Source organism: Agrobacterium tumefaciens, assembly GCA_025560025.1.
Lineage (GTDB): Bacteria > Pseudomonadota > Alphaproteobacteria > Rhizobiales > Rhizobiaceae > Agrobacterium.
In genome coordinates, this window is sequence record CP048485.1 from 1,601,145 (window position 1) to 1,654,442 (window position 53,298).

General features: G+C 57.9%; 65 protein-coding genes, 3 tRNA genes and 1 pseudogene (2 of these 69 running past the window's edge). 19 read left to right on the plus strand and 50 right to left on the minus strand.

The features are described 5' to 3' along the window. The 30 genes from FY152_07845 to FY152_07990 form a co-directional block, all read right to left on the minus strand. On the minus strand, nt 1-36 hold the beginning of the coding sequence (locus FY152_07845; GenBank protein UXS32003.1) for a DNA-directed RNA polymerase subunit alpha. It extends 975 nt beyond the left edge of the window; only the first 36 of its 1,011 coding nucleotides appear in the window; the start codon lies at nt 34-36; its stop codon lies beyond the left edge, outside the window. A 196-nt stretch (nt 37-232) separates the two neighbouring features. Next, complete coding sequence (gene rpsK / locus FY152_07850; GenBank protein UXS32004.1) at nt 233-622, minus strand: 30S ribosomal protein S11; 390 nt, start codon at nt 620-622, stop codon at nt 233-235. 137 nt (nt 623-759) lie between these two features. After that, nucleotides 760-1,128, minus strand: a complete 369-nt coding sequence (gene rpsM / locus FY152_07855; protein UXS32005.1) for a 30S ribosomal protein S13 — start codon at nt 1,126-1,128, stop codon at nt 760-762. 303 nt (nt 1,129-1,431) lie between these two features. Then, on the minus strand, nt 1,432-2,022 hold the full coding sequence (locus tag FY152_07860; protein ID UXS32006.1) for an adenylate kinase: 591 nt from the start codon (nt 2,020-2,022) through the stop codon (nt 1,432-1,434). Beyond that, entirely contained in the window at nt 2,019-3,359 is a 1,341-nt protein-coding gene (gene secY, locus FY152_07865) for a preprotein translocase subunit SecY (GenBank protein UXS32007.1), read from the minus strand. The genes FY152_07860 and secY overlap by 4 nt, the downstream gene beginning before the upstream one ends. 334 nt (nt 3,360-3,693) lie before the next feature. Further along, on the minus strand, nt 3,694-4,173 hold the full coding sequence (locus tag FY152_07870) for a 50S ribosomal protein L15 (protein ID UXS32008.1): 480 nt from the start codon (nt 4,171-4,173) through the stop codon (nt 3,694-3,696). Nucleotides 4,174-4,189: 16 nt separating this feature from the next. Further along, nucleotides 4,190-4,396 (minus strand): 50S ribosomal protein L30, encoded by a 207-nt coding sequence (gene rpmD / locus FY152_07875; GenBank protein ID UXS32009.1) that lies wholly within the window; start codon nt 4,394-4,396, stop codon nt 4,190-4,192. Nucleotides 4,397-4,407: 11 nt separating this feature from the next. After that, nucleotides 4,408-4,977, minus strand: a complete 570-nt coding sequence (gene rpsE / locus FY152_07880) for a 30S ribosomal protein S5 (protein ID UXS32010.1) — start codon at nt 4,975-4,977, stop codon at nt 4,408-4,410. A gap of 119 nt (nt 4,978-5,096) precedes the next feature. Continuing rightward, complete coding sequence (gene rplR, locus FY152_07885) at nt 5,097-5,459, minus strand: 50S ribosomal protein L18 (GenBank protein UXS32011.1); 363 nt, start codon at nt 5,457-5,459, stop codon at nt 5,097-5,099. Nucleotides 5,460-5,471: 12 nt separating this feature from the next. Next, complete coding sequence (gene rplF / locus FY152_07890; GenBank protein UXS32012.1) at nt 5,472-6,005, minus strand: 50S ribosomal protein L6; 534 nt, start codon at nt 6,003-6,005, stop codon at nt 5,472-5,474. A 42-nt stretch (nt 6,006-6,047) separates the two neighbouring features. After that, a complete protein-coding gene (gene rpsH, locus FY152_07895; protein ID UXS32013.1) occupies nt 6,048-6,446 on the minus strand; it encodes a 30S ribosomal protein S8 in 399 nt (132 codons plus the stop codon). 12 nt (nt 6,447-6,458) lie between these two features. Next, complete coding sequence (rpsN, locus tag FY152_07900) at nt 6,459-6,764, minus strand: 30S ribosomal protein S14 (protein UXS32014.1); 306 nt, start codon at nt 6,762-6,764, stop codon at nt 6,459-6,461. Between the two features lie 33 nt (nt 6,765-6,797). Beyond that, on the minus strand, nt 6,798-7,352 hold the full coding sequence (gene rplE / locus FY152_07905; protein ID UXS32015.1) for a 50S ribosomal protein L5: 555 nt from the start codon (nt 7,350-7,352) through the stop codon (nt 6,798-6,800). Next, nucleotides 7,345-7,653, minus strand: a complete 309-nt coding sequence (gene rplX / locus FY152_07910; GenBank protein UXS32016.1) for a 50S ribosomal protein L24 — start codon at nt 7,651-7,653, stop codon at nt 7,345-7,347. Before rplX ends, rplE begins: the two co-directional genes overlap by 8 nt. A gap of 12 nt (nt 7,654-7,665) precedes the next feature. Beyond that, nucleotides 7,666-8,034: a 50S ribosomal protein L14 gene (rplN, locus tag FY152_07915; GenBank protein UXS32017.1), complete on the minus strand. Its 369-nt coding sequence runs from the start codon at nt 8,032-8,034 to the stop codon at nt 7,666-7,668. 234 nt (nt 8,035-8,268) lie between these two features. Continuing rightward, nucleotides 8,269-8,505, minus strand: coding sequence for a 30S ribosomal protein S17 (rpsQ, locus tag FY152_07920; GenBank protein UXS32018.1), 237 nt, complete (start codon nt 8,503-8,505; stop codon nt 8,269-8,271). 11 nt (nt 8,506-8,516) lie between these two features. Continuing rightward, nucleotides 8,517-8,717: a 50S ribosomal protein L29 gene (gene rpmC, locus FY152_07925; protein UXS32019.1), complete on the minus strand. Its 201-nt coding sequence runs from the start codon at nt 8,715-8,717 to the stop codon at nt 8,517-8,519. 12 nt (nt 8,718-8,729) lie between these two features. Beyond that, nucleotides 8,730-9,143: a 50S ribosomal protein L16 gene (gene rplP, locus FY152_07930; GenBank protein ID UXS32020.1), complete on the minus strand. Its 414-nt coding sequence runs from the start codon at nt 9,141-9,143 to the stop codon at nt 8,730-8,732. A 38-nt stretch (nt 9,144-9,181) separates the two neighbouring features. Then, nucleotides 9,182-9,913: a 30S ribosomal protein S3 gene (gene rpsC / locus FY152_07935; GenBank protein ID UXS32021.1), complete on the minus strand. Its 732-nt coding sequence runs from the start codon at nt 9,911-9,913 to the stop codon at nt 9,182-9,184. Continuing rightward, nucleotides 9,913-10,302: a 50S ribosomal protein L22 gene (rplV, locus tag FY152_07940; protein UXS32022.1), complete on the minus strand. Its 390-nt coding sequence runs from the start codon at nt 10,300-10,302 to the stop codon at nt 9,913-9,915. Before rplV ends, rpsC begins: the two co-directional genes overlap by 1 nt. Before the next feature lie 2 nt (nt 10,303-10,304). Further along, nucleotides 10,305-10,583: a 30S ribosomal protein S19 gene (gene rpsS / locus FY152_07945; protein ID UXS32023.1), complete on the minus strand. Its 279-nt coding sequence runs from the start codon at nt 10,581-10,583 to the stop codon at nt 10,305-10,307. 15 nt (nt 10,584-10,598) lie between these two features. Continuing rightward, nucleotides 10,599-11,435 carry a 50S ribosomal protein L2 gene (gene rplB, locus FY152_07950; GenBank protein ID UXS32024.1) on the minus strand — a complete coding sequence of 279 codons (837 nt, stop codon included), beginning with the start codon at nt 11,433-11,435 and terminating at the stop codon, nt 10,599-10,601. A 43-nt stretch (nt 11,436-11,478) separates the two neighbouring features. Next, on the minus strand, nt 11,479-11,772 hold the full coding sequence (locus FY152_07955) for a 50S ribosomal protein L23 (GenBank protein UXS32025.1): 294 nt from the start codon (nt 11,770-11,772) through the stop codon (nt 11,479-11,481). Further along, entirely contained in the window at nt 11,769-12,389 is a 621-nt protein-coding gene (gene rplD, locus FY152_07960; GenBank protein ID UXS32026.1) for a 50S ribosomal protein L4, read from the minus strand. The genes FY152_07955 and rplD overlap by 4 nt, the downstream gene beginning before the upstream one ends. A gap of 12 nt (nt 12,390-12,401) precedes the next feature. Then, a complete protein-coding gene (gene rplC / locus FY152_07965) occupies nt 12,402-13,043 on the minus strand; it encodes a 50S ribosomal protein L3 (GenBank protein ID UXS32027.1) in 642 nt (213 codons plus the stop codon). Nucleotides 13,044-13,211: 168 nt separating this feature from the next. Next, nucleotides 13,212-13,520, minus strand: coding sequence for a 30S ribosomal protein S10 (rpsJ, locus tag FY152_07970; GenBank protein UXS32028.1), 309 nt, complete (start codon nt 13,518-13,520; stop codon nt 13,212-13,214). Nucleotides 13,521-13,831: 311 nt separating this feature from the next. Further along, complete coding sequence (gene tuf, locus FY152_07975; GenBank protein ID UXS32029.1) at nt 13,832-15,007, minus strand: elongation factor Tu; 1,176 nt, start codon at nt 15,005-15,007, stop codon at nt 13,832-13,834. 65 nt (nt 15,008-15,072) lie between these two features. Next, complete coding sequence (gene fusA, locus FY152_07980; protein ID UXS32030.1) at nt 15,073-17,172, minus strand: elongation factor G; 2,100 nt, start codon at nt 17,170-17,172, stop codon at nt 15,073-15,075. A gap of 34 nt (nt 17,173-17,206) precedes the next feature. Further along, a complete protein-coding gene (rpsG, locus tag FY152_07985; protein ID UXS32031.1) occupies nt 17,207-17,677 on the minus strand; it encodes a 30S ribosomal protein S7 in 471 nt (156 codons plus the stop codon). A gap of 78 nt (nt 17,678-17,755) precedes the next feature. Continuing rightward, a complete protein-coding gene (locus tag FY152_07990) occupies nt 17,756-18,127 on the minus strand; it encodes a 30S ribosomal protein S12 (protein ID UXS32032.1) in 372 nt (123 codons plus the stop codon). A gap of 529 nt (nt 18,128-18,656) precedes the next feature. On the opposite strand from FY152_07990, the gene FY152_07995 reads away from it, so the two are divergent. The 3 genes from FY152_07995 (at nt 18,657) to FY152_08005 (ending at nt 20,494) form a co-directional block, all read left to right on the plus strand. Continuing rightward, entirely contained in the window at nt 18,657-18,950 is a 294-nt protein-coding gene (locus tag FY152_07995) for a transcriptional regulator (protein ID UXS32033.1), read from the plus strand. An 11-nt stretch (nt 18,951-18,961) separates the two neighbouring features. Further along, complete coding sequence (locus FY152_08000) at nt 18,962-19,312, plus strand: glyoxalase (protein ID UXS32034.1); 351 nt, start codon at nt 18,962-18,964, stop codon at nt 19,310-19,312. Nucleotides 19,313-19,411: 99 nt separating this feature from the next. Next, a complete protein-coding gene (locus FY152_08005) occupies nt 19,412-20,494 on the plus strand; it encodes a helix-turn-helix transcriptional regulator (GenBank protein ID UXS32035.1) in 1,083 nt (360 codons plus the stop codon). 132 nt (nt 20,495-20,626) lie between these two features. Here the strand turns inward: FY152_08005 and rpoC are convergent, their stop codons facing one another. The 9 genes from rpoC to FY152_08050 form a co-directional block, all read right to left on the minus strand. Continuing rightward, nucleotides 20,627-24,835 (minus strand): DNA-directed RNA polymerase subunit beta', encoded by a 4,209-nt coding sequence (gene rpoC / locus FY152_08010; GenBank protein UXS32036.1) that lies wholly within the window; start codon nt 24,833-24,835, stop codon nt 20,627-20,629. 180 nt (nt 24,836-25,015) lie between these two features. After that, nucleotides 25,016-29,152 carry a DNA-directed RNA polymerase subunit beta gene (gene rpoB, locus FY152_08015; protein UXS32037.1) on the minus strand — a complete coding sequence of 1,379 codons (4,137 nt, stop codon included), beginning with the start codon at nt 29,150-29,152 and terminating at the stop codon, nt 25,016-25,018. A 262-nt stretch (nt 29,153-29,414) separates the two neighbouring features. Continuing rightward, nucleotides 29,415-29,792, minus strand: coding sequence for a 50S ribosomal protein L7/L12 (rplL, locus tag FY152_08020; GenBank protein UXS32038.1), 378 nt, complete (start codon nt 29,790-29,792; stop codon nt 29,415-29,417). A gap of 59 nt (nt 29,793-29,851) precedes the next feature. After that, nucleotides 29,852-30,370: a 50S ribosomal protein L10 gene (gene rplJ / locus FY152_08025; protein ID UXS32039.1), complete on the minus strand. Its 519-nt coding sequence runs from the start codon at nt 30,368-30,370 to the stop codon at nt 29,852-29,854. 355 nt (nt 30,371-30,725) lie between these two features. Then, nucleotides 30,726-31,421, minus strand: a complete 696-nt coding sequence (rplA, locus tag FY152_08030) for a 50S ribosomal protein L1 (GenBank protein UXS32040.1) — start codon at nt 31,419-31,421, stop codon at nt 30,726-30,728. Nucleotides 31,422-31,423: 2 nt separating this feature from the next. Continuing rightward, nucleotides 31,424-31,855, minus strand: a complete 432-nt coding sequence (gene rplK / locus FY152_08035; protein ID UXS32041.1) for a 50S ribosomal protein L11 — start codon at nt 31,853-31,855, stop codon at nt 31,424-31,426. Nucleotides 31,856-31,999: 144 nt separating this feature from the next. Continuing rightward, nucleotides 32,000-32,530, minus strand: a complete 531-nt coding sequence (nusG, locus tag FY152_08040) for a transcription termination/antitermination protein NusG (GenBank protein UXS32042.1) — start codon at nt 32,528-32,530, stop codon at nt 32,000-32,002. Nucleotides 32,531-32,551: 21 nt separating this feature from the next. Beyond that, nucleotides 32,552-32,752, minus strand: coding sequence for a preprotein translocase subunit SecE (gene secE / locus FY152_08045; GenBank protein UXS32043.1), 201 nt, complete (start codon nt 32,750-32,752; stop codon nt 32,552-32,554). A gap of 186 nt (nt 32,753-32,938) precedes the next feature. Continuing rightward, nucleotides 32,939-33,014: transfer RNA gene (locus FY152_08050), tRNA-Trp, on the minus strand. Between the two features lie 193 nt (nt 33,015-33,207). Between FY152_08050 and FY152_08055 the strand changes: the two genes are divergently transcribed. Then, the gene (locus FY152_08055; protein ID UXS32044.1) at nt 33,208-33,795 is read left to right on the plus strand and encodes a histidine phosphatase family protein; all 588 of its coding nucleotides are present in this window, start codon (nt 33,208-33,210) and stop codon (nt 33,793-33,795) included. A 69-nt stretch (nt 33,796-33,864) separates the two neighbouring features. On the opposite strand, the gene tuf (FY152_08060) is transcribed toward FY152_08055, so the two are convergent. Then, nucleotides 33,865-35,040: an elongation factor Tu gene (gene tuf, locus FY152_08060; protein ID UXS32045.1), complete on the minus strand. Its 1,176-nt coding sequence runs from the start codon at nt 35,038-35,040 to the stop codon at nt 33,865-33,867. Nucleotides 35,041-35,446: 406 nt separating this feature from the next. On the opposite strand from tuf (FY152_08060), the gene FY152_08065 reads away from it, so the two are divergent. After that, nucleotides 35,447-36,079, plus strand: a complete 633-nt coding sequence (locus FY152_08065; protein UXS32046.1) for a TerC family protein — start codon at nt 35,447-35,449, stop codon at nt 36,077-36,079. Between the two features lie 449 nt (nt 36,080-36,528). On the opposite strand, the gene FY152_08070 is transcribed toward FY152_08065, so the two are convergent. Then, nucleotides 36,529-36,897, minus strand: a complete 369-nt coding sequence (locus FY152_08070) for a hypothetical protein (protein ID UXS32047.1) — start codon at nt 36,895-36,897, stop codon at nt 36,529-36,531. 477 nt (nt 36,898-37,374) lie between these two features. Then, nucleotides 37,375-37,824, minus strand: coding sequence for a hypothetical protein (locus FY152_08075; GenBank protein ID UXS32048.1), 450 nt, complete (start codon nt 37,822-37,824; stop codon nt 37,375-37,377). Nucleotides 37,825-38,109: 285 nt separating this feature from the next. On the opposite strand from FY152_08075, the gene FY152_08080 reads away from it, so the two are divergent. Further along, entirely contained in the window at nt 38,110-38,415 is a 306-nt protein-coding gene (locus FY152_08080) for a BA14K family protein (GenBank protein ID UXS33242.1), read from the plus strand. 65 nt (nt 38,416-38,480) lie between these two features. Here the strand turns inward: FY152_08080 and FY152_08085 are convergent, their stop codons facing one another. Both FY152_08085 and FY152_08090 read right to left on the minus strand, forming a co-directional pair. Further along, nucleotides 38,481-39,506, minus strand: a complete 1,026-nt coding sequence (locus tag FY152_08085; protein UXS32049.1) for a class I SAM-dependent methyltransferase — start codon at nt 39,504-39,506, stop codon at nt 38,481-38,483. Continuing rightward, the gene (locus FY152_08090) at nt 39,503-40,291 is read right to left on the minus strand and encodes a DUF1295 domain-containing protein (GenBank protein UXS33243.1); all 789 of its coding nucleotides are present in this window, start codon (nt 40,289-40,291) and stop codon (nt 39,503-39,505) included. Before FY152_08090 ends, FY152_08085 begins: the two co-directional genes overlap by 4 nt. Nucleotides 40,292-40,484: 193 nt before the next feature. On the opposite strand from FY152_08090, the gene FY152_08095 reads away from it, so the two are divergent. The 7 genes from FY152_08095 (at nt 40,485) to FY152_08125 (ending at nt 46,124) form a co-directional block, all read left to right on the plus strand. After that, complete coding sequence (locus FY152_08095; GenBank protein UXS32050.1) at nt 40,485-41,858, plus strand: NAD(P)/FAD-dependent oxidoreductase; 1,374 nt, start codon at nt 40,485-40,487, stop codon at nt 41,856-41,858. Next, nucleotides 41,855-42,673 (plus strand): DUF1365 domain-containing protein, encoded by an 819-nt coding sequence (locus FY152_08100; protein ID UXS32051.1) that lies wholly within the window; start codon nt 41,855-41,857, stop codon nt 42,671-42,673. The genes FY152_08095 and FY152_08100 overlap by 4 nt, the downstream gene beginning before the upstream one ends. Beyond that, nucleotides 42,660-43,892 carry a class I SAM-dependent methyltransferase gene (locus FY152_08105; GenBank protein ID UXS32052.1) on the plus strand — a complete coding sequence of 411 codons (1,233 nt, stop codon included), beginning with the start codon at nt 42,660-42,662 and terminating at the stop codon, nt 43,890-43,892. The genes FY152_08100 and FY152_08105 overlap by 14 nt, the downstream gene beginning before the upstream one ends. 29 nt (nt 43,893-43,921) lie before the next feature. Then, nucleotides 43,922-44,299 carry a DUF2147 domain-containing protein gene (locus FY152_08110; protein ID UXS32053.1) on the plus strand — a complete coding sequence of 126 codons (378 nt, stop codon included), beginning with the start codon at nt 43,922-43,924 and terminating at the stop codon, nt 44,297-44,299. A 12-nt stretch (nt 44,300-44,311) separates the two neighbouring features. Next, a complete protein-coding gene (locus tag FY152_08115; protein UXS32054.1) occupies nt 44,312-44,743 on the plus strand; it encodes a DUF2177 family protein in 432 nt (143 codons plus the stop codon). A gap of 131 nt (nt 44,744-44,874) precedes the next feature. Continuing rightward, complete coding sequence (locus FY152_08120) at nt 44,875-45,417, plus strand: sigma-70 family RNA polymerase sigma factor (protein ID UXS32055.1); 543 nt, start codon at nt 44,875-44,877, stop codon at nt 45,415-45,417. After that, the gene (locus FY152_08125) at nt 45,414-46,124 is read left to right on the plus strand and encodes an anti-sigma factor (protein UXS32056.1); all 711 of its coding nucleotides are present in this window, start codon (nt 45,414-45,416) and stop codon (nt 46,122-46,124) included. The genes FY152_08120 and FY152_08125 overlap by 4 nt, the downstream gene beginning before the upstream one ends. Nucleotides 46,125-46,227: 103 nt before the next feature. On the opposite strand, the gene FY152_08130 is transcribed toward FY152_08125, so the two are convergent. The 4 genes from FY152_08130 to FY152_08145 form a co-directional block, all read right to left on the minus strand. Then, complete coding sequence (locus tag FY152_08130) at nt 46,228-46,593, minus strand: hypothetical protein (GenBank protein ID UXS32057.1); 366 nt, start codon at nt 46,591-46,593, stop codon at nt 46,228-46,230. 197 nt (nt 46,594-46,790) lie between these two features. Further along, nucleotides 46,791-47,045 carry a hypothetical protein gene (locus FY152_08135; GenBank protein ID UXS32058.1) on the minus strand — a complete coding sequence of 85 codons (255 nt, stop codon included), beginning with the start codon at nt 47,043-47,045 and terminating at the stop codon, nt 46,791-46,793. Nucleotides 47,046-47,104: 59 nt separating this feature from the next. After that, nucleotides 47,105-47,299 carry a hypothetical protein gene (locus tag FY152_08140; GenBank protein UXS32059.1) on the minus strand — a complete coding sequence of 65 codons (195 nt, stop codon included), beginning with the start codon at nt 47,297-47,299 and terminating at the stop codon, nt 47,105-47,107. 44 nt (nt 47,300-47,343) lie between these two features. After that, the gene (locus FY152_08145; GenBank protein UXS32060.1) at nt 47,344-48,339 is read right to left on the minus strand and encodes a 4-hydroxy-tetrahydrodipicolinate synthase; all 996 of its coding nucleotides are present in this window, start codon (nt 48,337-48,339) and stop codon (nt 47,344-47,346) included. 930 nt (nt 48,340-49,269) lie between these two features. On the opposite strand from FY152_08145, the gene FY152_08150 reads away from it, so the two are divergent. From FY152_08150 to FY152_08160, 3 genes and pseudogenes are all read left to right on the plus strand, one after another. Then, nucleotides 49,270-49,638 (plus strand): hypothetical protein, encoded by a 369-nt coding sequence (locus FY152_08150; GenBank protein ID UXS32061.1) that lies wholly within the window; start codon nt 49,270-49,272, stop codon nt 49,636-49,638. Nucleotides 49,639-50,028: 390 nt separating this feature from the next. Continuing rightward, nucleotides 50,029-50,235, plus strand: a pseudogene (locus FY152_08155) (hypothetical protein). A 263-nt stretch (nt 50,236-50,498) separates the two neighbouring features. Next, nucleotides 50,499-51,029, plus strand: coding sequence for a hypothetical protein (locus FY152_08160; protein ID UXS32062.1), 531 nt, complete (start codon nt 50,499-50,501; stop codon nt 51,027-51,029). Nucleotides 51,030-51,069: 40 nt separating this feature from the next. Here the strand turns inward: FY152_08160 and FY152_08165 are convergent. Then, nucleotides 51,070-51,143 (minus strand) — tRNA-Gly (locus tag FY152_08165). A 25-nt stretch (nt 51,144-51,168) separates the two neighbouring features. Then, nucleotides 51,169-51,253, minus strand: a tRNA-Tyr gene (locus tag FY152_08170). 210 nt (nt 51,254-51,463) lie between these two features. Between FY152_08170 and rlmB the strand changes: the two genes are divergently transcribed. The 3 genes from rlmB to FY152_08185 all read left to right on the plus strand — a co-directional run. After that, nucleotides 51,464-52,351: a 23S rRNA (guanosine(2251)-2'-O)-methyltransferase RlmB gene (gene rlmB, locus FY152_08175; protein ID UXS32063.1), complete on the plus strand. Its 888-nt coding sequence runs from the start codon at nt 51,464-51,466 to the stop codon at nt 52,349-52,351. 76 nt (nt 52,352-52,427) lie between these two features. After that, a complete protein-coding gene (locus FY152_08180; protein ID UXS32064.1) occupies nt 52,428-52,820 on the plus strand; it encodes an acyl-CoA thioesterase in 393 nt (130 codons plus the stop codon). A gap of 6 nt (nt 52,821-52,826) precedes the next feature. Continuing rightward, nucleotides 52,827-53,298 carry the 5' portion of a hypothetical protein gene (locus tag FY152_08185; GenBank protein ID UXS32065.1) on the plus strand. 122 nt of this gene lie beyond the right edge of the window, so the window shows 472 of its 594 coding nt (coding positions 1-472); its start codon is at nt 52,827-52,829; the stop codon falls past the right edge of the window.

Below are 53,298 nucleotides of genomic sequence, written 5' to 3' on the forward strand. Positions count from 1 at the left end.
CGGCTTGATAAGTTCCTGCCAGTTCTTCTGAATCATCTTTAAACCTTCCGTTCGCCGCCACCATCCAATCGTGACGGACCGAGCATGAAAACACCGAGAGGAACCTAATTCAGTGGTTCATCAGTGGGTTCTTGAGCGCAAGTCCGTCGATTGAAATCGACGCGCACACGCCAGATACGCGAAAATTCCGCCTGACCGAAGGACAAGGCGGAATTTCCGAACCACGGTCGCGTCAGACGCGGCGCTTCTTGCGCGGACGGCAACCATTGTGCGGGATCGGCGTCACGTCGCGAATGGAAGTGATCATGAAACCGGCAGCCTGGAGAGCGCGAAGTGCCGATTCACGGCCGGAACCCGGACCGCAAACTTCAACTTCAAGCGACTTCATGCCGTGTTCCTGAGCCTTCTTCGCGCAATCTTCAGCAGCGATCTGGGCAGCAAACGGGGTCGACTTACGCGAACCCTTGAAGCCCTTGGCACCAGCGGACGACCAGGCAATGGCATTGCCCTGTGCGTCGGTGATGGTGATCATCGTGTTGTTGAAGGTCGAGTTGACGTGCGCAACGCCCGACGTGATGTTTTTACGTTCGCGACGGCGAATACGTGCGGCTTCCTTGGCCATTTTATACCTTTCATTGATCTCTTCACCGCCGTAACACCAGCGGCTACACCGGCGATCACCCCCACTGGAGCTTCACGCCAAACTCAGAAAGGCTGGCGCGGACTGCACCAGCCTCCCCTTTCCGGAGAACCGGAAAATTACTTCTTCTTACCAGCGATAGCCTTCGCCGGACCCTTGCGGGTGCGGGCGTTGGTGTGCGTGCGCTGACCGCGGACCGGAAGGCCACGACGGTGACGCAGGCCGCGGTAGCAGCCGAGGTCCATCAGACGCTTGATGTTCATCGAGGTCTCGCGGCGAAGATCGCCTTCAACCTGATAATCGCGGTCGATTGCTTCGCGGATCTGAAGAACTTCAGCATCCGTCAGCTGATGAACGCGCTTGTCAGCCGGAAGACCGACCTTCTCCATGATTTCCTGCGCGAATTTCGGACCGATCCCGTGAATGTAGGTCAGCGCAATAACAACGCGCTTCGCGGTCGGGATGTTGACGCCAGCGATACGTGCCACGTCTCTTCTCCTTGGTTCCAGTTGCCATCCGGCAAGTGGTGATTCCATTCGAGCGGCCGACACGACCGCCAGTTCAAAATTGATGTCCGTGACAAGTCAAAACGACCGAACCCGGATCTCCCTTCCCTAAGGGAAATCCGCGCCAGTCGCTTGGGATGTCGCGAGTTGGCGCGGTGTTTAACGGAATCAGCGCAAAAAAGCAACCGGCTCCGCCAAGATTCTTTTGCGATCCAAAGGATCTGCTCAACCAGAAGAGCGGGATATCGGACAAAACCAATAAGGCTTAACCACCCGCACCGGTCATCAGGCCGAGGCCTTCTCCAGAACACGTTCGATGGCTTCAGTAACGGCATCGACGTCAGCCATGCCGTCGAGCGTCACAAGCTCGCCCTGTTCGCTGTAATAGTTCGACAGCGGTGCGGTCTTTTCGCGATATTCCGTCAGCCGCTTGCGGAAGGCTTCCGGGTTGTCGTCGGAGCGAACCGTGCCGCCGGCGGCGACGGTTTCCGCGACGCGGTTTTCGATTCGGCGAATCAGCGCCTCTTCGTCCACCTTCAGTTCAATAACGGCATCAAGGGCAAGATTCTTCTTGCGCATGTTGTCGGCAAGCGCCTTGGCCTGCGGAACGGTGCGCGGATAGCCGTCGAGAATAAAGCCCTTGGCACAGTCAGGCGCTTCGATGCGTTCGGAAACGATCTGATTGACGATATCGTCGGAAACAAGCCCGCCGGCATCCATGACGGCCTTGGCGCGTTTGCCGATTTCGGTGCCCGCGCTGACCGCAGCGCGAAGCATGTCACCGGTGGAAAGCTGCGGGATCCCGTACTTGTCAGTCAGGCGCTTGGCCTGGGTTCCCTTGCCCGCACCCGGCGGACCCAAAAATATCAGTCTCATCGTCCCCTCTTTCCTCCACGCAACTTCGACTTCTTGATCAGGCCTTCATACTGCTGCGCAATCAGGTGACCCTGGATCTGCGCAACGGTATCAAGAGTTACACTGACAACGATCAAAAGCGAAGTACCACCAAGGGCTAACGGAATGCCCGTACGTGCGATAAGTGTCTCAGGAAGGATACACACGAAGACCAGATAAATCGCGCCGACCACCGTGATACGGGTCAGGACGTAATCAATGTACTCCGCGGTGCGCTCACCCGGACGAATCCCCGGAATGAAGCCGCCGTGCTTCTTGAGGTTATCGGCCGTGTCCTTCGGATTGAAGACGATAGCCGTGTAGAAAAACGCGAAGAACGCGATCAGCAGGCCATACAGCGCCATGAACAGCGGTTGGCCATGCTGCAGCGACGCGATGATGGACGTTGCCCAGGACGGCAGGTTGGTGTTTCCAGCGAAACCGGCAGCCGTCGCCGGCAGAAGCAGCAGCGAGGATGCGAAGATCGCGGGAATGACGCCAGCCGTGTTGAGCTTCAGCGGCAGATGCGACGTATCGCCCTGGAACATGCGGTTGCCGACCTGTCGCTTCGGATATTGTATCAGCAGGCGACGCTGGGCGCGCTCCACGAAAACAATGAGCGCGATGACGCCGATGGCCACAACGACGACCATGAGGATGAGCGTGGTGGACAGCGCGCCGGTACGGCCAAGTTCCAGCGTGCCGGCAAGCGCCTTGGGCAGACCTGCGGCAATGCCAGCAAAGATGATCAGCGAGATACCGTTGCCGATACCGCGCGAGGTGATCTGTTCACCCAGCCACATCAGGAACATCGTGCCGCCAAGCAGCGTGATGACGGTGGAGACGCGGAAGAACCAGCCCGGATCGACCACAAGGCCAGCACCGCTCTCAAGGCCGACCGCGATGCCATAGGCCTGCAGCGTGCCGAGCAGCACCGTGCCGTAGCGCGTGTACTGGTTGATGATCTTACGGCCGGCTTCGCCTTCCTTCTTCAACGCTTCGAGCGAGGGCACGACCGAGGTCATGAGCTGCACGATGATCGAAGCGGAGATGTAAGGCATGATGCCGAGGGCGAAAATCGCCATGCGCTCGACGGCGCCACCCGCAAACATGTTGAAAAGACCGAGAATACCGTTGGCCTGGCCACGGAAGGCCTGCGCATAGGCTTCGGGGTTCAGACCCGGAAGCGGAATATGGGTGCCGAGACGGTAGACGAGAAGTGCGGCAAGAGTAAACCAGAGACGTTTTTTCAGATCCTCCGCCTTAGCGAAGGTCGAAAAATTCAGGTTCGAAGCCAGTTGTTCCGCTGCTGAAGCCATAAATTTCTCCGAACGACCCTTGCCGGCCAGGAAACCGGCCAATGCGGAAAGGTCTAAAAGATACCGGTTCAAAAACCGGGCTTCGGACGAACACGGCTTTGCGCCGCCATCATGCCTCACCCTGTTTTTTTATGTCCTATCCCCTCCCCTATGGAAGTTCAAGAACTGTGAGGCTCTCCCTGCAGCACTTTATGCCGCATGCGGACCGCTTGAAAGCCGAACCGCGAAGAGTTTGCCTTGATGCCTGTATAAATCGATTTAGATCGAAAGCACCAGTGGCCAGGGAGCGCAAACGCCCGGAGCGACGATGCTCCGGGCGTCTGAAGTCTATATATTACTCGGAGGCTTCTGCTGCAACTGCGAGAAGCTTGATCGAGCCGCCAGCCTTTTCGATCTTTTCGATTGCGGGCTTGGAAGCACCGGCAACTTCGAAAGCGACCTTGGCCTTCAGTTCGCCGTCCGCGAGAATGCGAACGCCGTCCTTGGCGCGACGGATAACGCCGGCAGCCTTGAGAGCGGCAGCATCGATCGTTGCGGAAGCGTCGAGCTTCTTGGCGTCGATGGCGGTCTGAATGCGGCCGAGCGATACGACAACATATTCGGAAGCGAAGATGTTGTTGAAACCGCGCTTCGGCAGACGACGGTAGATTGGCATCTGACCGCCTTCAAAACCGTTGATGGCGACGCCCGAACGAGCTTTCTGACCCTTCACACCGCGACCACCGGTCTTGCCCTTGCCGGAACCGATACCGCGACCTACGCGGATACGGTCCTTGGAGGCGCCTTCGTTGTCTCTGATTTCATTGAGTTTCATGATAGGTTACTCCGTCTCACTTCTCGTCAACGACGCGAACGAGATGCTGGACCGCACGGATCATGCCGCGAACCGCAGGAGTATCTTCCAGGGTGCGCTGACGATGCATCTTGTTGAGACCCAGACCGACCAGCGTCTGACGCTGGATTGCCGGGCGGCGAATAGGGCTGCCGATCTGTTCGACCGTAACAGTCTTCTTGGCTTCAGTAGTCTTCTTGGCCATGATCCAGCTCCTTATTCTTCAGAAGCGTTGCCGGAGGCGGCACGGCGAGCCTGAAGCGTTGCATACTTGAGACCGCGCTGTGCAGCGATGTCCTTCGGATGAACCTGATGCTTCAGAGCGTCGAACGTTGCGCGAACCATGTTGTACGGGTTCGAAGAACCGGTCGACTTGGCAACAACGTCGTGAACACCCAGGGTTTCGAAAACGGCGCGCATCGGACCACCGGCGATGATACCGGTACCGGCCTTGGCCGAACGCAGCAGAACCTTGCCTGCGCCGTGACGGCCATTGACGTCGTGATGCAGCGTGCGGCCATCGCGCAGCGGAACGAAGATCAGATCGCGCTTGGCGCTCTCGGTAGCCTTACGGATGGCTTCCGGAACTTCGCGAGCCTTGCCGTGACCGAAGCCAACGCGGCCCTTCTGGTCGCCAACGACGACGAGAGCGGCGAAGCCGAAGCGACGGCCACCCTTAACAACCTTTGCAACGCGGTTGATCGCGACTAGCTTGTCGACGAATTCGCTATCGCGCTCTTCGCGGTTCTGGCGATCTTCGCGAGAACCTCTTTTATCCTGTGCCATTGTCCTTGTCCTTTTTCTTTTACGGGTGGAACGGCAAACGAAAAGACCACCGGCCTCTTTGAGGAGACCCGCATGGCCCGGTGAAATTCCGCCCGGATCGTTGTCCGGGCGGAAAAAAATCAGAAGTTCAGACCGCCTTCGCGGGCAGCTTCAGCCACGGCCTTGATGCGGCCATGATAGATGAACGCGCCACGGTCGAATACGACATCCTTGACGCCAGCCTTGACGGCGCGCTCGGCGACGAGCTTGCCTACGACAGCTGCTGCTGCAACGTCGGCGCCGGTCTTGAGCGAGCCGCGCAGATCTGCTTCGAGCGTGGAGGCAGACGCAAGCGTCTTGCCAGCAACATCATCGATGATCTGGGCGTAGATGTTCTTCGACGAGCGATGAACCGACAGGCGCGGGCGGCCATTGGCAACCGCCTTGATCTGGCGGCGCACACGGCTCGCGCGACGTGCAAGTGCTTCTTTCCTGCTAGCCATTTCGCGTGATCCTTACTTCTTCTTGCCTTCTTTGCGGACGATACGCTCTTCAGCGTACTTCACGCCCTTGCCCTTGTAGGGCTCGGGACCACGGTATTCGCGGATTTCCGCGGCAACCTGGCCAACCTGCTGCTTGTTGATGCCGGAAACGATGATTTCCGTCGGCTTCGGAACGGCAATGGTGATGCCGACCGGAGGCTCGTAAACAACGTCGTGGGAGAAGCCGAGAGCCAGCTGCAGGTTCTTGCCCTGCATGGCGGCACGGTAACCAACGCCGTTGATTTCGAGCTTGCGCTCATAGCCGTCCTTAACACCCTTGAAGATGTTCTCGATCATCGTGCGGGACATGCCCCACTTCGAGCGAGCTTCCTTGGTGCCGTTAGCGGGCGTTACGGAAACGCCGTTATCTTCGAGCTTCAGCTGGATTTCATCGTTTGCGACGAAAAACAGTTCACCCTTCGGGCCCTTCGCAGTGACCTTCTGGCCGTCGACATTGGCCGTCACACCTGCGGGAACCGGAACGGGCTTTTTACCGATACGAGACATTATTCAATCCTGTCTGTTCGTTATGGAGATCTCTACCCGGCCTTAGAAGACCGAGCAAAGAACCTCGCCACCAACGTTCTGTTCGCGAGCCTGGTGATCGGCCATCACGCCCTTCGGAGTCGAAAGGATGGTGATGCCGAGGCCGTTCGCGACCTGCGGAATGGACTTTACCGAGACATAAACCCGGCGGCCCGGCTTGGAAACGCGGCCGATCTCACGGATCACGGATGCGCCTTCGTAGTACTTCAGCTCGATGGTGAATTCGGACTTGCCGTTTTCGAAATCGACCTTGGAATAACCGCGAATGTAGCCCTCAGACTGCAGCACGTCGAGAACGCGTGCGCGCAGGCTGGAAGCGGGCGTGCTTACCGACGACTTGCGGCGAGCAGCACCATTGCGGATGCGGGTGAGCATATCACCCAAAGGATCAGTCATGGTCATGTGCCCGTCTCCTTACCAGCTCGACTTGACAATGCCCGGCACCTTGCCGGAATTGCCCAGCTCACGAAGCGCGATACGCGACATCTTGAGCTTGCGATAGAACGCGCGCGGACGGCCCGTTACTTCGCAGCGGTTGCGGATACGCGTCTTCGAGCCGTCACGCGGCAGCGAAGCGAGCTTCAGAGTGGCCTTGAACCGGTCTTCGATCGGAAGGGACTGGTTCATCACGATCGCCTTCAGTGCAGCGCGCTTGGTGGCCTGCTGGGCGACCGACTTGCGGCGGCGCTTGTTCTTTTCAACTGCGCTTGTTTTCGCCATATCGGAGTTCCTTTTCTACGCTCGTCGTTACGGTTAGTGACGGAACGGGAAGTTGAACTCTGTAAGCAGAGCCCGAGCTTCGTCGTCCGACGTCGCCGTCGTGCAAACGATGATGTCCATGCCCCACATCTGATCAACCTTATCGTAGTTGATCTCAGGGAACACAATGTGTTCCTTGATGCCCATGGCGAAGTTGCCACGGCCGTCAAAGCTCTTGGGGTTCAGACCCCGGAAGTCGCGAACGCGCGGCAGCGCGATGTTGACCAGACGATCAAGGAATTCGTACATGCGGGCGCCACGAAGGGTAACCTTCGCACCGATCGGCATGCCTTCACGTACCTTGAAACCTGCGATCGAGTTGCGAGCGCGGGTAACGACCGGCTTCTGGCCAGCAATTGCAGCCAGATCGCCGGCAGCAATGGTGGGCTTCTTGGAATCGGCAGTCGCTTCGCCAACACCCATGTTGATCACGATCTTTTCAAGCTTCGGGATCATCATCACGTTGGCGTAGGAGAACTTCTCCTGCATGGCGCCACGGATACGGGAAACGTATTCCGTCTTGAGACGCGGCTCGTACTTATCAGCCATCGATCACTTCTCCCGAACGCTTGGCCACGCGGACCTTCTTGCCATCCACAACCGAGAAGCCAACGCGGGTCGGCTTGCCATCCTTGTCGACGATGGCGATGTTGGAGATGTGCAAGGATGCTTCCTTGTTGATGATGCCGGCTTCCTGGGCCTGGGTCTGGCGCTGGTGACGCTTCACCATGTTTACGCCACGCACAACGGCACGGTCTTCCTTCGGCATCACCTGGATTACTTCGCCGGTACGGCCCTTGTCCTTACCGGTCAATACGACAACCTTGTCGCCTTTACGAATTTTCTGCATCGCCATTGCTCCTTACAGTACTTCCGGAGCCAGCGAGATGATCTTCATGTGGTTCTTGGCGCGAAGTTCGCGCGGAACCGGTCCGAAGATACGGGTGCCGATGGGCTCTTTCTTGTTGTCGATAAGAACGGCTGCGTTGTTATCGAAACGGATGACGCTGCCGTCAGCGCGGCGGATGTCCTTGGCGGTGCGAACGACAACCGCCTTCATCACGTCGCCCTTCTTGACGCGGCCGCGCGGAATAGCTTCCTTGATGGAAACGACAATGATGTCGCCAACAGAAGCATATTTGCGCTTCGAGCCGCCCAGCACCTTGATGCACATGACACGACGTGCGCCGGAATTATCCGCCACGTCGAGGTTTGTTTGCATCTGAATCATGTCAGGTCGCCTTCTTGTTGTTACCGGAACGGTTGGGCAAACTCTCCCGAGCGAGCCCCCTGCCCCAGCTTATGAATATCTCTTTTTTTGCGCGGAAATGTCGTGACAGGGTGGTTTCCCAAGGGACCTTCCGTGCGCATCAAAGCAAAAGACGCTCGATTCACGAGCGTCCTTGCGGTGCTTCATACAGGATTTCGCGCCAAGTACAAGAGACCTGGCGCGATTCTGATGAAATTAAGCCTGGGCGGATACAACCGTCCAGCGCTTGTCCTTGGAGATCGGTGCGCATTCCTCGATGGAAACGACATCGCCGACCTTATACTGATTGTTTTCGTCGTGCGCCTTGTACTTCTTCGAACGGCGAACGGTCTTCTGAAGCAGCGGGTGAGCGAATCGACGCTCAACGCGGACAACGACAGTCTTCTCGTTCTTGTCGGACACTACGACGCCCTGCAGAATGCGTTTCGGCATATTATTTTTCCTTAGGCCTTGGCTTCTGCCGCCTTCTGGCGGGCAATGGTTTTAACGCGGGCGATGTCCTTGCGGACTTCGTTGATGCGCGAGGACTTCTCCAGCTGACCAGTTGCCTTCTGGAAGCGCAGGTTGAACTGCTCCTTCTTCAGATCGGCGAGCTTGTCCTTGAGCTGATCGGCGCTGAGGCCGCGAACTTCATCGGCTTTCATGTGCCTTGCTCCTTACTCTGCGATGCGCTGTACGAAGCGCGTCTTGACCGAGAGCTTGGCAGCGCCGAGACGAAGCGCCTCACGGGCGATCTCCTCGGACACACCGTCGATCTCGAACATCATACGACCGGGCTTGACCTTGCATGCCCAGTAATCGACCGAACCCTTGCCCTTACCCATACGAACTTCGGTCGGCTTTGCCGTAACCGGAACGTCAGGGAATACGCGGATCCACACACGACCTGCGCGCTTCATGTAACGCGTGATCGCGCGGCGGGCCGCTTCGATCTCGCGTGCGTTCACGCGGTTCGGTTCCTGCGACTTCAAGCCGAATTCACCGAATGCCAGGTCAAAGCCGCCCTTGGCGACGCCCTTGATGCGTCCCTTGAACTGCTTACGGTACTTAGTACGCTTTGGCTGCAACATTTTCTTACTTCTCCGAGCTTATCTTTCGCCAGCGTCAATCAAGCGTTTTCGCGACGACGATCGGGACGATCGCCACGCTCACGGCTTGCAGGGCCCTGTGCGTCGCCTTCGAGACCGCGACGCTCAGAAGCCATCGGATCGTGCTCAAGGATTTCGCCCTTGAAGATCCAGACCTTGATGCCGCAGATGCCGAATGCGGTTTCAGCTTCTGCCGTGCCGTAATCGATGTCCGCACGCAGCGTGTGCAGCGGAACGCGGCCTTCGCGGTACCATTCGGTACGAGCGATTTCAGCACCGCCGAGACGGCCGCCGCAGGTGATCTTGATGCCTTCGGCGCCAAGACGCATTGCGGACTGAACAGCACGCTTCATCGCACGGCGGAAAGCCACGCGGCGCTCGAGCTGCTGAGCGATCGACTGGGCAACCAGCGTCGCGTCGATTTCCGGCTTGCGCACTTCAACGATGTTGAGGTGCGTTTCGGAGTCGGTCATCTCGGAAAGCTTCTTGCGAAGCTTCTCGATGTCCGCGCCCTTCTTGCCGATGATCAGACCCGGACGAGCCGAGTGGATCGTGACGCGGCACTTCTTGTGCGGACGCTCGATGACCACCTTGGCGATACCGGCCTGCTTGAGTTCCTTGATCAGGTAAGCCCGGATCTTCAGGTCTTCATGCAGAAGCTTGCCGTATTCGGCAGTGTCAGCGTACCAGCGGCTATCCCAGGTACGGTTGATGCCGAGGCGGAAGCCGATCGGATTGATTTTCTGACCCATTATGCGGCCTCCCCTTTTTCCTCAACTTCACGAACAACGATCGTGAGGTGAGAGAACGGCTTTTCAATGCGGGATGCACGACCACGGCCACGGGCGTGGAAACGCTTCATGGTGATGGACTTGCCAACATAGGCCTCGGCGACGACGAGAGCGTCGACGTCGAGGTCATGGTTGTTTTCCGCATTGGCAATCGCAGATTCGAGCGTCTTCTTGACGGTGCCTGCGATGCGCTTGCGGGAGAATTCGAGCTCGGCGAGAGCGCGATCAACCTTCTTGCCACGGATAAGAGCGGCAACCAGGTTCAGTTTCTGGGGGCTGACGCGGAGCGTACGGGCAATGGCCTGAGCCTCATTGTCCTTCAGCCGGCGTTCGGTCTTAGCCTTCGCCATGATTACTTCCTCTTTGCCTTCTTGTCCGCGCCGTGACCGTAATAGGTACGGGTCGGAGAGAATTCACCGAACTTGTGTCCGACCATGTCTTCGTTGACGGAGACGGGCACATGCTTGCTACCGTTATAAACGCCGAAGGTCAGACCAACGAACTGCGGCAGGATCGTGGAGCGACGGCTCCAGATCTTGATTACTTCGTTACGTCCGCTCTCGCGCACCTTCTCAGCCTTGGTGAGAAGATAGCCGTCAACAAACGGACCTTTCCATACTGAACGAGCCATTAGTGACTACCTCTCTTACTTCTTACGCTGATGGCGCGAGCGCATGATGAACTTGTCGGTCGACTTGTTCGAACGGGTGCGCTTGCCCTTCGTGGGCTTGCCCCACGGAGTAACCGGGTGGCGACCACCCGACGTGCGACCTTCACCACCACCGTGCGGGTGGTCGACCGGGTTCATGACGACGCCGCGAACGTGCGGACGCTTGCCACGCCAACGGGAACGACCAGCCTTGCCGTCGTTGATGTTGCCGTGATCCGAGTTCGAAACAGCGCCGATCGATGCAAGGCACGAGCCATGCACCAGACGCTGTTCGCCCGAGTTGAGACGCAGGATGGCCATACCGGCATCGCGGCCGACGAGCTGGACATACGTACCGGCGGAGCGGGCGATCTGACCGCCCTTGCCCGGCTTCATCTCGACGTTGTGGATGATCGAACCGACCGGAATGTACTGAAGCGGCATGGTATTGCCGGGCTTCACGTCCACTGCCTTGTCGGAGGCGATCACCTTGTCACCGGCAGCGAGACGCTGTGGCGCGAGAATGTAAGCCTGTTCGCCGTCGGTATACGTAACCAGCGCGATGAACGCGGTGCGGTTGGGGTCGTATTCCAGACGCTCAACGGTGCCTTCAACGTCGAACTTGCGACGCTTGAAATCCACCAGACGATAGGTCCGCTTGTGACCGCCACCCTGGAACCGGACGGTGATCCGGCCCTGGTTGTTGCGGCCACCCTTGGAGCTGAGGCCCTGGGTGAGAGCCTTTACCGGCTTGCCCTTGTAGAGCGAAGCGCGGTCCACGATAACCAGCTGGCGCTGGCTCGGCGTGGTCGGATTGAAACTTTTCAATGCCATATTCTTGTTCCCTTTTGGGTCTTTGCCCGCTTGGGCCTAACCTTTAGAGTCCGGTGGACACGTCGATGGATTGACCTTCGGCGAGCGTAACGACGGCTTTCTTGACGTCCTTAAGCTTACCGGCGAACCCACGGAAACGACGGGTCTTACCCTTGCGGATAAGCGTGTTCACAGCCGTGACTTTGACACCGAAGAGAGCTTCCACGGCAGCCTTGATTTCAGGCTTGGAAGCGCTCTTGGCGACGTTGAATACGACCTGGTTCTGTTCGGATACCAGCGTCGACTTTTCCGTGATCGAAGGAGATACGATCACATCGTAGTGGCGAAGATCCGTCATTTGAACCGCTCCTCCAGAGCCTCTACAGCAGCCTTGGAAAGCACCAGCTTGCCACGGCGCAGGATGTCGTAAACATTGATGCCCTGTACCGGCAGAACGTCCACATTCGGGATGTTCTGGGCTGCGAGCTTGAAGTTGCCATCAAGTTCAGCGCCACCGATAACGAGAGCGTTGGTCAGGCCAAGCGAAGCGAAGCTGCCCAGCAGAGCCTTGGTCTTTGCTTCGGACGCAACGAGCTGATCGACGATGATCAGTTCTTCAGCCTTCAGCTTTGCAGACAAAGCGTGACGCAGAGCGAGCGCGCGAACCTTCTTGGGAAGGTCGTGGGCGTGGCTGCGAACGACCGGGCCGTGGGCCTTGCCGCCGCCGCGGAACTGCGGTGCGCGAGCCGAATGGTGACGAGCGCGGCCCGTACCCTTCTGCTTGTACATCTTCGCGCCGGTGCGGGAAACTTCCGACCGGTTCTTGGACTTGTGGGTTCCCTGCTGCTTCTTTGCAAGCTGCCAGCGAACCATGCGGGCCAGGATGTCCTGGCGGGGGTCGAGGCCGAAGATCTCATCCGACAGAGAAACCTTGCCGGCGTCTTTTCCCTCGAGGGTCTTGACGTTCAATTCCATGATAAGGCTCCCTTACTTCGCAGCCGACTTGACGGCGTCGCGGACGATGATCCAGGAACCCTTCGAGCCGGGAACTGCACCCTTCACGAGGATGAGGCCACGGTCTTCATCGGTCGAAACGACTTCGAGGTTCTGGGTCGTAACGCGCGTCTGGCCCATATGACCAGCCATGCGCTTGCCCTTCCAGACGCGGCCCGGATCCTGGTTGTTACCGGTCGAACCGTGTGCACGGTGCGATACGGAGTTACCGTGCGAAGCGCGACCACCACCGAAGTTGTGACGCTTCATAGCACCGGCAAAGCCCTTACCGATCGTGGTTCCAGTGACGTCGACCAGCTGGCCGGACTGAAAATGATTTGCGGTCAGTGTTGCACCGATGTCGATCAGGTTCTCGGGGGAAACCCGGAACTCGACGAGCTTGGCTTTCGGTTCGACATTGGCAGCGGCAAAATGACCGCGAAGTGCCTTCGTCGTGTTCTTGACCTTGGACTGGCCGGCACCGAGCTGAACTGCGGTATAGCCATTCTTGTCTTCCGTGCGCTGGGCAACGACTTGTACGTTATCCAGTCGCAATACTGTTACAGGGATATGTTCACCTGCGTCGTTATAGACGCGTGTCATACCCACTTTCTGTGCAATCACACCTGAACGCATTGGTTCATCCTCTTGCGAGCCTTGAAGGGAAAACCCTCTCTGGCCTTTGTTAAGGAGTGCCCTTCGACATCTCACGATGTTTCCGGTCTCCGGTTTGGAAGTCGTTGGATTGCTCCACGTACCTTCCTTGTTATTTCAGCCCTCACCTTGGATGGATCGGGCCGGGTCTTAGAGCTTGATTTCCACGTCAACGCCAGCAGCGAGGTCGAGCTTCATCAGAGCATCGACAGTCTGCGGGGTGGGGTCAACGATATCGAGAAGACGCTTGTGCGTCCGCATTTCGAACTGTTCACGGCTCTTCTTATCAACGTGAGGAGAGCGGTTGACGGTAAACTTTTCGATGCGGGTGGGGAGCGGAACCGGGCCGCGAACGCTGGCGCCGGTGCGCTTTGCGGTCGACACGATTTCACGGGTAGAGGCATCGAGGATCCGGTGATCGAACGCCTTGAGGCGGATACGGATATTCTGGCCGTTCATTCGTCTTGTCCTTGTTCTTTGTTATTCGTTTCCGCACGCGGAAACACATGAACTTCTATTGATCGTGGCGCCGCAGATTTTCAAAAATCGAGAGAAATGCGCTATCGCATCCCAATCATTTCAGTTGTCTGTATTGCTAAAACACCGCGTTTCGCAATCGCTTGCGAATCCAGCGGTGAGTGTGAGTGCGCGTTTACGCGCTTTCACCGAATTTTTCAAGCACTAAAAATGCAACGCCGCCAGGCTTTTTATCAAAAGTCCGGCGGCGGTGTTTGTGACACCGCCGCCGGCCTGAATTTTAAAAGTCGAAATTACTCGACGATCGAAGCCACGATGCCGGCGCCGACGGTACGGCCGCCTTCGCGAATAGCGAAGCGCAGCTTTTCTTCCATCGCGATCGGAACGATCAGCTCGACTTCAACCGTGACGTTGTCGCCAGGCATAACCATTTCCGTGCCTTCCGGCAGCGAAACGATACCGGTCACGTCCGTCGTGCGGAAGTAGAACTGCGGACGGTAGTTCGTGAAGAACGGCGTATGACGGCCGCCTTCTTCCTTCGTCAGGATGTAGGCTTCTGCCATGAACTTCTTGTGCGGCTTGACCGAACCCGGCTTGCACAGGATCTGACCACGCTCAACGCCGTCACGGGTAACGCCGCGAACCAGCGCACCGATGTTGTCGCCAGCCTGGCCCTGGTCGAGCAGCTTGCGGAACATTTCAACGCCGGTAACCGTCGTCTTCGAGGTCGGGCGAATGCCGACGATTTCGACTTCTTCACCAACCTTGACGATACCGCGCTCAACGCGACCCGTCACAACCGTACCACGGCCAGAGATCGAGAACACGTCTTCGATCGGCATCAGGAACGGCTGGTCGATCGGACGCTCAGGCGTCGGGATGTAGGCGTCAACAGCGGCCATCAGCTCGCGGATCGCGTCTTCACCGATCTTCTTGTCGCTGTCTTCAAGAGCGGCAAGAGCCGAACCCTTGATGATCGGGATATCGTCGCCCGGGAAGTCGTAGGACGACAGAAGTTCGCGAACTTCCAGCTCGACGAGCTCGAGAAGCTCGGCGTCGTCAACCTGGTCGACCTTGTTGAGGAACACGACGATTGCCGGAACGCCAACCTGACGGGCAAGCAGGATGTGCTCGCGGGTCTGCGGCATCGGGCCGTCAGCGGCCGAGCAAACCAGGATCGCGCCGTCCATCTGGGCAGCACCGGTGATCATGTTCTTCACGTAGTCGGCGTGGCCGGGGCAGTCAACGTGCGCGTAGTGACGGTTCGGCGTCTCATACTCAACGTGGGCCGTCGAAATCGTGATACCACGTGCCTTTTCTTCAGGCGCGGCGTCGATCTGGTCATACGCCTTGAACTCGCCGAAGAACTTCGTGATCGCGGCGGTCAGCGACGTCTTGCCATGGTCAACGTGACCGATCGTGCCAATGTTGACGTGCGGCTTATTGCGCTCAAACTTGCTCTTTGCCATTAGTGGCTCTCCATTCTTGTCCCTTGACGGGAATAATCTTCAAAATTCGGTGGGGCGTACCCCGATCACTTCTGACCGGAGTACTTAGCCTGGATTTCCTGCGCCACGTTCGACGGAACCGGCGAATAGTGATCGAACGTCATCGAGTACTGAGCGCGGCCCTGCGACATGGAACGCAGGTTGTCGACGTACTTGAACATGTTCGCGAGCGGAACATGCGCGTTGATGACAACGGCGATACCACGGCTTTCCTGACCCTGGATCTGACCACGGCGGGAATTGAGGTCACCGATAACGTCACCGACGTAATCTTCCGGCGTAACGACTTCGACCTTCATCATCGGCTCGAGAAGCTGTGCACCAGCCTTCTTCGCTGCTTCACGGAAGCAGGCACGCGATGCGATTTCGAAGGCGAGAACCGACGAGTCGACGTCGTGGAATGCACCGTCGATCAGGGTCGCCTTGACGCCGAGCATCGGGAAGCCAGCGAGCGGACCGGAAGACAGGACGCTTTCGATACCCTTCTGAACGCCCGGGATGTATTCCTTCGGAACAGCACCGCCGACGATCTTGGATTCGAACTTGAAGTCTTCGCCTTCGGGGTTCGGTTCGAAGATGATCTTCACGCGAGCGAACTGACCGGTACCACCGGACTGCTTCTTGTGCGTGTAGTCTTCTTCGTGCTGACGCGTGATGGTTTCGCGATAGGCAACCTGCGGAGCGCCGACGGTTGCTTCAACCTTGAACTCGCGACGCATACGGTCAACGAGAATGTCGAGGTGAAGTTCGCCCATGCCCGCGATGATCGTCTGACCGGACTCTTCGTCGGTCTTGACGCGGAACGAAGGATCTTCAGCAGCCAGACGGTTGAGCGCGAGGCCCATCTTTTCCTGGTCGCCCTTGGTCTTCGGCTCGATCGCGATCTGGATGACCGGCTCGGGGAATTCCATGCGCTCGAGGATAACCGGCTTCAGCGGATCGCAGAGCGTATCGCCAGTGGTGGTTTCCTTGAGGCCAGCCAGAGCAACGATGTCGCCTGCGAAGGCTTCTTCGATGTCTTCACGGCTGTTGGAGTGCATCTGCAGCATACGGCCGACGCGCTCGCGCTTGTCCTTGACCGTGTTGATGACAGACGTACCCTTTTCGAGCTTGCCCGAGTAGATACGTGCGAAGGTCAGCGAACCGACGAAGGGGTCGTTCATGATCTTGAACGCGAGCATGGAAAGCGGCTCGCTGTCGTCGGCATGACGTTCGATTTCGGCTTCGGTCTTGAAGTCGATGCCCTTGATCGCCGGAATGTCCAGCGGAGAAGGCAGGTAGTCGACGACGGCGTCGAGAAGCGGCTGAACGCCCTTGTTCTTGAACGCGGTACCGCAGAACATCGGGTGGAACTTCACGTCGATGGTGCCGCGGCGAACGAGCGCACGGATCTTGTCGTTGTCGGGCATGATGCCGTTCAGGTAGTCTTCCATCGCTTCTTCGTCGATCTCGACAACGGTCTCGATCAGCTTTTCGCGATATTCGTCAGCCTTGGCCTTCATGTCATCAGGGATTTCGACGACGTCCCACTGAGCGCCGAGCGATTCGTCGCGCCAGATGAGTGCGTTCATCTCGATCAGGTCGATAACGCCCTTGAACTCGGTCTCAGCGCCGATCGGCAGCTGCATGACAACGGCGATTGCGCCGAGACGGGTCTTGATCATTTCTACCGAGCGGTAGAAGTCAGCACCGGTCTTGTCCATCTTGTTGCAGAAGATCATGCGCGGAACATGATACTTCTCGGCCTGGCGCCAGACGGTTTCCGTCTGCGGCTCAACACCGGCGTTGGCGTCGAGCAGCGCGATGGCGCCGTCGAGAACGCGCAGCGAACGCTCGACTTCAATGGTGAAGTCGACGTGGCCGGGGGTGTCGATGATGTTGAAGCGGCGCATCTTGCCGTCGCGACCCTTCCAGAAGGTCGTGGTGGCTGCGGAGGTGATGGTGATACCACGCTCCTGCTCCTGCTCCATCCAGTCCATCGTGGCAGCGCCATCGTGAACTTCGCCGATCTTGTGCGACTTACCGGTGTAATAAAGGATACGCTCGGTGGTCGTCGTCTTGCCGGCGTCGATATGCGCCATGATACCGAAATTGCGGTAGTCTTCGATTTTATATTCGCGAGCCATAATGGACTGCCTTTCGATATGCGACCGGTTAAGATTACCAGCGGTAATGCGAGAATGCGCGGTTGGCGTCAGCCATCTTGTGCGTGTCTTCGCGCTTCTTGACAGCAGAACCGCGGTTGTTCGCAGCGTCCATGAGTTCGCCGGAAAGGCGATCGACCATGGTCGTTTCGTTGCGCTTGCGGGCAGCCGTGATCAGCCAGCGGATAGCGAGGGCCTGACGGCGCTCGGGGCGAACGTCGACGGGAACCTGATACGTGGCACCACCAACGCGGCGCGAACGCACCTCAACGTGCGGAGCAACGTTGTCGAGGGCGGAGTGGAACACGCCGAGCGGCTCCTGCTTCGTCTTGCCCTGAACGACGTCGAATGCGCCGTAAACGATGCTTTCTGCGACCGACTTCTTGCCGTGAAGCATGATGGCGTTCATGAACTTGGTGACGACCAGATCGCCGAACTTCGGGTCCGGATTGATCTCACGCTTTTCTGCACTATGGCGACGGGACATATTCTTTGTCTCTCAATGTTATTGACGCTAAACCACGCGGAGAACCTCGCGCAGCGCCGGAATTTGTTTAAACCCGAATTACTTCGGACGCTTCGCACCGTACTTGGAGCGGCGCTGCTTGCGGTTCTTGACGCCCTGGGTATCGAGAACACCGCGGATGATGTGGTAACGCACGCCCGGCAAGTCCTTTACGCGGCCGCCGCGGATCATGACCACGGAGTGTTCCTGAAGGTTGTGACCTTCGCCTGGAATGTAGCCGATGACTTCGAAGCCGTTGGTGAGGCGGATCTTGGCAACCTTACGCAGAGCCGAGTTCGGCTTCTTCGGGGTCGTCGTGTAAACGCGGGTGCAAACGCCACGCTTCTGCGGGTTTTCCTGAAGAGCAGGAACCTTGTTGCGCTTTACCTGTGCCTGGCGAGGCTTGCGGATCAGCTGGTTTACGGTAGGCATATAACCATCCCTTGCAAAAACTACTTTAGCCACCCTCACGGGTGGCGGCTATGCCGTTGCCGGCGACGATGCACGCATATATCCTCATGCGCAAAACGTGGCCCGATCCGTTTTCACGGATGGACCACCAAGAGCAGAGGACACCGGATGAGGCGTCTTGCGTGCAACATTCGTGTCTTCTACGTGCAATGGAGACCCGTTTGAGATGATGTTCGGGAAAAAGGTTACCGAACGGCCAGCACCCACAGAGGCTCCGATGGCGGGCGTACTACTGTTTTAGCCAGCTTTCGTCAAGGGTGAATCCACATTTTGCGGGGGCACCCGCGGCCACAAAGCCCGCGCACGGGCCATTTCTCCCCGCTTCTAACATAAGTCATCGTCGCCAACAGCGATTTTGACCTCCGGCCTTTGGCTTTTCATAAAATCCGTCTATTGATTCCCTCAGGCGGACCAAAGACTTCACCCGCCGCGCGCAAGACCGATTCCGGCCGACCCGCGTACTCACAACGACACATCAAGGAACCGCGTCATGAGCACCCTCCCCGACAACGACAATGGACGCGACGAGCCGATGGTCTTCATCGTCATCGGCAAGGCTTACGAGAACGACAATTCCGAGGGCATCGACATCCACGTCATCCTGCGCGCGCCGGATGATGACACCGCCGTCCGTGAAACGCTGAATGCGCTTTCCGAGGAAGGTTTCATCGAAGCCGATCTCGACCAGATCGGCATGCTGACCGAAGTGCCGGATGAGGAGCCACACGCTTCCGCCTATCAGGGCGCATTGGAAGGCGAAGTCGCCATCATCCGCTTCGCCTGAGAGCCGGCCAGATGACGGTCAGACGCATCGTCGCCAATATATCGACACCCGACCTGACAAAAGCGGGTGTCTTTTACCGCGATATTCTCGGCATGACCGTCGCCATGGACCACGGCTGGATCGTCACCTATGCAAGTCCGCGGGAAGCCATGGTGCAGATCAGCTTCGCCAGCGAAGGAGGCTCCGGTACAGCCGTTCCGGATCTCTCCATCGAGATCGACAATTTCGACGAGGTTCACGCCAAAATCCTGAAGGCGGAACTGCCGATCGAATACGGCCCCGTCTCCGAGCCCTGGGGCGTCCGCCGCCTGTTTCTGCGCGATCCCTATGGAAGACTTGTAAATATATTAAGTCACTCATAGAACATATACTTTAAATACAATAGTATTAATCACGCCATCTATTGAACAACACGAAAACATCAGCTTAAAGTGGTCCCGGCATAATATTTCGGTGGCGGGTTGAATAATATATCGTCGGCAGACATCCTTGATGACATCTATGAAGCGGCACTCTTCCCCAACCGTTGGGCAAAGGTCATAGCCGCAATCGGCCACCGGCTGGATTTCTGGGGCGGGGCGCTCACCTGGGGCAAGGGCGAGGAAGAGGCCTGGCTCTTCACGCCGAATTTCCAGGAACTGATGCAGGCCTTCATGGAGGGCGGCTGGAATCACCGCAATGACCGCCTCACCCGCGCAATCCGCGAGGGGCAATTTTCCTTCGTGCATGATTTCGATGTTTTCACCCATGACGAATGGGCTGGCTTGCCGATCGTGCGTGACTTTCTCATGCCGCGCGGACTGGGATATGGGGTGTCGACGCAGGTCGCACCACCCGACCACCCGGAGATGACCGTACTTTTCGAGCGCAGGCTCGAAAGCGGCGTCATCGGGCCGGAGACCATGGCCGCCCTCGGCCAGCTAAGGCCGCATATCGCCCGCAGCCTCACGCTCGCAACAGGGCTGCAGCGCCAGAAGGCCGATGCCATCACGCTTGGCCTCAACGCCATAGGCGCGCCGGCGGCCGTGCTTCAGGCAAGCGGGCGTGTTCTTTCCGCCAACACCCTGTTCCAGAAAATCCAGAAATTCATTTCCACCCGGGCACGCGACAGGATTGTGATCTCTGACGAAAGAGTGAACCGGCTACTCTACAAGGCGCTCGCCGGGCACAGTGTCGGCTCCTTCCCTCTGCCGGCGGAAGACAAGGCCTGCATCCTCCACGTCATACCATTGCGCAAGGACGCGCTCGACCTGTCGCCGAACGGCTCCGCCATCGTGTTGATATCGCAACCCACGGATACGGTCGCCGACGCCACGCCGCTCCTGAAGGGCCTTTACGATCTCACCAAGGGCGAGGCCCGCGTCGCACTGGAGATCATGAAGGGGCTTTCGCTTCCTTCAGTGGCGAAGCAATTGAATATATCCCATGAGACCGTCCGCAGTAACGCCAAGTCTATCTATGCCAAGACCGGCAGCACCGGCCAGACCGATCTCGTTCGCCGGCTTTCCGTTTTGACACGCTACACCATCGGCGAACAGGATTGAAAACACACCTGCGCGGATAGTCTCAAGATCGGATTGCCCCCTCGACCTGCCAAAACAAAAAAACGCCCGGATCACTCCGGGCGTTTTCGTTACTGAACTTCGGCGGGGCTTCGTAAAGCCCCTGCCCCGACCTTATTCCGCAGCCGGAACCTGATCCGTCATGTCCTGCAGCATCTGGTTTGCAGAACCTGCACCCGTACCCTTGCGGCGTTCCTCGAGGATGAGGTCGTCGCGCGAGGTGGCGATGCGGCGGATCTGCGTCATGGTGCCGCCAGTACCGGCCGGGATGAGGCGGCCGACGATGACGTTTTCCTTGAGGCCCTGCAGCGTGTCCGTCTTGCCGGCAATCGCAGCTTCCGTGAGAACCTTGGTGGTTTCCTGGAACGATGCGGCCGAAATGAAGGACGGCGTCTGCAGCGAAGCCTTGGTGATGCCGAGCAGAACCGGCTCGCCATAGGCAGGCTTCTTGCCTTCTTCGATCAGGCGGTCGTTGTTGTCGTCGAGCTCGATGCGATCGACGTTGTCACCAACGATGTACTGGCTGTCGCCGGCATCGGTGATTTCAACCTTCTGCAGCATCTGGCGAACGATCACTTCGATGTGCTTGTCGTTGATCACAACGCCCTGCAGACGGTAGACTTCCTGGATTTCGTTCACGAGGTAGGAAGCCAGAGCCTCCACGCCCTTGATCGCCAGAATGTCATGCGGTGCCGGGTTGCCGTCGAGAATGTATTCGCCCTTCTCGATGTAGTCGCCTTCCTGAAGATGGAAGGGCTTGCCCTTCGGGATCAGGTATTCGACCGGCTCGACGCCGTCTTCCGCAGGCTCGATCATCACGCGACGCTTGTTCTTGTAGTCGCGGCCGAGGCGGATCGTACCATCGATCTCGGCGATGATGGCGTGGTCCTTCGGACGACGGGCTTCGAACAGTTCGGCAACGCGCGGCAGACCACCGGTGATGTCCTTCGTCTTGGCGCTTTCCAGCGGCGAACGTGCAAGCACGTCACCCTGGGAGACCTTCGAACCCGGCTCGACCGACAGAATGGCGTCGACGGAGAGCTGGAAGCGGGCTTCGCCACCACGGGCAAGCTTCGCCACAGCACCGGAAGCGTCCTTGATGACGATTGCAGGCTTGAGGTCCGAACCGCGCGGCGTCGAGCGCCAGTCAATGACCTGACGCTTGGTGATGCCGGTGGATTCGTCGGTCGCTTCCAGAACGGAAAGACCGTCGACGAGGTCTTCGAAGTGAACGGTACCTTCCACTTCCGTCATCATCGGACGGGTGTAGGGGTCCCACTCTGCAAGACGCTGACCACGCTTAACCTTGTCGCCATCATCCACGAAGATCTTCGAACCGTAAGCGACACGCTGCGAGGAACGTTCCGCGCCGCGCTCATCAAGGATCGTAACGGACATGTTACGGCCCATGGCGATGAGAACGCCTTCGGAGTTCCGCAGGATGTTGCGGTTCTTGATCTGGATCGTGCCTTCATACGACGCTTCGAGGAACGACTGGTCGACCACGTTCGCCGTACCACCAAGGTGGAACGTACGCATGGTGAGCTGCGTGCCCGGTTCACCGATCGACTGTGCAGCGATGACGCCAACGGCTTCGCCCATGTTGACAGGCGTACCGCGTGCAAGGTCACGACCGTAGCAGACGCCGCAGACACCGATCTGCACTTCGCAGGTCAGAGCCGAACGGATGCGGACGGACTGGATGCCAGCCTTTTCAATGGCGGCCACATCGGCCTCATCGATAAGCGTGCCGGCCTTGACGATGTTCTCGCCGGAAACCGGATGATCGATATCATCAAGAGCCGTACGGCCGAGGATACGTGCGCCAAGCGAGGCAACGACCTGACCGGCATCGACGATGGCGGTCATGGTGAGGCCCTTGTCAGTGCCGCAATCCACGGAGTTGACGATGCAATCCTGTGCGACGTCGACGAGACGGCGGGTAAGGTAACCCGAGTTCGCCGTCTTCAGGGCGGTGTCTGCAAGACCCTTACGGGCACCGTGGGTCGAGTTGAAGTACTCGTTAACGGTCAGGCCTTCCTTGAAGTTCGAGATGATCGGCGTCTCGATGATTTCACCCGACGGCTTCGCCATCAGGCCACGCATGCCGCCCAGCTGACGCATCTGGTTCGGAGAACCGCGGGCGCCCGAGTGGGACATCATGTAGATGGAGTTCATCGGCTTCTGGCGGCCCGTTTCCGGATCGAACTCGACAGCCTTGATGCGTGCCATCATCTCTTCGGCGACCTTTTCGGTAGCCTTGCCCCAAGCGTCGACAACCTTGTTGTACTTTTCGCCCTGGGTGATGAGACCGTCATTATACTGCTGTTCGTATTCCTTCACCAAGGCTTCGGTGTCACCGACGATCTTCACCTTGCTGTCCGGAATGACCATGTCGTCCTTGCCGAACGAAATGCCGGCGCGGCAGGCATGGGCAAAGCCGAGCTGCATGATGCGGTCGCAGAAGATGACCGTGTCTTTCTGGCCGCAATGACGGTAGACCGTGTCGATCATCTTGGAGATGTTCTTCTTGGTCATTTCCTGGTTGCAGACGTCGAAAGGCACGTTGACGTTCTTCGGCAGAAGTTCGCCGATGAGCATACGGCCTGGGGTCGTTTCATGGATCTTCGAAACCGGCTTGCCATCGCCATCCACGGTCTTGAAGCGGCCGCGGATCTTGGCATGCAGCGTCACGACCTTGTTTTCAAGCGCGTGATGCAACTCGCCGATATCCGAGAAGGCCATGCCTTCGCCCGGCTCGTTCTGGTTCATGATCGACAGGTAATACAGGCCGAGAACCATGTCCTGCGAAGGAACGATGATCGGGTGGCCGTTTGCCGGATGCAGGATGTTGTTGGTCGACATCATCAGCACGCGCGCTTCCAGCTGGGCTTCCAGCGAGAGCGGAACGTGAACAGCCATCTGGTCACCGTCGAAGTCGGCGTTGAAGGCCGTGCAGACGAGCGGGTGCAGCTGGATGGCCTTGCCTTCGACCAGCATGGGTTCGAAAGCCTGGATACCCAGACGGTGCAGCGTCGGTGCGCGGTTCAAGAGAACCGGATGCTCGCGGATGACCTCGTCGAGGATATCCCAAACTTCGGGCTTTTCCTTTTCAACCAGCTTCTTGGCCTGCTTGACGGTCGAGGAATAACCCTTGGCGTCGAGGCGGGCGTAGATGAACGGCTTGAACAGTTCGAGCGCCATCTTCTTCGGCAGGCCGCACTGGTGCAGCTTCAGTTCCGGACCGGTCACGATGACCGAACGACCGGAATAGTCGACGCGCTTGCCAAGAAGGTTCTGGCGGAAGCGGCCCTGCTTGCCCTTGAGCATGTCGGAGAGCGACTTCAGCGGACGCTTGTTGGCACCCGTGATGACGCGGCCGCGACGACCGTTGTCGAACAGCGCATCGACGGATTCCTGCAACATACGCTTTTCGTTGCGGATGATGATGCCAGGCGCACGAAGCTCGATCAGGCGCTTCAGACGGTTGTTACGGTTGATGACGCGGCGATAGAGATCGTTAAGGTCAGACGTCGCAAAACGGCCGCCATCCAGCGGAACCAGCGGACGCAGGTCCGGCGGAATGACCGGAACGACCTTCATGATCATCCATTCAGGACGGTTGCCCGACTCCATGAAGTTCTCGACGATCTTCAGGCGCTTCATCAGCTTCTTCTGCTTGAGATCAGACGTGGTCTCAGCAAGTTCGGCACGCAGGTCGCCAGCGATCTTTTCGAGGTTCATCGAAGCCAGCATCTCGTAGATGGCTTCAGCGCCGATCATGGCGGTGAACTGGTCTTCGCCGAATTCGTCAACGGCGATCATGTACTCTTCTTCGGACAGAAGCTGGTTCTGCTTCAGAGAAGTGAGGCCGGGTTCCGTGACGATGTAGTTCTCGAAATAGAGAACGCGCTCGACATCCTTCAGCGTCATGTCGAGCAGGGTCGAGATACGCGAGGGAAGCGACTTCAGGAACCAGATATGGGCAACCGGCGCTGCGAGCTCGATATGGCCCATGCGCTCACGGCGAACGCGCGACAGCGTGACTTCGACGCCGCACTTTTCGCAGATGATGCCCTTGTACTTCATGCGCTTGTACTTGCCGCACAGGCACTCATAGTCCTTGATCGGTCCGAAGATGCGCGCGCAGAAGAGACCGTCGCGTTCCGGCTTGAACGTACGGTAGTTGATGGTTTCCGGCTTCTTGATCTCGCCGTAGGACCACGACAGGATTTTTTCCGGCGAAGCGATCGAAATCCGGATGGAATCGAAATGCTGCGCAGGCACCTGAGGATTGAAAAGATTCATGACCTCTTGGTTCATGCCTTGTCTCCTTGAGAGGCTAGCTGCTGCCCCTGTTTGCATCTGGACCGGCTTCTTCCCGGGTCACCGTCCAGAGCTTTAAATACGGATTTAACCGCACAATGCGGCGAAAGTGTCCCACACCGGCCTGGCCGATGCGGGAGCCGGCAGGCGCCCAAAAGGCGCCCGCCTCTCTCATTTTTATTCCGCCGCGTCGGGCAGCTGGTCTTCGGGCTGGTTCTCGATCTTCGAGTTTTCCAGTTCGACCGAAAGACCGAGCGACCGCATTTCCTTGACGAGAACGTTGAAGCTCTCCGGAATGCCGGCCTCGAACGTGTCGTCGCCACGGACGATCGCCTCGTAGACCTTGGTACGGCCCGCCACGTCATCCGACTTGACGGTGAGCATTTCCTGCAGCGTGTAAGCCGCGCCGTATGCTTCCAGAGCCCAGACTTCCATTTCCCCGAAGCGCTGTCCGCCGAACTGAGCCTTGCCGCCCAGCGGCTGCTGGGTAACGAGCGAGTAAGGACCGATCGAGCGAGCGTGGATCTTGTCGTCGACAAGGTGGTTCAGCTTGATCATGTACATGTAGCCGACGGTGACCTTGCGGTCGAACGGCTCACCGGTACGACCGTCATAAAGAACGGACTGACCGGATTCATGCAGACCTGCCTTCTTCAGCATCGCGGCAACGTCAGGCTCATGCGCACCGTCGAAGACCGGGGTCGCGATGGAAACACCGCGCTTGGCTTCTTCGGCAAGCTTGACCAGCGATTCGTCATCGAAGCGCTGCACCTCATCATGCGATTCACTCGCATAGATTTCGGTGAGCTCGGTGCGAAGCTCGCTGATGTCCATCGTCTTGCGATACTCTTCGAGCATCTCGCCGATCTTCTTGCCCATGCCTGCGCATGCCCATGCGAGGTGGGTTTCGAGGATCTGGCCGACGTTCATGCGCGAAGGCACGCCGAGCGGGTTCAAGCAGATGTCGACATGCGTACCATCTTCGAGGAACGGCATGTCCTCGACCGGAACGATACGAGAGACGACGCCCTTGTTACCGTGACGGCCGGCCATCTTGTCGCCCGGCTGGATCTTGCGCTTAACAGCGACGAAGACCTTGACCATCTTCATGACGCCGGGAGGCATTTCATCGCCGCGCTGGACCTTTTCGACCTTGTCCATGAAGCGCTGTTCAAGGCGCGACTTGGATTCGTCGTACTGGCCGCGAAGCGCTTCCAGTTCGGACTGGGCCTTCTCGTCTTCGACTGCAAACATCCACCACTGCGAGCGGGGATATTCGGAGACGACGGCGTTGGAAAGCTCGACGCCCTTCTTGAAGCCCTTCGGACCGGCGATGGAAACGTGACCACGCAGCATGTCGATCAGGCGGCCGTAGACGTTACGGTCAAGAATTGCCTGTTCGTCGTCGCGGTCCTTTGCCAGACGCTCGATCTCTTCGCGCTCGATGGCCATCGCGCGCTCGTCCTTCTCCACACCGTGACGGTTGAAGACGCGGACTTCGACAACGGTACCAAACGTGCCGGGAGGCATGCGCATGGAGGTGTCGCGAACGTCGGAAGCCTTTTCACCGAAGATGGCGCGCAGAAGCTTTTCTTCCGGCGTCATCGGGCTTTCGCCCTTCGGCGTGATCTTGCCGACGAGGATGTCGCCCGGCTGAACTTCCGCACCGATGTAAACGATACCGGCTTCGTCGAGGTTCTTCAGCGCTTCTTCCGAAACGTTCGGAATGTCGCGCGTGATTTCTTCCGGACCAAGCTTCGTGTCGCGCGCCATCACTTCGAATTCTTCGATGTGGATGGAGGTGAACACGTCGTCGGAAACGATACGCTCCGACATCAGGATCGAGTCTTCGTAGTTGTAGCCGTTCCAGGGCATGAACGCGACGAGCGCGTTGCGGCCGAGTGCCAGGTCGCCGAGGTCGGTCGACGGACCGTCCGCGATGATGTCACCCTTGGAGATCAGATCACCGACGGCGACCAGCGGACGCTGGTTGACGCAGGTGTTCTGGTTCGAACGCTGGAACTTCTGCAGACGGTAAATATCGACGCCCGACTTGCCGGCATCGAGGTCTTCCGTGGCGCGGATAACGATACGGGTCGCATCCACCTGGTCGACAACACCGCCGCGGCGAGCCGCGATGGCAGCGCCGGAGTCGCGAGCGACGATCGGTTCCATGCCGGTGCCGACGAACGGCGCTTCCGCCCGCAGAAGCGGAACGGCCTGACGCTGCATGTTCGAGCCCATGAGAGCGCGGTTGGCGTCGTCGTTTTCCAGGAACGGAATGAGAGCCGCCGCGACCGAAACGAGCTGCTTCGGCGAAACGTCCATCAGGTTGATGTTGTCGCGCGGTGCGAGCATGACTTCGCCCGAGTGACGGCAAACAACGAACTCTTCAACGAAGGCGCCTTCGCCATCGAGTTCGGCATTGGCCTGTGCGACGTAGTACTTGGCCTCTTCCATGGCGGAGAGGTAGATCACGTCCGTCGTCACCTTGCCGTCGATGATCTTGCGGTACGGGCTTTCAATGAAGCCGTACTTGTTGACGCGGGCAAAGGTGGCAAGCGAGTTGATCAGACCGATGTTCGGGCCTTCCGGCGTTTCGATCGGGCAAATACGGCCATAGTGGGTCGGGTGAACGTCGCGGACTTCGAAGCCGGCGCGCTCACGGGTCAGACCACCCGGTCCAAGAGCCGAAAGACGGCGCTTGTGGGTGATTTCCGAAAGCGGGTTCACCTGGTCCATGAACTGCGACAGCTGCGAGGAACCGAAGAATTCGCGAACGGCGGCAGCTGCCGGCTTCGCGTTGATCAGGTCCTGCGGCATCACGGTGTCGATTTCGATCGAGGACATACGTTCCTTGATCGCACGTTCCATGCGCAGAAGGCCGAGACGATACTGGTTTTCCATCAGCTCGCCGACAGAACGAACACGGCGGTTGCCGAGGTTGTCGATGTCGTCGATTTCGCCCTTGCCGTCACGCAGTTCGACCAGCATCTTGACGACAGCGAGGATGTCTTCCTTGCGCAGCGTGCGCACGGTGTCTTCCGCGTCGAGGTCGAGACGCATGTTCATCTTCACGCGGCCAACAGCCGAGAGATCGTAACGTTCAGCATCGAAGAACAGCGAATTGAACATCGCTTCCGCCGAATCCATGGTCGGCGGTTCACCCGGACGCATGACACGGTAGATGTCGAACAGCGCTTCCTGGCGGTTCTGGTTCTTGTCGGCCGAGAGCGTGTTGCGGATATAGGCGCCAACATTGACGTGGTCGATGTTGAGGACCGGAATCTCGTCAAAGCCCGACTGAAGAATGAGACCGAGCGTCTTCTCGTCGATTTCGTCGCCGGCTTCGAGATAGATCTCACCCGTCGAGTAGTTGACGATGTCTTCGGCTAGGAAGTTGCCGTAGAGGTCTTCGTCGGTCGCCTTCAGGGCCTTGAGACCCTTCTCCGTCAGCTGGCGGATAAGGCGCGGGGTCAGCTTCTTGCCGCCTTCGACAACGACTTCGCCGGTATCGGCGTCGATCATGTCGGTGATGACCTTGGCATTCTTCAGCGCTTCGGGCTGGAACGGAATACGCCAGCCGTCGCCGGAGCGCTCGTAGGTAGCCTTGGTATAGAAGGTCGACAGGATTTCTTCGCCATCCATGCCAAGCGCCATCAGGAGCGAGGTCACGGGCAGCTTGCGGCGGCGGTCGATACGCGCATAGACGATGTCCTTGGCGTCGAACTCGATGTCGAGCCAGGAACCGCGATACGGGATTACGCGTGCGGCGAAAAGCAGCTTGCCGGAAGAATGGCTCTTGCCCTTGTCGTGATCGAAGAACACGCCCGGCGAACGGTGCATCTGCGAAACGATGACGCGCTCGGTGCCGTTGACGATGAACGTGCCGTTATTGGTCATGAGCGGCATGTCGCCCATGTAGACGGACTGTTCCTTGATGTCCTTGATGGACTTCGCGCCTGTATCCTCGTCGATATCGAACACGATGAGGCGCAGCGTCACTTTCAGCGGCGCTGCATAGGTCAGATCGCGCTGACGGCATTCCTCGACGTCGAACTTCGGCGCTTCGAATTCGTAGGAAACGAATTCGAGCATGGACGCGCCCGAGAAATCGGTGATCGGGAATACGGATTTGAATACGGCATTCAATCCCTCGTCGGGACGGCCACCCTTGGGCTCGTCAACCATGAGAAACTGGTCATACGAAGCCTTCTGAACCTCGATGAGGTTCGGCATTTCCGCTACTTCTGGAATTTTGCCGAAAAACTTGCGTACGCGCCTACGACCGTTAAACGAAAGGGTCTGAGCCATCGTCGCTCCTTTAAAATTGCATCCGGGCCTGCAACGGACGGGAACCGATGGCCAGTCGACCCCGTCAAGCAATGGGTATCATCAATCTCGTTCCACATCCCGGATCGATCAGGCCGGATTGCCTAGATGAGCCGGTTCGGAACCATTCTCTTGAAGAACCCATTACCCAAAAGCCGTTTTCAAGCGGCTTTTGGGTAATAAGTTTTAAAAACGATAACGACGGAAAGGGGCTTGAAGCCCCTTCCCGCCAGCAATCGCAAGATTACTTAACGTCAACCTTAGCGCCTGCGTCCTCAAGCTTCTTCTTGAGATCGGCAGCTTCAGCCTTGGAAACGGCTTCCTTGACCGGCTTCGGAGCGCCTTCAACGAGGTCCTTAGCTTCCTTCAGGCCGAGGCCCGTGATAGCGCGAACTTCCTTGATGACGTTGATCTTGTTGGCGCCAGCGTCAACCAGGATCACGTCGAATTCAGTCTTTTCTTCTTCAACAGCAGCAGCAACGCCAGCACCGCCAGCAGCAGCAACAGCTACCGGAGCAGCAGCGGAAACGCCCCACTTTTCTTCAAGAAGCTTCGACAGTTCTGCAGCTTCCAGAACGGTCAGGGTGGAGAGGTCTTCAACGATCTTTGCGAGATCAGCCATTTTGATAGTTCCTTTTGTTCAGTTCGAACCAGTTTGAATATTTACAGCGAAAAACCGCCTTAAGCGGCTTCGTCCTTCTTGGCGTAAGCCGAGAACACCCGAGCCAGCTGGCTTGCAGGTGCGGCGACAACCGTAGCGACGCGAGTTGCCGGGGCATTGAGAAGGCCCAGCAGCTTTGCGCGCAGCTCGTCCAGCGAAGGCAGGGTCGCAAGCGACTTGACTGCTTCGGCATTGAGCGTGGTTGCACCCATGGCGCCACCGAGAACAACGACCTTGTCGTTGGTCTTGGCGAAATCCATGACGACTTTCGGAGCGATCATCGGGTCGACGCTGTATGCAATCAGCGTCTGGCCCTTGAAGAGATCTGTCATCCCTTCCGACTCCGTGCCCTGAAGAGCGATCTTGGCCAGGCGGTTCTTCGCGACCTTGACGGTGCCTCCGGCAGCGCGCATCTTCGAACGGAAGTCGTTCATCTGCGCAACGGTGACACCAGCATAGTGGGCCACGACAACCGAACCGGAAGCCTTGAAGACTTCGTTCAGCTCCGTGACGAATTCGCGTTTTTCCGCTCTTTCCACTGTCTGTCTCCAGTAGACGGGAACACAACATGTGAACCCGTCGGGTTTGCCTTTGCCCCAAGGGACCTTTTTACAAAGATCCCGAGCGACGCTCGAGGATCCTGTCCCCCGCTCTGTCGCCGCAAACGGCTTCAGGCACAGGCACACCAGGTTCGAACCGGACAGTCAGGCATCGTTTCGATGCCTCAAATCCAGCCTCACCCGTCTCATGCAGGTTGAATGATTAAGGCCAGGTCCCGAAAGACATGGCCACCCGCAATCTCGGACAGGAGTTCCGGGTTTCCCCGGAAATCTCCGGCTCCTGGGAGCCGGAAATTCTTGTATTCACACTTCCCTTGGGAAGCGCGAGAATTGATTAAGCGGTAACCGACGAAGGGTCGATCTTGACGCCCGGCCCCATGGTCGAGGAAATCGCGACGCGCTTGACGTAGTTGCCCTTGGCACCGGTCGGCTTTGCCTTGATGACGGCATCGGCGAAAGCCTTGATGTTTTCTTCAAGAGCCTTGGCGTCAAACGAAGCCTTGCCAACGCCAGCATGTACGATACCGGCCTTTTCGACGCGGAACTCGACAGCGCCGCCCTTGGACGCCTTGACGGCGCCGGCAACATCCATCGTCACCGTACCGACCTTCGGGTTCGGCATCATGCCACGCGGGCCGAGTACCTTGCCGAGACGGCCGACGAGCGGCATCATGTCCGGGGTCGCGATGCAACGATCGAAGTCGATCTTGCCGCCCTGAACGATTTCAACCAGTTCTTCTGCACCAACAACGTCAGCGCCAGCAGCCGTGGCTTCATCAGCCTTGGCGCCACGGGCGAAAACGGCGACGCGAACGTCACGGCCGGTGCCGTTCGGCAGGTTGACAACGCCACGAACCATCTGGTCCGCATGGCGCGGGTCAACGCCGAGGTTCATCGAAACTTCAACGGTTTCGTCGAACTTGGCGACAGCACGTTCCTTGACCATCGAAATGGCGTCGGTGAGAACGTAAAGCTTGTTGGGATCCACGCCTTCGCGGATCTTCTGAATGCGCTTTGCTACCTTGGCCATGATCAACCTACCACTTCCAGGCCCATGGCGCGGGCAGAGCCCTCAACCATTGCCATTGCGCCTTCGATGTCGGCTGCGTTCAGATCCTTCATCTTGGCTTCAGCGATCGTCTTGACCTGAGCCTTGGTGATGGAGCCGACCTTGGCGCCCTTGCCAGGCGTCTTGGAACCGGAGGTGATCTTTGCTTCCTTCTTCAGCCAATAGGTCATCGGCGGCTGCTTCATGACGAAGGTGAAGGACTTGTCCTGGTAATAGGTGATGACGACCGGGATCGGCATACCCTTTTCCATTTCCTGCGTGGCGGCATTGAACGCCTTGCAGAATTCCATGATGTTAATGCCACGCTGACCAAGTGCCGGACCGATCGGCGGGGACGGATTGGCCGCCCCGGCCTTTACCTGCAACTTGAGCTGGCCTGCAACTTTCTTAGCCATATCTCTCTGCCTTTCAATTCAAACCGGTTACCCGGCTTCTCTTAAGCCGGATTGCTCCGGCGGCTGCGGTTGCGTGGTGCGGCGCCCTGCCCCGGCTTAAAGAGCCAGTTAGCCTTCCACGCGCTTGGGGCTTTACCCCGCCAATCAGACCTTTTCGACCTGATTGTATTCCAGCTCGACCGGCGTAGCGCGGCCGAAGATCGACACTTCCACCTTCAGGCGCGAACGCTCCTCGTCGACATCCTGAACCACGCCGTTGAACGACGCGAACGGACCGTCGGAAACGCGAACCTGCTCGCCGATCTCGAACGAAACCGAAGACTTCGGACGCTCGACACCTTCCTGGACCTGACCGAGGATACGCTCGGCTTCATAATCGGGAATCGGAACAGGCTTGCTGTCCGAACCGAGGAAACCGGTTACCTTCGGCGTGTTCTTGATGAGGTGATAGGCCTCATCCGTCAGGTTGGCGCGCACCAGCACGTAACCTGGAAAGAACTTGCGCTCGCTGTCGACCTTGCGGCCGCGACGCACCTCGACAACCTTTTCGGTCGGCACGAGGATTTTCTCGAAAAGATGATCAAGACCCTTCTGACGGGCCTTCTCTTCGATCGACTCCGCGACCTTCTTTTCGAAATTCGAATAGGCGTGAACGATATACCAGCGCGCTGCCATTTTTATTCTCCGTTCAATTCGTTACCGACCGACGTTCAGCACGAGGCTGAGCAGCCAGCCGATGAGCTGGTCAGCAGCAAAAAAGAACAGAGCCGCAAAAATGACCATCACCAGCACCATTGCCGTCGAAATCATGGTCTCGCGGCGCGACGGCCAAGTGATCTTTGACGCTTCGGCGCGAACCTGCTGCAGAAACGTAAACGGATTGGTTTTGGATGCCATTGACTGCCCACGCAATTACGGCGCGTAAAGCCGATACTGATCAGCCCCACGCACCGCGTGTCTGTTTTGACCTTACATAAACGCCGATTCCCTTTTTAACAAGAGGAAATCGACATTCGGCGAAATTCGCCGGAAATCCGGCACCCATCTGCCATGCAGCGAGGATCCGCGCTTGCGAATGGAAAGTGGCAGGGGCAGAGGGGCTCGAACCCCCGACCTGCGGTTTTGGAGACCGCCGCTCTACCAGCTGAGCTATACCCCTTCGAACCAGAACCGACCGCGAAAATCGCTTGGCCAATTCGGTATGCGCTCCTTTAAGGTGCAGGGAAAAGAATGGCAAGTGTGTTTTTTGTTTTTTCACATTGTCTGGCAAAATACACCGACACGCCCCCCCTACCCCACAAGGCACAATGCCTATTCCCTTGATCTCTTTGACGATCTCGACAGGAAATCTCATGAGTATTTATCTGGTCCGTCATGGCCAAACCGAATTTAACGCCGTCCAGCGCTGGCAGGGCCAGGTCGATTCGCCTTTAACGGAACTGGGACGCCAGCAGGCGGCCCGCGTGGGGCACAGGCTCGCCGCCATGACAAGAACCGATGAAGTGCATATTTTTTCCAGCCCGCTCGGACGGGCAAGGCAGACCTGCGAGATCATAGCCGGTGAGATTAAAATCATCCACGGCATCACTCTCGATCCCGGCTTGATGGAGGTTGGCATGGGCGCATGGGACGGCATGACGGATTACGAGATAGATTATGAATATCCCGGCATGCGTAACGGGCTGGATCGACATGAATGGTTCTTCCACGCGCCAGGCGGTGAGACATTCGAAAAAATGACAAGCCGGGTGGCCCGCAGCCTGGAGACCATACAGCAGAGACAGGCTCGCGATGCGATCGTCATCTGCCATGGCATCACCAGCCGCCTGTTACGCGGCGTCTATGCGAACCTTCCAAAGGAGGAAGCATTGCGCCTTGATGTGCCGCAGGACGCATTCTTCCATCTCAAGGACGGCGATATCGTCCGCATCGATTGCTGAGCCATTTCAGACAACAAAAAACCCCGCCGTTTCCAGCGGGGTTTTCCTCAATCCCTTGCGGGTTTGAAATTACTCGACGATCGAAGCCACGATGCCGGCGCCGACGGTACGGCCGCCTTCGCGAATAGCGAAGCGCAGCTTTTCTTCCATCGCGATCGGAACGATCAGCTCGACTTCAACCGTGACGTTGTCGCCAGGCATAACCATTTCCGTGCCTTCCGGCAGCGAAACGATACCGGTCACGTCCGTCGTGCGGAAGTAGAACTGCGGACGGTAGTTCGTGAAGAACGGCGTATGACGGCCGCCTTCTTCCTTCGTCAGGATGTAGGCTTCTGCCATGAACTTCTTGTGCGGCTTGACCGAACCCGGCTTGCACAGGATCTGACCACGCTCAACGCCGTCACGGGTAACGCCGCGAACCAGCGCACCGATGTTGTCGCCAGCCTGGCCCTGGTCGAGCAGCTTGCGGAACATTTCAACGCCGGTAACCGTCGTCTTCGAGGTCGGGCGAATGCCGACGATTTCGACTTCTTCACCAACCTTGACGATACCGCGCTCAACGCGACCCGTCACAACCGTACCACGGCCAGAGATCGAGAACACGTCTTCGATCGGCATCAGGAACGGCTGGTCGATCGGACGCTCAGGCGTCGGGATGTAGGCGTCAACAGCGGCCATCAGCTCGCGGATCGCGTCTTCACCGATCTTCTTGTCGCTGTCTTCAAGAGCGGCAAGAGCCGAACCCTTGATGATCGGGATATCGTCGCCCGGGAAGTCGTAGGACGACAGAAGTTCGCGAACTTCCAGCTCGACGAGCTCGAGAAGCTCGGCGTCGTCAACCTGGTCGACCTTGTTGAGGAACACGACGATTGCCGGAACGCCAACCTGACGGGCAAGCAGGATGTGCTCGCGGGTCTGCGGCATCGGGCCGTCAGCGGCCGAGCAAACCAGGATCGCGCCGTCCATCTGGGCAGCACCGGTGATCATGTTCTTCACGTAGTCGGCGTGGCCGGGGCAGTCAACGTGCGCGTAGTGACGGTTCGGCGTCTCATACTCAACGTGGGCCGTCGAAATCGTGATACCACGTGCCTTTTCTTCAGGCGCGGCGTCGATCTGGTCATACGCCTTGAACTCGCCGAAGAACTTCGTGATCGCGGCGGTCAGCGACGTCTTGCCATGGTCAACGTGACCGATCGTGCCAATGTTGACGTGCGGCTTATTGCGCTCAAACTTGCTCTTTGCCATGTGAATTGCTTCCTGTGAACGTGAAGTAGTTTCCCCGGCGTACCGGTTTGGTGTCGCCGTTTAAGGCTTTGTAAGCGAATGCGCAAGACTTAATTGTGAAAGCGCCTGCGCGCGCGCTTCAAGCGTGCCCCGAGGCCCGTATATGGTGTGTTGTTTGCGACATTCAAACCCTTGGAAGGATGACGTGGATGCAAGCCGAGGGGAGCGCCTTTCCACCATTGCCGATCACTAATTAAGATATTTCCATCACAACTTCTTTACCTGCACCGTCATGATGGCTTAAGGACAGTCCATCGCCGGGGGGGGGAGACGGGCGATCGCAATGCGGCGCCGGGCGCGCCATCCCATGCCATATCTCGATCCGTCGCTTTCCCGTGCGACCTTCATATGCGTTTCAGGACATCCCATGGAAATCTTCACAGCCGCCGGTTTTACGGCATTCTTGCAGGTCATCGCGATCGATCTGGTTCTGGCGGGCGACAATGCCATTGTCATCGGCCTTGCCGCCGCCGGCCTGCCCGCACATCTTCGCCGCAAGGCAATCCTCGTCGGCATCATCGCCGCCACGGTGCTGCGCATTGGCTTTGCCGCCGTCACCGTACAGCTTCTGTCCATTGTCGGCCTGCAACTCTTCGGGGGCCTGCTGCTCGCCTGGGTTTGCTGGAAGATGTGGTCCGAACTGCGTGAAGCCGCCGGCTCCATCGAGGATGAGGTGACGGATGACGAGGCCGACCTGACCAAGGGTCACAAGACCTTTTTCCAGGCGGCAACGCAGATCGTCATCGCCGACGTTTCCATGTCGCTGGACAATGTTCTCGCCGTCGCCGGCGCCGCGCAGGAACATGTCACCGTGCTGATCATCGGCCTTGTTGTGTCGATCGCCCTTATGGGTCTGGCCGCCAACTTCGTTGCCAAGCTGCTGCACCGCTACCGCTGGATTTCCTATCTCGGCCTGATGGTCATCATCTATGTGGCGCTCAACATGCTTTACCACGGCGTGATTGAGGTCCTGCCCTACATCAAGCCTTATTTCGGCTGAAGCCGACCAAAGCAACGCAGAACCAAAAGGCCCGGGAAACACGGTTTCCCGGGCCTTTTTTTGTGCCATCGGCACCTCTTTTCCAGCGGCGGGGAATCAGCGGCCGCAAGCGCTGCAACATTCGGAGAAGACAGGGAAATCGCGATTTTTTGCCCATGCATTCTGGCAATTGAGGTCAGCCACGGGCAAGCCTAGGGAGCTAGTAATAAGTCATAATAATAACAAGAAAGGTAAAGCTGCCAATGGCTTATGACTGGACCGGCGGTCGTACCCGCCGTCTTCGAAGGGTGAAGCTTGGCGTTGTCGCAAGCTCTCTCATCCTGCTGGCGCTTCTTGCGTCGCTCGTTCTTGGCTGAACGCGCCGCACGCCCAATTCAACGCTGACCGGCGGCATGGCAAGGTTTTCAAAACCGCCCTGCCGCCGCTCCTTTCAGCGCAGGCGTCAGCGATCAGGTTTTCTTCACTTCCACGCAATGAACCGGCTGTTTCATGTCCGGATCTGCCATCAAATCGTAGAGATCGGCCTCGTCACCCTTCGACCACCAGACATGGGTGCCACCCTGATATTTGGCGCCCGAACCTGAAATGACGTTCGCGGCAACGATGACGCCGTCCTTCAGCCCCAGCCTTACGAGGCTGATATCACCAGCATTGAAATAGGTCGCGTCCACCGTGTCGGTGGCGCATTGATAAACGGTTTCGACCTTTTCGACCGTCGTATCGTTCGGCAGCGGAATCACCATGTCTTCGGCCGAAGCGCTGGAAGCAGCTGCCAAAGACATGGCGGCGAAACACATGGAGGCGAGAGATTTTTTCATGATGGCCCTTTCCTGATTCGACTTGACCATAGGGACATGTCAGAAAAGCCAAAATGGGGCCGCCCAACGCCGCACGCGCGAAATTTACGGGCATGTTAGCCGCTGAAACAGCTGATTGTTGATTTCGGTCGAAACGCTACGGCAATTCCTACCGAAAGAGCCAATAAACGACGCCAAGGATAACCGTCCACATCAGCAATGATATGGCAAGCACGGCGAGATAGTTTCGAAATCGTCTGGTCATCCGCCCACATTACCGGCCGGCTATCGCGCGACAGCCTCAACCGCTGAATTGCTGGATGCGGGTCAAACCGCAGGATCAACTCTTTCTATCAAGATGCTGAATCGCAGACCATTCGCAGATTTTACCCGCCCGAAAACGGGGTTGCCTGCGGCAAACCCCGCCTTTGCCGGCAGGGTTTGCAAAAGTCGTCGCGCCCTGGCGAGTTGACGACGATCAGCCGTCGTCAGGCCGGATCAGCTCTTCAGTGCAGTATTGCACAGGCTCCAGTAACCGCCGCCCTTCTGGATCCACTTCAGATCACCGAGCGTGCCGTCATTCTTGTTCTTGTGATAGGAATCGACGCAGGTTTTCAGGCGGGCCTTTCCGGGGGTCTCGCTTGAATATTTCTTATCGACAGCACTCGGAAAAGCGACGCCCTTCGGGGCCTTGATCGTCGCTTTTTCGGGTTCTTTGTCAGTGGTGGCCGCGACCTGTTTATCGTCGGCGGCATCTTCGGCGGCCGCTTCGCTGCCGCAGAACTTGGCGCGATAGTCGTTCCACTTGACGTCCTTGGCGGATCCATCCGCTTTCGCCGCCTGATATTTCACGCTGCACTCCTTCATGGTGAGTGCGGCTGCGGGGGAGACAAACGCCGCCGATGCCAGCAGCGCAAAGGATGAGAGAATGACAACCCTGTTAATCATTGAAGACTCCCGTTTGCATGATTGCCGGGCGACTATCCGACCGGATTTTCCGCTTGTCAACGAGCAGTGCGGTAGGGACCGGACACCGAATTAGCGCGACGCGGAATCGCTCGCGAAGCCTTCGATCTTCTCGGGCATGGAAGCGTGGTGCCGACATCGCTTCAACCTCAGGTCAGCCCCCTCAAAGAATCACGTGTTCGTGTGGCGTCAATAGCCAACGGGAACGAATTCCCTAAATTTTCGTTAGCATCTCGAACGAATAACGAGGATTTATCGATGTTGAGGATGCCGAAGACTATGTCCGCGCTCGCTCTTGGCGTCGCATTATCTGCCGCTTCTGTCATTCCCGCTCAGGCACTGAGCATCATACAGCCGGCCGGAGACCTTCAGGAAAAGACGCAGCCCGCCTACCCCGCATCGGCCTTTGCCGCCGGCAAGGGTGAGGAAGGCGTACCGAATGGCTATGCCCTGTCGGACGGGGAAGTCAGCCACATCAAATGGTGTGCTGCGCGCTATACCTCCTACCATCCGACTGACAACACCTATATGGCGTCTGCAGGCACGCGGGTTCAGTGCCGTTCACCCTACTGATATAATCTCGGATTTTTCGGTTGGAGCTGGCCACGGACTCGATTGCACCAAACGCGCCTGGCAAGCTAGGCAGGCGTCATGAGATAGTGGCCAACGCCCCAGACCTCACCGTCGTCATGTCCGAAAAGCCCGGCTGTCGCGAGAAAGAACAGTCGCCAGCGGCGTTCCCATAATCTTGCATCCGCTCCATAGACGCTTTGAAGGATCGGCCGGACGCGATCTATCTCCCGATCGAAATTCGCGAGCCAGTCGAGAGCTGTCCGGCGATAATGAGACCCTGACCAGCGCCAATCCTGCTCCACGCTGAAAAGCCCGCCAAAACGATGCGGAAGATCGAAAGCGGGCATGATCCCACCGGTGAAAAAATGCTGCGCGATCCAGTCTGCCGGATTGGCATGGTCGAACCGATAGGATCGGTCGCGGTGATTGAAGACGTGAAGGAAGAACTTGCCTTCCGGCTTCAGCCAGGAGCGGACGCGCTCGAACAAGGTCCGCCAGTTCGACATATGCTCGAACATTTCAACCGATACGACGCGGTCGAAATGGCCGTCAGTCGAAAAATCATTCATATCCGCCGTTATGACTGACAGGTTGGAAAGCCCACGCTCTTTCGCGCGCTCGATTATATATTGGCGCTGCGACGCGGAGTTCGAAACGGACGTAATCCGCGCCTTGGGAAAACGGCCAGCCATATAAAGCGAGAGCGAGCCCCAGCCGCATCCGAGTTCGAGAATATCCATGCCGTCCTGCAATCCGGCATGTGACACGGTCTGCGCCAAAGCAAAGGTTTCGGCCTCGTCGAGTGTTGTCTGCACATCGGGATAGAAGCAGCAGGAATATTTTCTCTGCGCGCCAAGAACTATCGCGAAGAATTCCGCCGGCACTTCGTAATGCTGCCTGTTCGCATCCGCCGTATGGGTGGCAACGGGAAACTTCATCATGTCTGCCGCGAATACAGGCTCGGCATCCGCCGGCAGGCTGGCAAGCCTGCGTTTGGTGCGTGCGCAGAGCAGGTCGATGCCGGCAAGGGTGATGCTGTCGCTCAGCGGCGCGCGCTCGGCGGCATTGATGGCGAATGCGAGCATGTTCATGGCATATCCTCGTTTTTGCGGGGTCCCGGGAAAAAGGCATTGACGCGGTTTTGCAGGGCGCGGAATTTATCCCCGCGCGATTTCAGCATGTGTTCCTCAAGCGGCGGAATGCCGGAGACATGGACGAGCAGCCAGTACATCATGGCCGGCGCAGTCAGCGACACCCGCGACCAGGGCTGCGCGTCGATGGCCAGCAACGGAAAGCCGCACCAGAAAAGCCATTCGAAGAAATAGTTGGGATGACGGGAGTACCGCCATAGACCCGTCTCACAGACGCCGCTTTTGGCCTCCGGCGTTTTTCTGAACCGTGAAAGCTGCCTGTCGGCGACGGCTTCGCCGGCAAGGGCACCGGCCGCGACGATTAGGGCAATCACATCGGTGAAGCGTGGAAAGGCCTGAGGATTGCCGGCGGCAAGATAGACGGCAAGAACCAGCACGAAAGCGGCAACGGCCTGAATCTGGAGAAAGCCGAAAAGCCGGATCGAGGCCTTGTCGCCCCATTGCTCGATCAGCTTGGCATAACGCGGGTCCTCTCCGGCACCCCTCGTGCGCAGGCCGATGTGGCCGGCAAGCCGCAGCGACCAGATAATGACGAGAAGAACCACTGCGCCGCGGCGCCAATCGTCTCCATCGGCAAATGCGACAGCGACAACACCACCAAGCCCGACGCTCGCCGACCAGACAGTATCGATCCAGCCGCTCGATCCCGTCAAACGCTGCAATCCCCAGGCAGCCGCCATCAGCAGCGACATCAGGACCGCAAGGGCCACCACGACAGACATCATCACCATTCCGCTCGCCATATTCGAACAACTTGAGACCGCGTTTCGTGATGGCAACTACGGTCGAGATGGCAAAAGAGTTTCAGGCCACGGAAAAAATTCCGAAAAATCTTCGCGCGTGTGAAACTTATCGATCCGCTCCCTCGTATCTGTCGCAGTCCGCAAGGCTGAATTGTGAATGCGATAGCGAGGAAACATGTTCGACACCGAAGCGAAGCGAAAAGACAGCCGGCGAAACATCGCCGTGATCGGAACAGGCATTTCCGGTCTATCGGCCGCCTGGCTCTTGTCGCAACGGCATGACGTTACGGTTTTCGAGGCCGCAGACCGCGTCGGCGGCCACAGCAACACGGTGACCTTCACGACCGAAAAGGGACCTGTTTCCGTCGACACCGGTTTCATCGTTTATAATGAAGTGACCTACCCCAATCTCACAGCGCTTTTCAAAACACTGGATGTGCCGACTGCGGCATCCAACATGTCCTTTGCCGTTTCGCTGGATGAGGGCGGTTTCGAATATTCCGGCGGCACCGGCTTTGGCCTGCTCGCGCAAAAGAGAAACGCCATCAGGCCACGCTTCTGGGCGATGCTGTCAGATCTATTGCGCTTTTATCGCAACGCCCCGCGCGATCTGCCCGTCATGGGCGATATCTCGCTCGATGATTACCTGTCGCGCAATCACTATGGGCCGGCGTTTCGAGATGATCATCTCTACCCCATGGCGGCGGCCATCTGGTCCACGCCGGCAATGGAGGTGGGCCGTTATCCGGCCGCACATTTCATAAAATTCTGCAGCAACCATGGTCTGCTCCTGCTGCGCAACCGTCCCGTCTGGCGCACCGTCGTCGGTGGCGCCCAGGAATATGTGAAACGCATCACGGCCCCATTCGCCGACCGCATTCGGCTGTCGGCACCGGTTAAAACGATCAGCCGTATCCCGGGCTACATCGAGATCGCCGGGGAGAGCGGCAAATTCGAGCGTTTTGATGATGTGGTGATCGCCACGCATGCCGATCAGGCACTGGCGATGCTGAGCGACGCAACACGCGCCGAAAAGCGGATTCTCGGCGCATTTGCCTATACGAAAAACAGGGCTGTGCTTCACAGCGACAGCAGTTTCATGCCGCGCAGGCGTGCTGCCTGGTCGAGCTGGAATTATGTGGCAGATACCCGAACTGGCACCGGCCAGCCGAGCATCACCTACTGGATGAACAGGCTTCAGCCTCTGGGCGACACCCCTGACACCTTCGTCACGCTCAATCCGGTGCGGGAGCCGGAACACGCAAAGATCATCGCCGAGGAAACCTACCATCACCCCGTTTTCGACGCCGGCACCGAGCAGATGCGGCAGGAACTCTGGGCCTTGCAGGGACTGCGAAACACATGGTTCTGCGGCGCCTATTTCGGCTCGGGTTTTCATGAGGACGGCCTTCAGGCAGGCCTTGCGGTCGCAGAAGACCTTGGTGGCGTGAAGCGGCCATGGCAGGTCGCCGAAGACAGCGGCCGGATTATTCGTCTGGATATGACGGCGATTGCAACCGACACCGAACTCATAGAGGCGATAGCATGACGCCTCCCCTCGCCTCCGCCCTCTTTCCCGGACATGTGACCCATGCGCGCTTCAAGCCGAAAGCGCACAGGCTGGCCTACCGGATTTATTCCCTGCTTCTCGACCTCGACGAGCTCGATGCGCTCGACGGCAAGCTGCGGCTTTTTTCCGTCGACCGGTTCAACCTGTTTTCTTTCCATCGCAGAGATCGCGGCGACAAAAGCGGAGCCGGACTGCGACAGCAGATCGAAAAGGCGATGCTGGCGGCAGGCGTGCTGGTGGATGGCGGGCCGATACGCCTTCTCACCATGCCGCGCCTGCTGGGCTGGGCCTTCAACCCGCTGAGCGTGTTCTTCTGCTACGGTAGGGACGCCTCGCTCAGGGCCATTTTCTGGGAAGTCGACAACACTTTCGGGGAAAGACACTCCTATCTGATCCCGGTCGAGACGGACGGGGCAGCGGAAATCGTCCAGCGCTGCGACAAGGCCTTTTATGTCTCGCCCTTCATGGACATGGACCTCCGTTACGTTTTCCGGGTCATACCGCCCGGCGACAGGCTGAAGATCGTCATCGATACCTTCGACAGCGAAGGACAGGTTCTGACCGCCCGGCATCTGGCGCGGCGCGTCGAATTGACGGACGCCGCCCTTCTGAAAGCATTCTTCGCCATCCCCTTCCTCACGCTCAAGGTGATCGGCGGCATTCACTGGGAAGCGCTCAAAATCTGGCTGAAGGGCGTGCGGTTCCGGAAGCGGCCGCTGCCGCCCTCTTCACCCGTCTCTTTCGTCCATCCTTCATCGTCACAAATCGAGGCCAAGATAAATGACCCCGTTTGACAATCTCACGGAAATATCGACGGAAAACAGGCTTTCCAACCGCGGCACCGGACCTGGCGGCTGGCTCATGAGCAGGCTGCTGAACAAGGTCTCAAGGGGAAGATTGCGCGTCATTCTTCCCGGCGGCGGCATCGTTGAAAAATGCGGCGAGAAAGACGGCAGCGAGGCGACCCTCATCCTCCATCGCTGGCGGGCGCTACGGCGGCTGATCCTCAACGGCGATATCGGTTTCGCCGAGGGTTTCATCGAGGGCGACTGGACAACGCCGGATCTTACCACGCTGATCCGTTTCGCTGCCCAGAACCGCGAGGCCTTCACGACTTCGATGCGCGGCAGCCCGCCGATGCGCCTTCTCAACCGGCTTGGCCACAGGCTCAACGCCAATACCCGGCGCGGCAGCCGCCGCAACATTGAGGCGCATTACGATCTCGGCAACGAGTTCTACCGGCAATGGCTCGATCCTTCGATGCTCTATTCGTCAGCGATTTTCGACGACACGACACCGACACTTGAGGCGGCCCAGCTGAAAAAACTCGACCGCATCGCGGACAAACTGCAATTGAACGGCGGTGAAAGCATATTGGAGATCGGCTGCGGCTGGGGCGCACTCGCCATCCACCTCGCGACCGAGGCCAATACCAACGTGACCGGCATCACCCTTTCGCCGTCGCAATTGAACTGGGCAAAAGCGGCAGCCGAAAAAGCGGACAAGGCGGCAAGCATCGATCTGAAACTGGAAGACTATCGTGATGTCGACGGCAAATTCGATCGCATCGTTTCCGTTGAAATGTTCGAGGCGGTCGGAGAGGCTTATTGGCCGAGCTATTTCGAGACGCTGAAACGCTGCCTGAAACCCGGCGGTCGCGCCGTGCTGCAAATCATCTCCATCGAACCTGCCCGCTTCGACGATTATCGGCGCAAGGCGGACTTCATCCAGAAATACGTCTTTCCCGGCGGCTTTCTGCCCTCTGACGAAGCACTTGAAAAAGCGATCGGCAAAGCCGGCCTGAGCCTCACCGACATCGAGCTTTTCGGCCAGTCCTATGCCCGCACGCTGGCGGAATGGCGGCAGCGTTTCCATGCGCGATGGCAGACGATTTCGCTCCTCGGTTTCGACGACCGGTTCAAAAGGCTCTGGGACTATTACCTCTGCTACTGCGAAGCCGGCTTTACCGAGGGAACCATCAATGTCGGCTTCTATACGATTGAACACCAATAAAGGCGGGGCGATAACTGCGGAGAAAGACGATGAAAATCAAGACATTGATAATCGCATTCGCCCTGTGTCCGACGCTGGCGGTCTTCGCTGCCGAAGCCGCCGATATCGACGGCAACTGGGCGCGCGGCGACGGCAACGCCAAAGTGCTGATCGCGCCCTGCGGCGACAATATCTGCGCCACCAACACCTGGATCAAGCCGGGCACCCCGAAGGAAAAGACAGGCGATCGGCTGGTCATGGATATAAAGCCCGATGAAAACGGCGTCTATTCGGGCACGGCCTTCGATCCGCAACGCGACAAGTCCTACAGGATAACGGTGACGGTTGACGGCAACAGCATGACCACCAAGGGCTGCATCGTCGCAGGCCTCCTGTGCAAGGGCATCAGCTGGACCCGGATCGAATAGAAAGGAAAGACGATGAAGACCTATCTCGCAGCCTATTTCTTCACGCTCATCGCCTTTCTGGTGATAGATTTCATCTGGCTGAGCACCATGGCCTCGCGCCTCTATCGCCCGGCCATCGGCGATCTCCTGGCTGAAAACTTCCGGCTTGCGCCGGCTGTCATCTTTTATCTCATCTACGCGGCCGGATTGACCTTTCTCGCGGTTCGGCCTGCCCTGATTTCGGGCCAATGGACGACGGCGCTGCTGTATGGTGCAGCCGTCGGTTTCATGGCCTATGCCACATATGATCTCACCAATCAGGCGACATTGAAAAACTGGTCCACGACATTGACTATCGCAGACCTCCTGTGGGGAACCTTCGTTTCCGCCGCGGCCGCCATCATCGGTTACCTCGTCACCGTGCGGCTGGTCGGTCCGCTGGAAAATCCGGCAGGTGTATTATGACCACGGCGACCCTCGCCGATTTTTTCCGCCCGGCCATCATATGGGATGGACGACGCGAACTTCATTTTGCGCTTGTCTTGCCTTCCCGCAAAAGACAACCCTATAAAGGAAGCGCAGCAAGGGACGTTCGAATGCAAGGCACAGAGATCGCAAGCCTTATCAACCGCGTCGGCATGGGCGATCGTTCGGCATTCGTCTCGCTTTATCAGGCCACGAGCCCGAAGCTTTTTGCAATCTGCCTGAAAATCCTGCGTGACAGGACCGAAGCCGAAGAGGCATTGCAGGAAATCTATATCAAGGTCTGGCAGCGCGCCCGCACATTTGCCGCAAGCGCCGGCAAACCGGCGACATGGCTTGCCGCCATCGCCCGCAACCATGCGATCGATACGATCAGGGCGCGCAAACCGTCAACCGACGACATTGACGAGGCTTATGACATTGCCGACGACAGCATCCGTAACCCGGAACAGCAGATCGTGCTGGCGGATGAGGGTCGCAGGATCGATGAATGCATGCGTGAACTCGAAACGGTTCATGCACAGGCGATACGCCGCGCCTATGTCGAGGGCTTGAGCTATCTCGAACTCGCCGAGGAATTGCGGGTACCGCTCAACACGGTCAGAACCTGGCTGAGACGCAGCCTTCTCAAACTCAGAGAGTGCATGCAGCGATGACGACGGGCGAACAGAGCGATGGCATGCATTCGCGCGACGAGGTTCTCGCCGGCGAATATGTGCTTGGCGTGTTGCCGATCGAGAAGCGGCGCGAGGTTGAACGCCGCCTGCAGGACGACAAGGCCTTCGCGCAACTCGTCCAGCGCTGGGAGATGGAATTCTCCGACTTCAACGCCGATTATGAAGAACAGATGCCGGGCGCAACTGTTCTTGCCCGCATAGAGGAACGGCTGTTCGGCCGCAGGGATATCCACGCCAATGGCAGCCTGTGGAGTTCGGCATCCTTCTGGCGGTGGATATCGGTCGCCACAAGCGCAACCGCCGTCGCCGCGGTTGTTTACGCCGCCTTCCCGGACAGATGGCAGGGGACCACCCCTCTCGTCGCCGAACTCGCAACAACGGACAGCCAGGTCAATCTCCTCGCCTCCTACGATGCGGAATCGGGACGGATGCGCATCGTTCCCGTCGCAACCGGCAAGATCGATGAAAAGTCGCTGGAACTGTGGCTCGTGATGGATGGCGGCAAGACGCGCTCGCTCGGCGTATTCCAGCCCGGCGCAAACGGCGATCTCATCATTCCCGCAGATATGCGTGGCAATATCGGCGAAGGCACGACCTTCGCCATCAGCGTCGAGCCCTTCGGTGGCTCACCAACCGGTCAGGCGACCGGTCCCGTCATCGCCGTGGGCACCGCACGCCACCTGTGAGACGATTGAAAGCCCATTCATGAGTTTGCCACTTCATGCGCAAACAAGAAAAGATGCACAGGCTCCAATCGCCGCAGAAAGAAAGTTCAGCGGCGGCTCTCATTCATTCTCCATGTCGGCTGCGGTGATGCAACCATGGCATCTCCACCGGCGAGACAAAGTATGTGATGCCGTGGACATCATCTTTCCAAACCAGATAAGCGGACATGCAGCGTGTCTCCGGGAGGAATCCGATATGGGGTTCGACAAGAAACCGTCCCTCTGATCCGGCGCGGCGTCCAGCATCGAGCGCTTCCCAATAAAAATCCTCAAATTCCTGGAGATCGGCAAGGCGGGAACGCCGAAGGGAGCGTTCCTTCTCTTTGCAGAAGACAGTCGCCAATTTGGCCCTGTAATCGTTACATGGCGTCAACGTCTCCCAATCAACGTCAAGCGTCTGTACGCTGTAGGCAAATAGATCAGTGATCATGTCAGCCTTCACTTAACGCACAACAGCGTAAATAGCGGGCGCAACGACGAGAAAAATCGATCCAGATACGACTACGCCCAAGACAATAAATTCCCACAGAAAGCGTGCTATCGATCGTTGCTGCATCGAAATCGGTATTTTTGGTGACATATCGTAACCTCAGATTCTAACCGCCATCCGACTTGATACGGTCTCGATTAGTGCGTTGTTTTTTCGCGACTGAAGACGTCTCCAACCTCGAGGTGCTGCTCTCCGGTCAAAGACTGAATCTCGTCAGCACTGGCATTGCCCTCCATCTTCGCAAAACGCAGCGCGGCTTCTTTGTCGATAAAAAGCCCCCCTATGAGACCGAGCTTGTCGGAGACGAGCCAGCAGCCTGTCCTGTTTTGGCCCACGGTGAATCGAAAGATGTTTCGCCGCTTGGGTTGAGACACTTTCATTTTTCGTTGCATGATCGAGTCCTGTCGGGAAAAGGTTTTTTCAATGCCGCTTGGCAGAAGGTTGCAGCTTCTTACTGAACCGACTGCATGATCAGCGACACGGCCAGCAGCAGCCCGCCGACAACCGCCAGCAGGCGGAAAAACATTGAGACATCGGTGGACGCTCTGCGTCTGATTGGCGGCACCCGCGGATTGGTTTTGTCTGACATCACTCTCCTGCGAAGTTCCGCCTGTAATCGATAATAAAGACCCAAGGGCTGGTTCATTTCCAAAACTCCAAAAGCGATTGAGGGTTGTGACTAGAAAGCAGTTATTGACGGGAGAAGGCGGAGCGCTGGTCGTTGGAGTTGTCAGCCACCCATCCATCGGCCCGGGCGACCTTTGCTTCGTAGATCAGGTTGCTTTGATTGGCGCTGGTCGTGATTCTCCGCATCGACTTAAGCGCCAGCAGAATGTTTTCTGCCGTCTCCCCATCAACGCCGGTCAGCGGTAGCCGCACCCCATCGTTGATGCCTCGCAAGCACGACAATGCGGACTTGAGGACAGCGGCCTGGCTCTCATGCGCAAATGCTTTTAATAGCAATTGCAACTGCCGATGCACCTGACGTGCCGGCTCCAGATCGCCGCGTCTTATCGCGCGGTGCATGAAGACCACGGCTGACGGGCATATGTTTGCCACCGCCGAAATGGAACCATCGCAACGTGCAATGCTTTCGAAGGGCCCGCTCTCATCTTCTATGAAGTGGGCAATGTTTTCGACGCTTCGATCCTTGCCGATGGTCGCAGATGACGAATCCCAGGCGTCGTCTACAACACCAATGACGGCGGGTATTCGCAGCAGAAGACGAAGTGTCTCCGACTTGATTTCGACACCCGCATGATATGGGTCGTTGTGGATGACAATCGGTATCGTCGTTGCCGTCGTGACCCTTTCAAAATGCTGTATGATCCCCTTCTGGCCGGGACGGTTGTAATATGGCTGCACAATCAGAGCGGCATCCGCGCCGAGTTGTTCCGCTTCCGACGTTCTCTGGCATGTCGTCTCCGTACTGCAGGTGCCCGTTGCCGCGATGATCGGAATGCGTCCTCTGGAAATGTGCACGGCACGGCTTATCAGGCTCCGGCGCTCCACGGCTGACAACGTTGTTCCTTCCCCGATCAGGGAATTGACCACCAGCCCTTCAACACCTTCTTCTATCTGCCATTCCACGATGTGATCGAAGGCTGCGTAGTCTACCTGTCCTTTAAGGAATGGGGTAACGAGAGGCGTCATCACGCCGCCGGGCAAAAGCCTTTTCGCTGTCATGTCAATGATCCTTCCTTTTTTGCGATGTGCTTGGGTTTCGCAGCCTCTTCGAGAGCGTGAGCAGCGCCAGGAACAGAGCGCTTTCCAGATCCTCATGGAGGGCGGTCGACTTTCTCCGCGATCCTCCCAGCATGACGGAGGTGGAACAAAACCAGCCTCGATCGGTACGCCGCAATGTCTCAAGACTTACGGGCGGGCTTTGAGCAGATATCGCGAGCAGCAGCGCATCGAAAATTGCGTTGGCCTGTAGCAAAACCCGAAACCGCCTCCCGGTGGAATTGTCAGGAGAACAGAGTTCAGGCAGCGCACCCTTCATGAAAGACCAGACGTGCTCTTCACGGACTTTCGAACCATTCAGGATACGATTTTGAAGGCTTGCTGTATCTGGACAATCTTGGTGCATCGGAGCTGCTTCATCTGAACATGCTCCACCCTAGTGCCAATCATCATAGGATTTCGATTGGCCTGCGCCGTCTAAGAAATAAAGAAACCATAAGAACACCGCCGGACATTCCGTCCGGGTGTCTCCAATGCCGCGCACTGGCGCGGTTTCCATCAACGCTGGAGAATACAGTGATTTTTACGGCCAACACTGCTTGATGTCACCGCATGCGATTACACGGAGCGCGCGCGAAAAAACGCGGCAAAATAAGCGTATGCTGGACGTGAATGATCGTTCGGGAAAAAGTGGAGCGGGTAGCGGGAATCGAACCCGCGTATTCAGCTCGGAAGGCTTCCATATTGTTCAATGATGTCAATGGTGCCGTGTCACTATGTATTTTTTACGTTCCTCTCCGAACATGAATAGAGGACACGTTTTGTTCACGGTGTTGACTCCCTCCCCACCTATCCCATAATCAGGTTCAGCGCAGGGCGGCGCGCATCACAACATCAAGGGAAAACGAAACTCTGTCACAGGAGGGAAAGCCCGTGCGCGAAGATGAGAAATACCAGCCTAAGCTTGAATCGAAATTGATGTGGCCCGATCTGGTTTGCCCAACTACCGGCGGCATCGTGCAAATGTATACCGCCAAGATAGAGGGTATACAGGCCGCCGCGATCAGAAGAGAAATGGCCGGCCAGAGTAAGGGCATGTGGGTGTGGTCTGGATGCGATGCCGTTCCATTTAATCGTCTGAGCGACGGGCGCCTTGACCAGGGAATGGAGAAGACCGCCCGGCTTGCCGTTCAACGAGCGGAAGAATACTTCTTCGCGCTGATGCCTTCCCCGATACGGGCGAAATGCCGTGTGAAGATCAACAATAAATGGGATCCGGACAATGAGCGATCAGACCAATAAGGCCGGTGACGGCATCCACGAGAACCATTGGTGCGAGCATCCGGGGTGTAAGGAATGGGGCGGCTTCGGGTATTCTTGATCGAAGGCCGACAAGTCATCCTGGCATTGCTGGGTGCATTGTCCGTACAAGGAGCCGCCCAGATGATAACTCGCGTCGCTCGACAGAAGCGCGAGGCCGAAGCATTGGCCGTTAGGGCGAATCCCCGTTACCAAATATTGCCACCATCGCTACCGAGGCAACTCGTCCTATAATCGTCGTGCGCACTGGAAATGTCCTCGACCGTCGCAAGCCACAATTGAGCATTCACCCCTGGTTAAGATCGCAAACGTCATTGTCCATGGAACTGCGACGCTTTGTCGACGTTAAGTCACTCATCGGGAGTCGAAATCATGAGACTATTAAGCTTAGCAATTGGTATGTTGTCCGTCGGTATCCTCTCTGGATGCGTGGATGACAGCGGATATCAATCGGGCGGTTACTACGCGTCGAGCGTTCAGTATCGTTCCAATGAGCGTGAACGATACTACCGCGACTACGACCGGCGCAATTACAATCGTCGCGACTATGTGCGTCGTGACCGTGACCGCCATGATTATGTTCGACCGGAGAGGGGGCCGCAAAGAGATCCTTCCGGAAACAGCAGAGAATGGATCGATCAAGGCGGTGGCAGAGGGTACGAGCGAGCCGTCGTCAACGGGCAGGTCATTTACAGGACGGGGAAACACGTCCAGCCGGGCAACTAAAAGCACGCCGCCAGGTACTGCAGATCGAAGGGCGAACCATCGACTTGGCGCTTTCTGGGCGCACTACCCGCACAAGGATACTGTCAAGGTTGGGGGCGTTCCAAACGGTCAAGCCGATGCGAAATGATCTCCCACATGCGCTCCTGCTCAGATCGGGGCACTATGTCATTCCGGATGGCGGCGATGGAGCTTTCCATTCTTTGCCGATCTTCCGCGCCTCGTGCTTACCGCCAATCCATCTCTTGGCGCGAAACAGTCTTATCGGAAAACAGGCTAAAGGTGCCTTCAATGCGGTCTTGGCGGTTACTGAGCGTGCAATAGACGAATGTACCGGCGGCGATAAGCATCGCAGAGCACACGCCGGCCGCCTCGTGATAGATGAAGACTACGGAAAGCCCTACTGGGATAATCGATACACCGAGAAATTTAAGAAGGTGAGAAATGCTGCCGGCGTTCCATCAAACGTGTGGTCGATGGACTCTCGCGCTGGTGCTGTTTCAGAAACAGTCGAAGCGACGGGATCGCTGGAAGCCGCAAGAGATTTGGCAACGCACACGACGACAAAGACGACTAGGCGCTACAGCCGTGGCGATGGTTTGGAAACGAGCAGGAAGATAGCCGAAGCCAGAGAGAAAAACAGAACCTGACACGTTCTGACACGGCATTGATGTAAGTTGTTGAAAAATATGGAGCGGGTAGCGGGAATCGAACCCGCGTATTCAGCTTGGAAGGCTGCTGCTCTACCATTGAGCTATACCCGCGGTGGTGATTTCGATCCGTGCAGAATGGTGGAGGGAGTTGGATTTGAACCAACGTAGGCGTAGCCAACGGATTTACAGTCCGTCCCCTTTAACCACTCGGGCATCCCTCCAGCTTTCTGCTAGGATCGAGCGACCAAGCTCTTTCAGATTTCGCTGCGGCGAAGCGCCGTTGCGTCGTCTGTGGCGCGTATATGACGGCCTCGTTCGTTTCTGTCAACACGCCCTTTCACGAATTTTCGGGAAAAAATTCAAACATCTTTACCGCCCTGTGGATTATCGCGGGGGCTGGTATACGCCTCTTCCCGGAGATATAAGGCGCCATGAGCAAAGACGATCCCAACAACAAATCCACCCGCGACACGCATTACGCCACCTTGCGCCGTGCCGTGCGCGATGCCAAACGCGAGCGGGGCGAAATTCCAACCCCGCAGCAGCCGAAGCGCAGGAACCGCGGTGCGGATGACTGGAAGCCACCGCAGCTGGCACCCGATCAGGTCCATCTTTACGGCCTGCATACCGTGCGTGCGGCGCTTGCCAATCCCGAGCGGCAGCTGATCAAGCTGTCCGTCACCCAGAACGCCCTTGCGCGTCTGGATATCGGCGAAGCGGATGCCCAGCCCTTCCCGGTCGAGATGGTTTCGCCGCAGGATATCGACAAGGTACTCGGCCCCGAGGCGATTCATCAGGGCGTGATGCTGGAAACCAAGCCGCTGCCGGTCAAGAAGCTCAACGCCTTGCAGGACAGCCCGCTCATCCTCGTGCTTGATCAGGTGACCGATCCGCATAATGTCGGCGCCATCATGCGCTCGGCAGTCGCCTTTAATGCCGGCGCCGTCATCACCACCATGCGCCACAGCCCGACCGAGTCAGGTGTGCTGGCGAAATCCGCCTCCGGCGCGCTGGAACTCATCCCCTATATCCAGGTCACCAATCTGGCCGATGCGCTGGGCGAATTGCACAAGCTCGGCTTCTTCTCCGTGGGACTGGATTCGGAGGGCCCCGCCCCCATCGAACAGACCTTCAGCGGCAAAAAGATCGCGCTGGTCCTGGGCGCCGAAGGCAAGGGACTGCGCCAGAAGACACGCGAAACCGTCTCTGCGCTCGCCCGTCTCGATATGCCTGGCGAGATCAAATCGCTCAACGTATCGAACGCGGCGGCCATCGCCCTTTACGCAACGCAGCAATTTCTGGGCAAAGCCTCGTCCTGAGGCTTTCCCTTCCTTGCGAAATCGCAAAGCGCAACGCATGCTGCGCCTCTGACATTCGCAAGGAGCAAATTGAGACATGACCGACCTGCCCATCAAACCGACCGGCGAGCTGACGCTCAGAACGCTCGCCATGCCGGCAGACGCCAATCCGGCCGGTGATATTTTCGGTGGCTGGGTCATGTCCCAGATGGACTTGGCGAGCGGCATCCGCGCGGCGGAGCGTTCGCGCTGTCGCGTCGTTACGGCGGCGGTCAAGGAAATGGCCTTCGAACTGCCGGTGAAGATTGGCGACACGCTCTCCATCTATACCGATATCGCCCGTGTCGGCCGCACCTCCATCACGTTGACCGTGGAAGCCTGGGCCCAGCGGTCGCGTTACGACAAGCTTGAAAAGGTCACCGCCGGCACCTTCATCATGGTGGCGATGGACGAACACGGGCAACCGACGCCCATTCCTGCGGCGGAGTAAGGCACCATGGAGGCCGCCGTCAACGCTGCGGAAGCCTATTCGCACATCCGTGCCGTCATGGGCATGGTGGTCGGCCTCAGCCTCGCCCGCCTGCTGACCGGTCTCGCCGGTTTCGTCCAGCATCCCAAGAAGGAGCGCATCTATCCCCTGCATATCGGCTGGGTGGCGTTTCTATTCCTGATGCTGGTGCATTTCTGGTGGTGGGAACATCGGCTTTCCGCCACCGGCCACGTGCTGGGCTTCGGCGCTTTCCTCTTCCTCATCCTGTTCTGCTCGCTGTTCTATTTCCTCTGCGTGCTGCTGTTTCCGACGGAGATGAAGGAATATAAGGGATATGAGGATTATTTCTTTTCGCGCAAAAGCTGGTTCTTCGCTTTTCTGGCAGCGCTTTTTATTACGGATGTCGGCGACACGCTGCTGAAGGGACAGGACTACCTCTCCTCCCTCGGCGCGGAATATCTCATCCGTACAGCCATTT

What these genes read in the sequence shown, in the direction of transcription:
- rpsQ (UXS32018.1), bottom strand. Translation starts at nt 8,505, where the DNA reads ATGCCGAAACGCATTCTGCAGGGCGTCGTAGTGTCCGACAAGAACGAG.
- rplP (UXS32020.1), bottom strand. Translation starts at nt 9,143, where the DNA reads ATGTTGCAGCCAAAGCGTACTAAGTACCGTAAGCAGTTCAAGGGACGC.
- FY152_08055 (UXS32044.1), top strand. Translation starts at nt 33,208, where the DNA reads ATGAGTATTTATCTGGTCCGTCATGGCCAAACCGAATTTAACGCCGTC.
- FY152_07870 (UXS32008.1), bottom strand. Translation starts at nt 4,173, where the DNA reads ATGAAACTCAATGAAATCAGAGACAACGAAGGCGCCTCCAAGGACCGT.
- FY152_08130 (UXS32057.1), bottom strand. Translation starts at nt 46,593, where the DNA reads ATGATCACTGATCTATTTGCCTACAGCGTACAGACGCTTGACGTTGAT.
- FY152_07955 (UXS32025.1), bottom strand. Translation starts at nt 11,772, where the DNA reads ATGACGGATCTTCGCCACTACGATGTGATCGTATCTCCTTCGATCACG.
- rplB (UXS32024.1), bottom strand. Translation starts at nt 11,435, where the DNA reads ATGGCATTGAAAAGTTTCAATCCGACCACGCCGAGCCAGCGCCAGCTG.
- FY152_08135 (UXS32058.1), bottom strand. Translation starts at nt 47,045, where the DNA reads ATGCAACGAAAAATGAAAGTGTCTCAACCCAAGCGGCGAAACATCTTT.
- rplE (UXS32015.1), bottom strand. Translation starts at nt 7,352, where the DNA reads ATGGCTGATAAGTACGAGCCGCGTCTCAAGACGGAATACGTTTCCCGT.
- tuf (UXS32045.1), bottom strand. Translation starts at nt 35,040, where the DNA reads ATGGCAAAGAGCAAGTTTGAGCGCAATAAGCCGCACGTCAACATTGGC.
- FY152_08160 (UXS32062.1), top strand. Translation starts at nt 50,499, where the DNA reads ATGCGAAATGATCTCCCACATGCGCTCCTGCTCAGATCGGGGCACTAT.
- FY152_08115 (UXS32054.1), top strand. Translation starts at nt 44,312, where the DNA reads ATGAAGACCTATCTCGCAGCCTATTTCTTCACGCTCATCGCCTTTCTG.
- rpmD (UXS32009.1), bottom strand. Translation starts at nt 4,396, where the DNA reads ATGGCCAAGAAGACTACTGAAGCCAAGAAGACTGTTACGGTCGAACAG.
- rpoB (UXS32037.1), bottom strand. Translation starts at nt 29,152, where the DNA reads ATGGCTCAGACCCTTTCGTTTAACGGTCGTAGGCGCGTACGCAAGTTT.
- FY152_08095 (UXS32050.1), top strand. Translation starts at nt 40,485, where the DNA reads ATGTTCGACACCGAAGCGAAGCGAAAAGACAGCCGGCGAAACATCGCC.
- rpsC (UXS32021.1), bottom strand. Translation starts at nt 9,913, where the DNA reads ATGGGTCAGAAAATCAATCCGATCGGCTTCCGCCTCGGCATCAACCGT.
- rplC (UXS32027.1), bottom strand. Translation starts at nt 13,043, where the DNA reads ATGCGTTCAGGTGTGATTGCACAGAAAGTGGGTATGACACGCGTCTAT.
- FY152_07990 (UXS32032.1), bottom strand. Translation starts at nt 18,127, where the DNA reads ATGCCTACCGTAAACCAGCTGATCCGCAAGCCTCGCCAGGCACAGGTA.
- rplR (UXS32011.1), bottom strand. Translation starts at nt 5,459, where the DNA reads ATGGCTAGCAGGAAAGAAGCACTTGCACGTCGCGCGAGCCGTGTGCGC.
- rpsG (UXS32031.1), bottom strand. Translation starts at nt 17,677, where the DNA reads ATGTCCCGTCGCCATAGTGCAGAAAAGCGTGAGATCAATCCGGACCCG.
- FY152_08110 (UXS32053.1), top strand. Translation starts at nt 43,922, where the DNA reads ATGAAAATCAAGACATTGATAATCGCATTCGCCCTGTGTCCGACGCTG.
- FY152_08180 (UXS32064.1), top strand. Translation starts at nt 52,428, where the DNA reads ATGACCGACCTGCCCATCAAACCGACCGGCGAGCTGACGCTCAGAACG.
- fusA (UXS32030.1), bottom strand. Translation starts at nt 17,172, where the DNA reads ATGGCTCGCGAATATAAAATCGAAGACTACCGCAATTTCGGTATCATG.
- FY152_08000 (UXS32034.1), top strand. Translation starts at nt 18,962, where the DNA reads ATGACGGTCAGACGCATCGTCGCCAATATATCGACACCCGACCTGACA.
- FY152_08085 (UXS32049.1), bottom strand. Translation starts at nt 39,506, where the DNA reads ATGAACATGCTCGCATTCGCCATCAATGCCGCCGAGCGCGCGCCGCTG.
- rplL (UXS32038.1), bottom strand. Translation starts at nt 29,792, where the DNA reads ATGGCTGATCTCGCAAAGATCGTTGAAGACCTCTCCACCCTGACCGTT.
- FY152_08125 (UXS32056.1), top strand. Translation starts at nt 45,414, where the DNA reads ATGACGACGGGCGAACAGAGCGATGGCATGCATTCGCGCGACGAGGTT.
- FY152_08070 (UXS32047.1), bottom strand. Translation starts at nt 36,897, where the DNA reads ATGAAAAAATCTCTCGCCTCCATGTGTTTCGCCGCCATGTCTTTGGCA.
- rlmB (UXS32063.1), top strand. Translation starts at nt 51,464, where the DNA reads ATGAGCAAAGACGATCCCAACAACAAATCCACCCGCGACACGCATTAC.
- FY152_08065 (UXS32046.1), top strand. Translation starts at nt 35,447, where the DNA reads ATGGAAATCTTCACAGCCGCCGGTTTTACGGCATTCTTGCAGGTCATC.
- rpsN (UXS32014.1), bottom strand. Translation starts at nt 6,764, where the DNA reads ATGGCGAAAACAAGCGCAGTTGAAAAGAACAAGCGCCGCCGCAAGTCG.
- rpsH (UXS32013.1), bottom strand. Translation starts at nt 6,446, where the DNA reads ATGACCATGACTGATCCTTTGGGTGATATGCTCACCCGCATCCGCAAT.
- tuf (UXS32029.1), bottom strand. Translation starts at nt 15,007, where the DNA reads ATGGCAAAGAGCAAGTTTGAGCGCAATAAGCCGCACGTCAACATTGGC.
- FY152_07860 (UXS32006.1), bottom strand. Translation starts at nt 2,022, where the DNA reads ATGAGACTGATATTTTTGGGTCCGCCGGGTGCGGGCAAGGGAACCCAG.
- rplN (UXS32017.1), bottom strand. Translation starts at nt 8,034, where the DNA reads ATGATTCAGATGCAAACAAACCTCGACGTGGCGGATAATTCCGGCGCA.
- nusG (UXS32042.1), bottom strand. Translation starts at nt 32,530, where the DNA reads ATGGCAGCGCGCTGGTATATCGTTCACGCCTATTCGAATTTCGAAAAG.
- FY152_08140 (UXS32059.1), bottom strand. Translation starts at nt 47,299, where the DNA reads ATGAACCAGCCCTTGGGTCTTTATTATCGATTACAGGCGGAACTTCGC.
- rpsE (UXS32010.1), bottom strand. Translation starts at nt 4,977, where the DNA reads ATGGCACAGGATAAAAGAGGTTCTCGCGAAGATCGCCAGAACCGCGAA.
- rpsK (UXS32004.1), bottom strand. Translation starts at nt 622, where the DNA reads ATGGCCAAGGAAGCCGCACGTATTCGCCGTCGCGAACGTAAAAACATC.
- rplF (UXS32012.1), bottom strand. Translation starts at nt 6,005, where the DNA reads ATGTCTCGTATCGGTAAAAAGCCCGTTCCGGTTCCCGCAGGTGTGACG.
- rpsJ (UXS32028.1), bottom strand. Translation starts at nt 13,520, where the DNA reads ATGAACGGCCAGAATATCCGTATCCGCCTCAAGGCGTTCGATCACCGG.
- rplK (UXS32041.1), bottom strand. Translation starts at nt 31,855, where the DNA reads ATGGCTAAGAAAGTTGCAGGCCAGCTCAAGTTGCAGGTAAAGGCCGGG.
- secY (UXS32007.1), bottom strand. Translation starts at nt 3,359, where the DNA reads ATGGCTTCAGCAGCGGAACAACTGGCTTCGAACCTGAATTTTTCGACC.
- FY152_08090 (UXS33243.1), bottom strand. Translation starts at nt 40,291, where the DNA reads ATGATGTCTGTCGTGGTGGCCCTTGCGGTCCTGATGTCGCTGCTGATG.
- FY152_07995 (UXS32033.1), top strand. Translation starts at nt 18,657, where the DNA reads ATGAGCACCCTCCCCGACAACGACAATGGACGCGACGAGCCGATGGTC.
- FY152_08145 (UXS32060.1), bottom strand. Translation starts at nt 48,339, where the DNA reads ATGACAGCGAAAAGGCTTTTGCCCGGCGGCGTGATGACGCCTCTCGTT.
- rpsS (UXS32023.1), bottom strand. Translation starts at nt 10,583, where the DNA reads ATGGCTCGTTCAGTATGGAAAGGTCCGTTTGTTGACGGCTATCTTCTC.
- FY152_08100 (UXS32051.1), top strand. Translation starts at nt 41,855, where the DNA reads ATGACGCCTCCCCTCGCCTCCGCCCTCTTTCCCGGACATGTGACCCAT.
- FY152_08120 (UXS32055.1), top strand. Translation starts at nt 44,875, where the DNA reads ATGCAAGGCACAGAGATCGCAAGCCTTATCAACCGCGTCGGCATGGGC.
- FY152_08080 (UXS33242.1), top strand. Translation starts at nt 38,110, where the DNA reads ATGCCGAAGACTATGTCCGCGCTCGCTCTTGGCGTCGCATTATCTGCC.
- rplV (UXS32022.1), bottom strand. Translation starts at nt 10,302, where the DNA reads ATGGCGAAGGCTAAGACCGAACGCCGGCTGAAGGACAATGAGGCTCAG.
- rplD (UXS32026.1), bottom strand. Translation starts at nt 12,389, where the DNA reads ATGGAATTGAACGTCAAGACCCTCGAGGGAAAAGACGCCGGCAAGGTT.
- rpmC (UXS32019.1), bottom strand. Translation starts at nt 8,717, where the DNA reads ATGAAAGCCGATGAAGTTCGCGGCCTCAGCGCCGATCAGCTCAAGGAC.
- rpoC (UXS32036.1), bottom strand. Translation starts at nt 24,835, where the DNA reads ATGAACCAAGAGGTCATGAATCTTTTCAATCCTCAGGTGCCTGCGCAG.
- FY152_08105 (UXS32052.1), top strand. Translation starts at nt 42,660, where the DNA reads ATGACCCCGTTTGACAATCTCACGGAAATATCGACGGAAAACAGGCTT.
- secE (UXS32043.1), bottom strand. Translation starts at nt 32,752, where the DNA reads ATGGCATCCAAAACCAATCCGTTTACGTTTCTGCAGCAGGTTCGCGCC.
- FY152_08075 (UXS32048.1), bottom strand. Translation starts at nt 37,824, where the DNA reads ATGATTAACAGGGTTGTCATTCTCTCATCCTTTGCGCTGCTGGCATCG.
- rplA (UXS32040.1), bottom strand. Translation starts at nt 31,421, where the DNA reads ATGGCCAAGGTAGCAAAGCGCATTCAGAAGATCCGCGAAGGCGTGGAT.
- rplX (UXS32016.1), bottom strand. Translation starts at nt 7,653, where the DNA reads ATGCAGAAAATTCGTAAAGGCGACAAGGTTGTCGTATTGACCGGTAAG.